This window comes from Kosakonia sp. PSU_27, assembly GCF_039409795.1.
Lineage (GTDB): Bacteria > Pseudomonadota > Gammaproteobacteria > Enterobacterales > Enterobacteriaceae > Kosakonia.
In genome coordinates this window covers 285,155-328,928 of the sequence record NZ_JBCIVK010000007.1, presented here as the reverse complement: position 1 = coordinate 328,928, position 43,774 = coordinate 285,155, and the positions used below count along the sequence as shown (strand labels likewise).

The 43,774-nt window shown below is 54.8% G+C and carries 35 protein-coding genes, 2 rRNA genes, 1 pseudogene and 1 riboswitch (1 of these 39 only partly in view); of the genes and pseudogenes, 24 read left to right on the top strand and 14 right to left on the bottom strand.

Going from position 1 to position 43,774, the window contains the following annotated elements; translation table 11 throughout:
• The 7 genes from AAIG26_RS19390 to aceK all read left to right on the top strand — a co-directional run.
• Positions 1–1,155 (top strand): 23S ribosomal RNA (locus AAIG26_RS19390); the annotation flags it as partial.
• Positions 1,156–1,251: 96 nt separating this feature from the next.
• Positions 1,252–1,367: ribosomal RNA gene (gene rrf, locus AAIG26_RS19385) — 5S ribosomal RNA — on the top strand.
• 100 nt (positions 1,368–1,467) lie between these two features.
• Positions 1,468–2,136: a YjaA family stress response protein gene (locus tag AAIG26_RS19380; RefSeq protein ID WP_343182139.1), complete on the top strand. Its 669-nt coding sequence runs from the start codon at positions 1,468–1,470 to the stop codon at positions 2,134–2,136.
• 134 nt (positions 2,137–2,270) lie between these two features.
• A complete protein-coding gene (metA, locus tag AAIG26_RS19375; protein WP_020456077.1) occupies positions 2,271–3,200 on the top strand; it encodes a homoserine O-succinyltransferase in 930 nt (309 codons plus the stop codon).
• A 246-nt stretch (positions 3,201–3,446) separates the two neighbouring features.
• On the top strand, positions 3,447–5,048 hold the full coding sequence (aceB, locus tag AAIG26_RS19370; RefSeq protein ID WP_343181264.1) for a malate synthase A: 1,602 nt from the start codon (positions 3,447–3,449) through the stop codon (positions 5,046–5,048).
• 156 nt (positions 5,049–5,204) lie between these two features.
• Positions 5,205–6,509 carry an isocitrate lyase gene (aceA, locus tag AAIG26_RS19365; protein ID WP_269232668.1) on the top strand — a complete coding sequence of 435 codons (1,305 nt, stop codon included), beginning with the start codon at positions 5,205–5,207 and terminating at the stop codon, positions 6,507–6,509.
• Positions 6,510–6,563: 54 nt separating this feature from the next.
• Positions 6,564–8,312, top strand: coding sequence for a bifunctional isocitrate dehydrogenase kinase/phosphatase (aceK, locus tag AAIG26_RS19360; protein WP_045511665.1), 1,749 nt, complete (start codon positions 6,564–6,566; stop codon positions 8,310–8,312).
• Between the two features lies 1 nt (position 8,313).
• Here the strand turns inward: aceK and AAIG26_RS19355 are convergent, their stop codons facing one another.
• The 5 genes from AAIG26_RS19355 to AAIG26_RS19335 form a co-directional block, all read right to left on the bottom strand.
• Positions 8,314–9,246 (bottom strand): phosphatidate cytidylyltransferase, encoded by a 933-nt coding sequence (locus AAIG26_RS19355; RefSeq protein ID WP_045511668.1) that lies wholly within the window; start codon positions 9,244–9,246, stop codon positions 8,314–8,316.
• Positions 9,239–9,895 (bottom strand): lysophospholipid acyltransferase family protein, encoded by a 657-nt coding sequence (locus tag AAIG26_RS19350; protein WP_269232665.1) that lies wholly within the window; start codon positions 9,893–9,895, stop codon positions 9,239–9,241. The genes AAIG26_RS19355 and AAIG26_RS19350 overlap by 8 nt, the downstream gene beginning before the upstream one ends.
• Positions 9,892–10,554 carry a CDP-alcohol phosphatidyltransferase family protein gene (locus tag AAIG26_RS19345; RefSeq protein ID WP_343181263.1) on the bottom strand — a complete coding sequence of 221 codons (663 nt, stop codon included), beginning with the start codon at positions 10,552–10,554 and terminating at the stop codon, positions 9,892–9,894. The genes AAIG26_RS19350 and AAIG26_RS19345 overlap by 4 nt, the downstream gene beginning before the upstream one ends.
• Before the next feature lie 58 nt (positions 10,555–10,612).
• Complete coding sequence (iclR, locus tag AAIG26_RS19340) at positions 10,613–11,437, bottom strand: glyoxylate bypass operon transcriptional repressor IclR (RefSeq protein ID WP_343181262.1); 825 nt, start codon at positions 11,435–11,437, stop codon at positions 10,613–10,615.
• Positions 11,438–11,560: 123 nt separating this feature from the next.
• Entirely contained in the window at positions 11,561–12,223 is a 663-nt protein-coding gene (locus tag AAIG26_RS19335) for a hypothetical protein (RefSeq protein ID WP_343181261.1), read from the bottom strand.
• A gap of 243 nt (positions 12,224–12,466) precedes the next feature.
• Between AAIG26_RS19335 and metH the strand changes: the two genes are divergently transcribed.
• The 5 genes from metH to rluF all read left to right on the top strand — a co-directional run bounded on the left by metH (position 12,467) and on the right by rluF (position 20,446).
• Positions 12,467–16,153 (top strand): methionine synthase, encoded by a 3,687-nt coding sequence (metH, locus tag AAIG26_RS19330; protein WP_343181260.1) that lies wholly within the window; start codon positions 12,467–12,469, stop codon positions 16,151–16,153.
• Between the two features lie 228 nt (positions 16,154–16,381).
• The gene (locus tag AAIG26_RS19325; protein ID WP_240528424.1) at positions 16,382–17,191 is read left to right on the top strand and encodes a hypothetical protein; all 810 of its coding nucleotides are present in this window, start codon (positions 16,382–16,384) and stop codon (positions 17,189–17,191) included.
• Positions 17,175–17,642, top strand: coding sequence for a hypothetical protein (locus tag AAIG26_RS19320; RefSeq protein ID WP_343181259.1), 468 nt, complete (start codon positions 17,175–17,177; stop codon positions 17,640–17,642). Before AAIG26_RS19325 ends, AAIG26_RS19320 begins: the two co-directional genes overlap by 17 nt.
• A 171-nt stretch (positions 17,643–17,813) precedes the next feature.
• Complete coding sequence (locus AAIG26_RS19315) at positions 17,814–19,445, top strand: Na/Pi cotransporter family protein (protein ID WP_020456088.1); 1,632 nt, start codon at positions 17,814–17,816, stop codon at positions 19,443–19,445.
• Between the two features lie 137 nt (positions 19,446–19,582).
• Complete coding sequence (gene rluF, locus AAIG26_RS19310; protein WP_045511681.1) at positions 19,583–20,446, top strand: 23S rRNA pseudouridine(2604) synthase RluF; 864 nt, start codon at positions 19,583–19,585, stop codon at positions 20,444–20,446.
• On the opposite strand, the gene AAIG26_RS19305 is transcribed toward rluF, so the two are convergent.
• Positions 20,447–20,719 carry a DUF3811 domain-containing protein gene (locus AAIG26_RS19305; RefSeq protein ID WP_017459411.1) on the bottom strand — a complete coding sequence of 91 codons (273 nt, stop codon included), beginning with the start codon at positions 20,717–20,719 and terminating at the stop codon, positions 20,447–20,449.
• A 247-nt stretch (positions 20,720–20,966) separates the two neighbouring features.
• On the opposite strand from AAIG26_RS19305, the pseudogene AAIG26_RS19300 reads away from it, so the two are divergent.
• Positions 20,967–21,277: pseudogene (locus AAIG26_RS19300) on the top strand (type II toxin-antitoxin system HigB family toxin).
• Complete coding sequence (locus tag AAIG26_RS19295; RefSeq protein WP_343181258.1) at positions 21,274–21,708, top strand: helix-turn-helix domain-containing protein; 435 nt, start codon at positions 21,274–21,276, stop codon at positions 21,706–21,708. The pseudogene AAIG26_RS19300 and the gene AAIG26_RS19295 overlap by 4 nt, the downstream one beginning before the upstream one ends.
• 36 nt (positions 21,709–21,744) lie before the next feature.
• Here AAIG26_RS19295 and panS read toward each other — a convergent pair whose 3' ends face one another.
• Together panS and rtcR are read right to left on the bottom strand one after the other, a co-directional pair.
• Entirely contained in the window at positions 21,745–22,686 is a 942-nt protein-coding gene (panS, locus tag AAIG26_RS19290; RefSeq protein WP_343181256.1) for a ketopantoate/pantoate/pantothenate transporter PanS, read from the bottom strand.
• 256 nt (positions 22,687–22,942) lie between these two features.
• Positions 22,943–24,529 (bottom strand): RNA repair transcriptional activator RtcR, encoded by a 1,587-nt coding sequence (gene rtcR / locus AAIG26_RS19285; RefSeq protein ID WP_097406542.1) that lies wholly within the window; start codon positions 24,527–24,529, stop codon positions 22,943–22,945.
• A 470-nt stretch (positions 24,530–24,999) separates the two neighbouring features.
• Between rtcR and AAIG26_RS19280 the strand changes: the two genes are divergently transcribed.
• The 3 genes from AAIG26_RS19280 to AAIG26_RS19270 are packed head-to-tail and all read left to right on the top strand — an operon-like array spanning position 25,000 to position 28,158.
• The gene (locus AAIG26_RS19280) at positions 25,000–26,142 is read left to right on the top strand and encodes a slipin family protein (RefSeq protein ID WP_343181254.1); all 1,143 of its coding nucleotides are present in this window, start codon (positions 25,000–25,002) and stop codon (positions 26,140–26,142) included.
• Positions 26,132–27,358, top strand: a complete 1,227-nt coding sequence (locus tag AAIG26_RS19275; RefSeq protein WP_269232667.1) for an RtcB family protein — start codon at positions 26,132–26,134, stop codon at positions 27,356–27,358. The genes AAIG26_RS19280 and AAIG26_RS19275 overlap by 11 nt, the downstream gene beginning before the upstream one ends.
• 14 nt (positions 27,359–27,372) lie before the next feature.
• Positions 27,373–28,158, top strand: a complete 786-nt coding sequence (locus tag AAIG26_RS19270; protein WP_020456097.1) for a nucleotidyltransferase domain-containing protein — start codon at positions 27,373–27,375, stop codon at positions 28,156–28,158.
• 55 nt (positions 28,159–28,213) lie between these two features.
• Here AAIG26_RS19270 and lysC read toward each other — a convergent pair whose 3' ends face one another.
• Positions 28,214–29,563, bottom strand: coding sequence for a lysine-sensitive aspartokinase 3 (gene lysC / locus AAIG26_RS19265; RefSeq protein WP_045511697.1), 1,350 nt, complete (start codon positions 29,561–29,563; stop codon positions 28,214–28,216).
• Positions 29,564–29,654: 91 nt separating this feature from the next.
• Positions 29,655–29,880: riboswitch (Lysine riboswitch) on the bottom strand.
• A gap of 629 nt (positions 29,881–30,509) precedes the next feature.
• On the opposite strand from lysC, the gene pgi reads away from it, so the two are divergent.
• The 5 genes from pgi (at position 30,510) to AAIG26_RS19240 (ending at position 36,377) form a co-directional block, all read left to right on the top strand.
• The gene (gene pgi / locus AAIG26_RS19260; RefSeq protein WP_020456099.1) at positions 30,510–32,159 is read left to right on the top strand and encodes a glucose-6-phosphate isomerase; all 1,650 of its coding nucleotides are present in this window, start codon (positions 30,510–30,512) and stop codon (positions 32,157–32,159) included.
• Between the two features lie 439 nt (positions 32,160–32,598).
• Positions 32,599–32,841 (top strand): exopolysaccharide production protein YjbE, encoded by a 243-nt coding sequence (gene yjbE / locus AAIG26_RS19255; RefSeq protein ID WP_007372406.1) that lies wholly within the window; start codon positions 32,599–32,601, stop codon positions 32,839–32,841.
• 64 nt (positions 32,842–32,905) lie between these two features.
• A complete protein-coding gene (locus AAIG26_RS19250; RefSeq protein ID WP_097406545.1) occupies positions 32,906–33,541 on the top strand; it encodes a YjbF family lipoprotein in 636 nt (211 codons plus the stop codon).
• On the top strand, positions 33,541–34,278 hold the full coding sequence (locus AAIG26_RS19245) for a capsule biosynthesis GfcC D2 domain-containing protein (RefSeq protein WP_045511708.1): 738 nt from the start codon (positions 33,541–33,543) through the stop codon (positions 34,276–34,278). Before AAIG26_RS19250 ends, AAIG26_RS19245 begins: the two co-directional genes overlap by 1 nt.
• Positions 34,279–34,280: 2 nt before the next feature.
• A complete protein-coding gene (locus AAIG26_RS19240; protein WP_343181253.1) occupies positions 34,281–36,377 on the top strand; it encodes a YjbH domain-containing protein in 2,097 nt (698 codons plus the stop codon).
• Positions 36,378–36,724: 347 nt separating this feature from the next.
• Here AAIG26_RS19240 and AAIG26_RS19235 read toward each other — a convergent pair whose 3' ends face one another.
• Positions 36,725–37,186, bottom strand: a complete 462-nt coding sequence (locus tag AAIG26_RS19235) for an acyltransferase (protein WP_020456103.1) — start codon at positions 37,184–37,186, stop codon at positions 36,725–36,727.
• A gap of 9 nt (positions 37,187–37,195) precedes the next feature.
• Positions 37,196–37,705, bottom strand: coding sequence for a GNAT family N-acetyltransferase (locus AAIG26_RS19230; protein WP_343181251.1), 510 nt, complete (start codon positions 37,703–37,705; stop codon positions 37,196–37,198).
• Positions 37,706–37,843: 138 nt separating this feature from the next.
• Here AAIG26_RS19230 and psiE point away from each other — a divergent pair, with 138 nt between their 5' ends.
• Positions 37,844–38,254, top strand: a complete 411-nt coding sequence (gene psiE / locus AAIG26_RS19225) for a phosphate-starvation-inducible protein PsiE (protein WP_020456105.1) — start codon at positions 37,844–37,846, stop codon at positions 38,252–38,254.
• A 335-nt stretch (positions 38,255–38,589) separates the two neighbouring features.
• Here the strand turns inward: psiE and malG are convergent, their stop codons facing one another.
• From malG to malE, 3 genes are all read right to left on the bottom strand, one after another.
• Complete coding sequence (gene malG / locus AAIG26_RS19220; RefSeq protein ID WP_343181250.1) at positions 38,590–39,480, bottom strand: maltose ABC transporter permease MalG; 891 nt, start codon at positions 39,478–39,480, stop codon at positions 38,590–38,592.
• A 14-nt stretch (positions 39,481–39,494) separates the two neighbouring features.
• The gene (malF, locus tag AAIG26_RS19215) at positions 39,495–41,039 is read right to left on the bottom strand and encodes a maltose ABC transporter permease MalF (RefSeq protein WP_343181249.1); all 1,545 of its coding nucleotides are present in this window, start codon (positions 41,037–41,039) and stop codon (positions 39,495–39,497) included.
• A gap of 189 nt (positions 41,040–41,228) precedes the next feature.
• Positions 41,229–42,419 carry a maltose/maltodextrin ABC transporter substrate-binding protein MalE gene (gene malE / locus AAIG26_RS19210; RefSeq protein ID WP_343181247.1) on the bottom strand — a complete coding sequence of 397 codons (1,191 nt, stop codon included), beginning with the start codon at positions 42,417–42,419 and terminating at the stop codon, positions 41,229–41,231.
• 370 nt (positions 42,420–42,789) lie between these two features.
• Between malE and malK the strand changes: the two genes are divergently transcribed.
• On the top strand, positions 42,790–43,774 hold the 5' portion of the coding sequence (malK, locus tag AAIG26_RS19205; protein WP_020456108.1) for a maltose/maltodextrin ABC transporter ATP-binding protein MalK. Its footprint extends 125 nt past the window's final position; 985 of the gene's 1,110 nt are visible here — the first part of the coding sequence; its start codon is at positions 42,790–42,792; the stop codon falls past the right edge of the window.

Sequence of the window (43,774 nt, the reverse complement as noted above, 5' to 3'; positions counted from 1 at the left end):
CGAAGATACCAGCTGGCTGCAACTGTTTATTAAAAACACAGCACTGTGCAAACACGAAAGTGGACGTATACGGTGTGACGCCTGCCCGGTGCCGGAAGGTTAATTGATGGGGTCATCCGTAAGGAGAAGCTCTTGATCGAAGCCCCGGTAAACGGCGGCCGTAACTATAACGGTCCTAAGGTAGCGAAATTCCTTGTCGGGTAAGTTCCGACCTGCACGAATGGCGTAATGATGGCCAGGCTGTCTCCACCCGAGACTCAGTGAAATTGAACTCGCTGTGAAGATGCAGTGTACCCGCGGCAAGACGGAAAGACCCCGTGAACCTTTACTATAGCTTGACACTGAACACTGGTCCTTGATGTGTAGGATAGGTGGGAGGCTTTGAAGCGTGGACGCCAGTCTGCGTGGAGCCGCCCTTGAAATACCACCCTTTAATGGCTGGTGTTCTAACGTGGACCCGTGATCCGGGTTGCGGACAGTGTCTGGTGGGTAGTTTGACTGGGGCGGTCTCCTCCTAAAGCGTAACGGAGGAGCACGAAGGTCAGCTAATCCTGGTCGGACATCAGGAGGTTAGTGCAATGGCATAAGCTGGCTTGACTGCGAGCGTGACGGCGCGAGCAGGTGCGAAAGCAGGTCATAGTGATCCGGTGGTTCTGAATGGAAGGGCCATCGCTCAACGGATAAAAGGTACTCCGGGGATAACAGGCTGATACCGCCCAAGAGTTCATATCGACGGCGGTGTTTGGCACCTCGATGTCGGCTCATCACATCCTGGGGCTGAAGTAGGTCCCAAGGGTATGGCTGTTCGCCATTTAAAGTGGTACGCGAGCTGGGTTTAGAACGTCGTGAGACAGTTCGGTCCCTATCTGCCGTGGGCGCTGGAGAATTGAGGGGGGCTGCTCCTAGTACGAGAGGACCGGAGTGGACGCATCACTGGTGTTCGGGTTGTCATGCCAATGGCACTGCCCGGTAGCTAAATGCGGAAGAGATAAGTGCTGAAAGCATCTAAGCACGAAACTTGCCCCGAGATGAGTTCTCCCTGAGACTTTAAGTCTCCTGAAGGAACGTTGAAGACGACGACGTTGATAGGCCGGGTGTGTAAGCGCAGCGATGCGTTGAGCTAACCGGTACTAATGAACCGTGAGGCTTAACCTTACAACGCCGAAGGTGTTTTGGCGTGAGAAACAGAGAAGATTTTCAGCCTGATACAGATTATGTCGGGGCGTGAGAACGGTCTGACAACAGAATTTGCCTGGCGGCAGTAGCGCGGTGGTCCCACCTGACCCCATGCCGAACTCAGAAGTGAAACGCCGTAGCGCCGATGGTAGTGTGGGGTCTCCCCATGCGAGAGTAGGGAACTGCCAGGCATCAAACAAGTGAAGAGGCCATCCTGACGGATGGCCTTTTTGCGTTTCTGCGCTGTGAACCCACACCCTGCGATGCTGGATGCTGGATGCTGGATGCTGGATGCTGGATGCTGGATGCTGGATGCTGGATGCTGGATGCTGGATGCTGGATGCTGGATGCCGGATGCTGATTGCCGGTCACCGGTTTTCAGCAGTCCCTCTGTGCGTGGCGGAAAAAGCAGCCCGCCTCCGGATCCAGCGCACAACAGGCGTGACTGCCTGTCCGGAACAAAGCCTCATGCGAAAGCGCGGGGCTTTTTTGCTATTGTTTCAGCTCCATTTATCGCTGAAGGACATCTCAATGATCGTTCTGTACGTCCAGCTTTATAAAAATCGCATGGTTGTGCGTAACCTCCAGACTCAGCAGCAGGTATCGGGTAGCCAAACCTTCAGTAACCAGCGAATACTCATCGCAGACTTTTTCCCGGCGGAAAAGCTATTACAAGATTTGATTCTGCAAGTTGCACCGCGCGCATTCTGGCACGCACTTCCGGGCATGGGGCGTTTAGCTATCCTCGCGCATGCGCTGGAAATGAATGAAGGCGGCTTATCGCCCGTCGAAGAGCGTGCCATTCTTGAAATGACTTTTGGCGCTTCGCAAGGCCGATGCCGTTACCCGCAGGTCGTTGCCAGTCAGACACCGCTTAGCGATCAACACGTACTGGCAGCACTGAGCCAATCGAAAATGCCTCCCTCTCAGCGCGATAACAAACCGAAAATCATTAGCTAATATCAATGCTACACAGGCCGCGACGTGAAACTTTCTCACCTTTCACTTGCGGACTCGACATTTTGCCGATTCCTGGGTATCTTCGGCTATCTGGATGTCTAAACGTTTAAACGTATGCAGTGAGGGTATAAGATATGCCGATTCGGGTGCAGGACGAGCTGCCAGCCGTCAATTTCTTGCGTGATGAGAATGTCTTTGTGATGACGACATCGCGCGCAACAGTGCAGGAAATTCGCCCACTGAAGGTGCTGATCCTCAATCTGATGCCAAAGAAGATTGAGACGGAAAACCAGTTCCTGCGCTTGCTGTCAAACTCACCGCTACAAGTTGATGTGCGCCTGCTGCGTATTGACTCGCGTGAATCACGCAACACACCGGCCGAGCACCTCAATACCTTTTACTGTAATTTCGATGACATCCGTGATGAAAACTACGATGGCCTGATCGTCACCGGTGCGCCATTAGGCTTAGTTGAATTTAACGACGTGGCCTACTGGCCGCAAATCGAGCAAGTTCTGGAGTGGGCAAAAGATCATGTCACCTCCACCCTGTTTGTCTGTTGGGCGGTACAAGCCGCGTTAAATATCCTTTATGGCATCCCCAAACAGACCCGCACCGAAAAACTCTCCGGCGTATACGAACACCACATCCTTCATCCTCACGCATTGCTGACGCGTGGTTTTGATGATGTTTTTCTGGCGCCGCATTCGCGTTACGCCGATTTCCCGGCTGCATTGATCCGCGACTACACCGATTTAGAGATCCTCGCCCAGACGGAAGAGGGCGACGCCTACCTGTTCGCCAGCAAAGACAAACGTATCGCCTTCGTTACCGGCCATCCGGAATATGATGCCAACACACTGGCAGACGAGTTCTTCCGCGATGTGGATGCCGGGCTAAGTCCGGCGCTACCGCACAACTATTTTCCTCATGACGATCCGCAGAATAAACCACGAGCATCCTGGCGCAGCCATGGCAATTTGCTGTTTATCAACTGGCTCAATTACTACGTCTACCAGATCACGCCATACGATCTGAGCCATATGAATCCGACGCTGGATTAAGCGTTTCAGCCCCTTATTACAGGCACCTTCGGGTGCCTTTTTTATTTGCGAAAATCACTTCTCAACACAATAAAACTATAACCTCTTTTTTATCAAATGGTTATTTCCATTTTAATTTAAAAATGGAAATTGTTTTTGATTTTGGAAAAATTATTAGCCAGGATTGATCCTGCTGAACGAAAACTGCACACCCGATCTTCGTTGGCATTGGGAAATGTCTTTGCTGCAAAAAAGAGGAATCGCACCATGACACAACAGGCGACAACAACCGATGAACTGGCCTTTACGCGACCGCACGGTGAACAAGAGAAGCAGATTCTCACCCCGGCAGCCGTGGAATTCCTGAGCGAGCTGGTCACCCGCTTTACGCCAAAGCGCAATCAACTGCTGGCCGCGCGCGTGCATCAGCAGCAACAGATCGATGCCGGTACGTTGCCTGATTTTATTTCGGAAACAGCTTCCATTCGCGAAGGTGCCTGGACGATCCGGGGAATTCCCGACGATCTGCTGGACCGCCGCGTTGAAATTACCGGGCCGGTTGAACGCAAAATGGTGATCAACGCGCTGAATGCCAATGTGAAGGTGTTCATGGCGGATTTTGAAGATTCGCTGGCACCAAACTGGGACAAAGTGATCGACGGGCAGATCAACCTGCGCGATGCCGTCAACGGCACCATCAGCTACACCAACGAAGCGGGCAAAATCTACCAACTGAAGCCAAACCCGGCGGTGCTGATTTGCCGTGTGCGTGGTTTACACCTGCCGGAAAAACACGTCACCTGGCGCGACGAGGCCATTCCGGGCAGCCTGTTCGATTTCGCGCTCTACTTTTTCCACAACCACAAAAATCTGCTCGCCAAAGGCAGCGGCCCCTATTTCTACCTGCCGAAAACGCAGTCATGGCAAGAAGCTGCATGGTGGAGCGAAGTCTTCAGCTTTACCGAGGATCGTTTCAATTTGCCGCGCGGCACCATCAAAGCCACGCTGCTGATTGAAACCTTGCCCGCGGTATTCCAGATGGATGAGATCCTGCACGCGCTGCGCGACCATATTGTTGGCCTGAACTGCGGACGCTGGGATTACATCTTCAGCTACATCAAGACGCTGAAAAACTACCCGGATCGCGTGTTGCCTGACCGCCAGGTGGTGACGATGGATAAACCGTTCCTCAGTGCCTATTCACGTCTGCTGATCAAAACCTGCCATCGTCGCGGCGCTTTCGCGATGGGCGGTATGGCGGCGTTCATCCCCAGTAAAGACACCGAACGTAACAACTGGGTGCTGAACAAAGTGAAAGCCGATAAACAGCTCGAAGCGAATAACGGCCACGATGGCACTTGGATTGCGCATCCGGGTCTTGGCGACACGGTCATGGAGGTATTCAACGCGGCGCTGGGCGAACACAAAAACCAACTCTTTGTCAGCCGTGAAGACGATGCGCCGATCACCGCAGAAGATCTGCTGGCACCTTGTGAAGGCGAGCGCACCGAAGAGGGCATGCGCGCCAATATCCGCGTCGCGGTGCAGTACATCGAAGCGTGGATCTCCGGCAATGGCTGCGTGCCGATCTACGGGCTGATGGAAGATGCTGCCACGGCGGAAATCTCCCGTACCTCAATCTGGCAGTGGATCCACCACGAAAAAACGCTGAGCAACGGCAAGCCGGTCACTAAAGCGCTGTTCCGCCAGATGCTGGCCGAAGAGATGCTGGTTATTCAGGAAGAGCTGGGTGAGCACCGTTTCAGCAGCGGGCGTTTTAACGATGCCGCGCGCCTGATGGAGCAGATCACCACCTCTGATGAGCTGATCGACTTCTTAACGTTGCCTGGCTACCGCCTGCTGGCGTAATCGCCCGGACTATTTTGTTCGCCAATTTGGCCCTGGACAGTGCTCAACATCCTTACGTATCACCAGCACGTTTCGGTTTTCGTGCGCTGGTCGTGGCCAAACTGCCTTCACCAATAACGCCTGGCGAGCCAGGAGAAGAATATGGAGCATCTGTATATGAAAACCCGTACCCAACAAATCGAAGAATTACAAAAAGAGTGGACGCAGCCGCGCTGGGAAGGCATTCGCCGCCCTTATAGCGCGGAAGATGTGGTGAAGTTACGCGGCTCGGTCAACCCGGAATGCACGCTGGCGCAACTGGGCGCGGCGAAAATGTGGCGCTTGCTGCATGGCGAATCGAAAAAAGGGTACATCAACAGCCTTGGCGCACTGACGGGTGGGCAGGCGCTGCAGCAGGCGAAAGCGGGAATCGAAGCGGTGTATCTCTCCGGCTGGCAGGTGGCGGCAGATGCTAACCTCGCCGCCAGCATGTACCCGGACCAGTCGCTCTATCCGGCAAACTCCGTGCCGTCAGTGGTTGAACGCATCAATAATACGTTTCGTCGCGCCGATCAAATTCAGTGGTCTTCCGGTATTGAGCCAGGTGACCCGCGCTTTGTCGACTACTTCCTGCCGATCGTCGCAGATGCCGAAGCGGGTTTTGGTGGCGTACTGAACGCGTTTGAGCTGATGAAATCGATGATTGAAGCCGGTGCGGCGGCAGTACATTTCGAAGATCAGCTCGCGTCGGTGAAAAAATGCGGCCATATGGGTGGCAAAGTGTTAGTGCCAACGCAAGAAGCGGTGCAGAAACTGGTGGCGGCGCGTCTGGCGGCGGATGTAATGGGTGTTCCGACGCTGTTGGTGGCGCGCACCGATGCCGATGCCGCCGATCTGATTACCTCAGATTGCGACCCGTATGACAGCGCGTTTATCACCGGCGAACGCACCAGCGAAGGCTTTTACCGCACCCATGCGGGCATTGAGCAGGCGATCAGCCGCGGTCTGGCTTACGCGCCGTATGCCGATCTGGTGTGGTGTGAAACCTCCACGCCAGACCTGAACCTGGCGCGCCGTTTCGCCGATGCGATCCACGCGAAATACCCTGGTAAGCTGCTGGCGTACAACTGCTCGCCGTCGTTTAACTGGAAAAAGAACCTTGATGACAACACCATCTCCCGCTTCCAGCAGGAGCTGTCAGATATGGGGTACAAGTTCCAGTTCATCACCCTCGCGGGCATCCACAGCATGTGGTTCAACATGTTCGATTTAGCCCACGCGTACGCGCAGGGCGAAGGGATGAAGCACTACGTCGAAAAAGTGCAGCAGCCAGAGTTCGCCGCAGGCAAAGAGGGCTACACCTTCGTTTCTCACCAGCAGGAAGTGGGTACCGGTTACTTCGACAAAGTCACCACCATTATTCAGGGCGGCGCCTCGTCGGTAACGGCGTTGACGGGTTCAACGGAAGAAGCTCAGTTCTAATCGTCAATCTGCCCGGTAGCAATTTGCCTGCCGGGCTAATGCCTGGGGAATACGATGTCGCGTGGTCTGGAACTGTTGATTGCCCAAACCATCCTGCAAGGCTTTGATGCCCAGTATGGTCGTTTTCTGGAAGTGACCTCCGGCGCGCAACAGCGCTTTGAACAAGCCGACTGGCATGCTGTTCAGCAGGCGATGAAACAGCGCATTCACCTTTATGATCACCATGTTGGCCTGGTCGTCGAGCAACTGCGTTGCATCACCGACAGCCAAAGTCCGGACGCCGCGTTTTTGCTGCGCGTCAAAGAGCACTACACGCAACTGCTGCCGGATTATCCCCGCTTTGAAATCGCCGAAAGTTTCTTTAATTCAGTCTATTGCCGGCTGTTCGATCACCGCTCTCTCACGCCCGAACGGTTGTTTATCTTTAGCTCGCAACCGGAACGCCGCTTTCGCACCATCCCGCGCCCGTTAGCCAAAGCATTCTGGCCGGAACGCGGCTGGGAAGCGCTGTTGACCAAAGTGCTGTCGGATTTGCCGCTGCGCCTGCCGTGGCAGGATAAAGCGCGTGACGTGAGTTATATCACCGCACATTTGCAGGAAGCGTTTGGCAGCGAAACCCTTGCTCACTCTCACTTGCAGGTGGCGAACGAGTTGTTTTACCGCAACAAGGCCGCCTGGCTGGTGGGCAAGCTTATTACCCCGTCGGCTACGCTGCCGTTCTTGTTGCCGCTTCACCGCAGCGATGACGGTGAGCTGTTTGTCGATACCTGTCTGACCACATCGGCGGAAGCCAGCATCGTGTTTGGTTTTGCCCGCTCCTATTTTATGGTTTACGCCCCGCTGCCCGCCGCGACAGTCGAGTGGCTGCGCGAGATCCTGCCCGGTAAAACCACTGCTGAACTGTATATGGCAATTGGTTGCCAGAAACACGGCAAAACGGAAAGTTACCGCGAATATTTAAATTACATCAACGCCAGCAATGAGCAGTTTATTGAAGCGCCAGGCATTCGCGGCATGGTGATGCTGGTGTTTACGTTGCCCGGTTTTGACCGGGTATTTAAGGTGATCAAAGATGTCTTTCCCCCGCAAAAAGAGATGAGCGCCGCGCACGTTCGTGCCTGCTATCAACTGGTCAAAGAGCATGACCGCGTGGGGCGTATGGCTGATACACAAGAGTTTGAAAACTTTGTGCTGGAAAAACGGCAGATTGCCCCGGCGCTCATGGCGCTTTTGCTGGAACAAGCGCCAGGCAAAATCACCGATCTCGGCGATCGCATCGTCATCAGCCATCTCTATATTGAGCGGCGTATGGTGCCGCTCAATCTGTGGTTCGAGCAGGTTAAAGGTCAGCAATTGCGCGACGCGGTAGAGGAGTATGGCAACGCCATTCGCCAGCTTGCCGCCGCCAATATTTTCCCCGGCGACATGCTGTTTAAGAACTTCGGCGTCACCCGTCACGGGCGCGTGGTGTTCTACGATTACGACGAAATTTGTTACATGACCGAAGTGAATTTCCGCGACATTCCCGCGCCGCGTTACCCGGAAGATGAGCTTAGCGCCGAACCGTGGTACAGCGTGTCGCCAGGCGATGTCTTCCCGCAGGAGTTTCGCCACTGGTTGTGTGCCGATCCGGAAATCGGTCCGCTATTCGAAGAGATGCATGCCGATCTACTGCGTGCCGATTACTGGCGCGGATTGCAGGCGCGCATCCGCGAAGGGCATGTCGAAGATGTTTATGCCTACCGCAAACGCCAGCGTTTCAGCGTACGCTTTGGCGCAGGCGCGCTGCGGCAGGCGGGGTAAATCAGGTGAAGTAATATCTCACCACATGGAAGAAGATCGGGGCGGCAAAGCAGAGAGAATCAATCCTGTCCATCATGCCGCCGTGCCCTTCGAGCATTGCACCGAAATCCTTCACGCCGCGATCGCGTTTAATCGCCGACATACACAAACCGCCGAGGAAGCCGAGCAGCGTAATCAGCAGGGAAATAACAAAAGCCTGCCACGGGTTAAACGGTGTGATCCACCACAGCCCCGCGCCGACCAGACTGGCGCTGAGGATACCGCCCACAAAGCCTTCTACCGTTTTGTTCGGGCTGAGTTTCGGCACAATAGGGCGCTTGCCGCACAGCTTACCGAAGACGTATTGCAGCACGTCGGAAATCTGCACAACAATCATCATAAACAGCACCAGCTTGATATTTTCACCACTGTAGCCCGGAATGGACAACATCAGCAGCGCAGGCGCATGGCTAACACAGTAGACCGCCATCATCAGGCTCCACTGGATTTTTGCGCTGCGTTCAAGAAAGTGCTGTGTATCACCCGCGATAGCCACTCGTGCCGGAATAAACAAGAAGGCGTAGACCGGGATAAAAATCACAAACACCGAATACCACTGGATGCCAACCAGCACGTATTGCACCGGAAGAATGATAAAGAAACACCAAAACAGTGCTTCATGATCGCCCCGGCGAGTGGGCATTAGAGTGATACATTCGCGTAGCGCGAAGAACGACATCAACGCAAACAGCACAACTGAACCGATGGGGCCAACCAGCATGGCGATGACTGAAACGGTACACATCAACCACCAGGCGCGGATCCGCGCGTTAAGGTTAGCTATCGTGGCGTTTTGATAGCGGCGCGATAGCAAAAAACCAATAACACTGGCGACGGTCAGCAGACCGAAAAGCCCGCTCAGTAGCAGGCGCAGATCGGAATCGACATTAATCATGGGCAAGTGCCTCCAGCGCACACCTGGCGCGGTCTAAAAATTCCTTTTTCGTTTCGTCGTCCGTAACCGCTGGCAATGGCTCGCCAAACGTTGCCGTGCAGATAATCGGTACCACCAGACGTGAACCTTTCGGCAGTACACGATTCATATTTTCCAGCCACACCGGGATCAGCTGCACTGCTGGCAGGCGCTGTGTTAAGTGATAAAGCCCGCTTTTAAAACTGGCGACTTCATCACCGGAGCCGCGCGTACCTTCAGGAAAGAAGATCAACGAATGGCCTTGTTCCAGCTTTTCCATCAGTGGTTGTAGCGGATCGCGCTGCTTTACCGTCTCTTTGGCGGCTGAAGCCGGGCTACTCCGTTCAACCAGAATGGCGTTAAAAATGCGCGTAGCAAGGTAGCGACGAAGCGCTGTTTTGTTCCAGTAATCCGCCGCGGCGACCGGATGTACGCTATTGCGCAACGCACGTGGAAAGCTCGCCCAAATAACCAGACCATCGAGGTGGCTGCTATGGTTGGCGTAATAAATGGTGGCGCGATCCGGCTGTGGCAAGGTGCGCCAAAAAGCTTTCACGCCGGTTAACAGGCGGCAAAGCATAACGAAAAAGGCTCTGACAATGGTCTTATCGACAGAAAAATGCAGCTTCATGATGCCTTCTCCTGCTTCAATGTAGAGATGATTCGACGGGTACGGCGAACTGTCGTCCAGGCTGCACCAAGGGCAATTAACGCCAGTGTGCAGAGCAGCAGCAGCTCCCCCCACTGCGGCAGGATGATGGCGATAACCGTCGCAGCAGTCAGCAGCGCCATTCGGTGTTGTTTGGCCATTGGGCCGCTAAATTGTTGCGCCAGGCCGCAGGTGCCGCCAAGCAAGCGTACATAAGCGGTAAAAAGCGCAAATAAAGACGCCGCCCAGCCCAGCTCAACCCCTCCAGTCACTTGCACCAGACCGTAGCCAGCGCCAAGGAACAGTACGCTGTCAGAAATGCGATCCGGTAGTTCGTTAAAGACAGCACCCGCCGGGCTGCGCAGACCGCCCTCTACGGCTACCATGCCATCGAGCAAATTACAGATAAGCCGCCCCTGAATACCGACAATAGCTAATAGCAGCAGGCCGCGTTGCAGCAGCGTATTGTCACTGTGCCAGACGGTAAAAAAACAGAGACCAGCGAGAAGTGCAAAAAAAATACTGAATACGGAAATGGTGTTGGGCGTGTAGCCTTTTTGGCGCAGGTAACGGGCAGCCGAAGCCGCCCAGGCGGAATTGCGCGTCTTTACTGGACGGCGATCGTGAACATCCTTGGTCATATATGTCATTCCGGTGAGTGGATAAAAATTGGACGTCCACTATATAACCTTTTGGAAGTTAACGCATTCCCCCGTACGCCAGTGTCACTTCTTTCGCGCCACGGATCACCATCGCGCCCAGCTCGGTCACGCGGTCATCGGTGATGCGTGAGATAGGCCCGGAGATGGAAATCGCGGCGAAGGGTTCGCCGTGTTCGTCAAAAATGCACGCCGCTACGCAGCGCAGCCCCAGCGCGTGCTCTTCGTCGTCAAAGGAGTAGCCGCGTTTACGCGTCTGGGCGAGATCTTCTTTCAGGTGTACCGGCGATATCAGCGTGGCATGGGTGTACGCATGCAGCCCCTGGCGGTGCAGCAAACTGCCTACTTGCTCATCGCTCAGGCGCGACAAAAACGCTTTTCCCGCGCCGGAAGCATGCATCGGCAGTTTGCCGCCAATCGGCGCGGACATGCGCATCAACTGCGTACACTGCACCTGATCGATAATGATGGCCTGATGGTCGCTCTTATCCAGCACCGCGAGATTCACGGTTTCGCCGGACTCTTCCATTAAGTTGCGCAGAATGGGGTGAACAATCGCCATCAGGTTGCGGCTTTGCAGGAAACTGCTGCCGACGATAAACGCATGTGCGCCTACCGACCAGTGGCCCAGCTCGCCCACCTGGCGAACGAATCCTAGCTGTTGCATGGTGGTGAGTAAGCGATGGGTGGTCGAGTTGGGCAAACCGGCCTGTTGCGCCAGTTCGGTAAGGGCGACGCTGCCATGAGACTCGGCAATCCATTCCAGCAGTTTCAGGCCGCGGGTCAATGACTGGACTTGCCCGCCCGCCGGAGCGGCCGGGGCTGTGGCTTTTCTGCCTCGTTTAGCGGGAACGGAAGTGGCCATGACTGGCTCCTTTTTCTGTATCGTGGAAATCATTTTCGTTTTGATTGAGTATAACGCAACTCCCTGGCAGACTGATCGGATGAGTTCGCGCAAAACAGAACGAAAATGCCGGATACAGCTTCTTTATTGGCGCACGTGTTTCGCCAACTGTATATGTTGAGCACAAAGCGCAATGGTTCGTCTTACCTGGCTCAGTGGATGCTCCGGAAACATCTCATCATATTGACGATCGTCGCTCGGCAGGCAACGCAGCTCACTTTCCCGCAATTTGGCGAAGAGCGCGTCGGCAGAGTCGAGAAGTTCGGGTTCGTCGGTAGTGGGCGGTATGTTGCCCTGCTTAAGTTGTAAATCCATTACCACCGCTTCGCGAAAGCCGGTGTTCCCTTTTTCTACCGCTTCAGCATTGATCTGGAAAAGACCTTGTTTTACAGGGAGCCAGATAATCGCGACAAAATACATCCCGAGTGAACCCGGTGTGGGATCGCGATATTTAAACGTGCCCTGCAACGCCGCCATTCCCTCTATATTGAGCGCCGTTAGCTCCAGTAATGCGCCGCCAATCTTTGCAGTTTCTTGCTGCCAATACTGTGTGGCGGCGGCAATATCATGCAATGCAAAAGGCCACTGCACAGGGGCGTGGAGCTGAAGGCGCACCGCGCTTTGTTCTGGTGTGGACCATGCCATGCTGGTGTCACCGCTCTCATACAATTGCCACCCGGCAATGTTGAGTTGCAGGTCGGTGAGGCGAGGTTTCTTATGGCCAAAAAGAGACGTCAAAAACGACATAATAGGTTCCGTAAGTCGGTGTGCCTGTAAGAGGGCAGAAGGTTTTAGCATACATCGGCAATCTGGCCTGAAAACTTGAACCGTCATCGCACTGAAAAGGTTATGGGCTGGTGCAGCCATCAGGCTTAGTGGCGTTACGTGAGCATCTCTCATGTTCACCCCGCGTCGCTTTTCCGCTCTGCCACTTTATGCCAGTATGTCCTGCTGGCCTTTTGGCCTGGTTGAGCATTGTCGGGAGCACGTGTGAGCAGCAAAGTTGAGCAACTGAAGCAGCAGTTAAGCAAAAGAATTCTGGTTCTGGATGGGGGCATGGGCACCATGATCCAGAGCTATCGTCTGAGTGAGCAGGATTTTCGCGGCGAGCGTTTCGCCGACTGGCCCTGCGATCTTAAAGGTAACAACGACTTGCTGGTGCTCAGCAAGCCGGAGGTGATAAGCGCGATCCATGACGCCTACTTTGCGGCGGGCGCGGATATCATCGAAACCAACACTTTTAACTCAACGACAATCGCCATGGCGGATTACCAGATGGAATCCCTGTCGGCGGAAATCAACTTCGCTGCTGCCAAACTGGCACGTGCCAGCGCCGACAAATGGACGGCGCAAACGCCGGATAAACCGCGTTATGTCGCGGGTGTGCTCGGCCCGACTAACCGCACTGCCTCAATCTCACCGGACGTTAACGACCCGGCGTTTCGCAATATCACTTTCGATCAGCTGGTCACCGCTTATCGCGAATCCACCAAAGCGCTGGTGGAAGGGGGATCGGATCTGATCCTGATCGAAACCGTGTTCGATACGCTTAACGCCAAAGCGGCGATCTTTGCAGTAAAAGCGGAGTTTGACGCGCTGGGCGTTGAGCTGCCGATCATGATTTCCGGCACCATTACCGACGCCTCCGGGCGTACGCTCTCCGGCCAGACCACCGAAGCGTTTTACAACTCTCTGCGCCACGCCGATGCGCTCACCTTCGGCCTGAACTGCGCGCTGGGGCCGGATGAACTGCGCCAGTATGTGCAGGAACTTTCCCGTATCGCCGAATGCTATGTCACCGCGCACCCGAACGCTGGCCTGCCTAACGCCTTTGGTGAATATGATCTCGATGCCGACACCATGGCGGTGCAAATCGGCGAGTGGGCGCAAGCCGGTTTTCTGAACATTGTCGGCGGCTGCTGCGGTACCACACCAGAGCATATCGCCGCCATGAGCCGCGCGGTCGAAGGCGTGCCGCCGCGTCAGCTACCGGAGGTGCCGGTTGCTTGCCGCCTCGCGGGTCTGGAGCCGCTCAACATTGGCGACGACAGCCTGTTTGTGAACGTTGGCGAACGTACCAACGTCACTGGTTCCGCCAAATTTAAGCGCCTGATCAAAGAAGAGAAATACGCCGAAGCGCTGGATGTGGCCCGCCAGCAGGTGGAAAGCGGCGCGCAGATCATCGACATCAATATGGATGAAGGAATGCTCGACGCCGAAGCGGCGATGGTGCGTTTCCTCAACCTGATTGCCGGTGAGCCGGACATTGCCCGCGTGCCGATCATGATCGACTCCTCAAAATGGGAGGTGATCGAAAAAGGGCTGAAATGTATCCAGGGCAAGGGCATCGTTAACTCAATTTCGATGAAAGAGGGCGTTGAGCCATTTATTCACCACGCAAAACTGGTGCGGCGTTATGGCGCCGCCGTGGTGGTAATGGCCTTTGACGAAATCGGTCAGGCGGATACGCGCGCGCGGAAAATCGAAATTTGCCGTCGCGCCTATAAAATTCTGACCGAAGAGGTGGGTTTCCCGCCGGAAGACATTATCTTCGATCCGAATATCTTCGCCGTGGCAACGGGTATTGAAGAGCACAACAACTACGCGCAGGACTTTATCGGCGCGTGTGAAGATATCAAACGCGAACTGCCGCATGCGCTGATTTCCGGCGGTGTTTCCAACGTTTCGTTCTCGTTTCGCGGCAACGACCCGGTGCGTGAAGCGATCCATGCCGTGTTCCTGTATTACGCCATTCGTAACGGCATGGACATGGGCATCGTCAACGCCGGACAACTGGCGATTTACGATGATTTGCCTGCCGAGCTGCGCGACGGCGTTGAGGATGTGATCCTTAACCGCCGCGATGATGCGACCGAGCGCATGCTGGATCTGGCGGAAAAATACCGCGGCAGCAAAGCCGCCGATGAAGGGGCGAACGCGCAGCAGGCGGAGTGGCGCAACTGGGATGTGAAAAAACGTCTCGAATATTCACTGGTAAAAGGCATCACCGAATTTATCGAGTTCGATACCGAAGAGGCGCGTCAGCAGGCCGCTCGCCCGATCGAGGTGATCGAAGGGCCGTTAATGGACGGCATGAACGTGGTGGGCGATCTGTTCGGCGAGGGCAAAATGTTCCTGCCGCAGGTGGTGAAATCCGCCCGCGTGATGAAACAGGCCGTGGCGTATCTGGAACCGTATATCGAAGCCAGCAAAGAGAAGGGCAGCAGCAACGGCAAAATGGTGATCGCCACTGTGAAAGGCGATGTCCACGACATCGGCAAAAATATCGTGGGCGTCGTGCTGCAATGCAACAACTACGAAATTATCGACCTCGGCGTGATGGTGCCCGCCGATAAAATCCTGAAAACTGCCCGCGAAGAGAAGGCTGACCTGATTGGTCTTTCCGGATTGATTACGCCGTCGCTCGATGAAATGGTCAACGTGGCGAAAGAGATGGAACGCCAGGGGTTCACCATTCCGTTGCTGATTGGCGGTGCGACCACATCGAAAGCGCACACGGCAGTGAAAATCGAACAGAACTATAGTGGGCCGACGGTGTATGTGCAAAACGCCTCGCGTACCGTAGGTGTGGTGTCTGCTCTGCTTTCGGATACGCAGCACGATGAGTTTGTTGCCCGTACCCGCAAAGAGTATGAAACCGTACGTATCCAGCATGCGCGGAAAAAACCGCGTACGCCGCCAGTCACGTTGCAGGCCGCACGGGAGAACGATCTCGCGTTTGACTGGGAAAGTTATACTCCGCCGGTCGCGCATCGCCTGGGCGTGCAGGAAGTTACTGCCAGCATCGAGACGCTGCGCAATTACATCGACTGGACGCCATTCTTTATGACCTGGTCGCTGGCCGGGAAATATCCGCGCATCCTTGAAGATGAGGTGGTGGGGGAAGAGGCGAAACGTCTGTTTGCCGATGCCAACGAGATGCTCGATAAACTGAGTGCGGAAAAGCTGCTCAACCCGCGCGGCGTGGTCGGGCTTTTCCCGGCTAACCGCGTTGGCGACGATGTCGAAATCTACCGTGACGAAACCCGCACGCAGATACTGACAGTAGGTTGCCATCTGCGCCAGCAAACGGAAAAAGTCGGTTTTGCGAACTACTGCCTGGCGGATTTTGTCGCTCCCAAACAGAGCGGCAAAGCGGACTACATTGGCGCATTCGCAGTGACGGGCGGTCTTGAAGAGGACGCGTTAGCACAAGCGTATGACGCCGCGCACGATGATTACAATAAAATCATGGTGAAAGCGGTGGCCGATCGCCTGGCGGAAGCCTTTGCGGAATACCTGCATGAGCGGGTGCGCAAAGTGTACTGGGGCTACGCGCCGAACGAAAACCTCAGCAACGATGAGTTGATCCGTGAAAATTATCAGGGTATTCGCCCGGCACCGGGCTATCCGGCTTGTCCGGAGCACACGGAAAAAGGCACCATCTGGCAGTTGCTGGACGTTGAAAAACATACCGGGATGAAACTGACCGAATCCTACGCGATGTGGCCAGGGGCATCGGTTTCCGGCTGGTATTTCAGCCACCCGGACAGTAAATATTTCGCGGTAGCGCAGATTCAGCGTGACCAGGTGGAAGATTACGCGCGGCGTAAAGGCATGTCGGTGGCGGAAATTGAGCGCTGGCTGGCGTCTAATTTAGGTTACGACGCGGATTAATCACAACAGGGCATTTTTTAAATGCCCTGGTTTTTCACCATTTCATTTTCGCGAAACTATCGTGAAGCAAACATAATACAGATTGAAACTAAGAACATTCTTAAAAATGGATATTTTCTTAGACCCTTCTTCCCCTTCATGCGTATGATGGAGGCGGACTACACGGCAAGATTGCTTCCTCTTTTGCGGTTCATTTAATTGTCATAAATTTAACTTAGGTATTATGAAATGGATATTTATGATATTAGAAAAAGAAATCTTTTGCCGAAGGATTACGAGAATATCCTGGCGCCAGATATCGCGAAGAATATTATTAAAAAGGAATATTTCATCGAGAATAGCCCGAATAATATTTTGGGCAGTATCGATGGTTATACGATTAAGCGGCATCACGGTTTTAAATATGGCTTACCGCACGACCCGCTTGGTCATCAAAAAGAAAAACATATTGATAGCCTGGTGGATAAAGGCGTGGTGGTGGTTGTGCGCCCGAACGTCAGCACGCGTAACCGCTTCTATTACCCGTTCTTTATCGCGGAAAACGCCGAACTGTTTTGCGTCCAAGACTTGTCGTTTAACGCGGTGTTTATCAGAACCATTTTGAACGGATTTAAAGACAGTGTGGCGATGCATGGTCGACCCGCCCCGACCCGAAGTACCTTTGTACCGGTGACCCCGGAGTTTGGCCCAGGTTACTGGAAAACCAGCGAAACAGACTTCCACGGCGTCAAAAATGCCGCAGTAATGATGCTCAACCGGGCGACCAGTATGGGCGATCAAGGGCGCGTATTTGGCTCCGACGGTAAAGATTATATGAACACTTCGCGAGACAAAATTCAGCTATGGACACCAATACCGGAGAGCGTCTCGTCGGATACCCGAGAAATCCTCTATAATCGCTCGGTGATCCGGCGTTATGGTGAAAAGCGTACCGTTTATCAGAAATACCTTGAGGGTGATGATGCCTGGACGCAATCGGGGAAATCATGGCAATGGATTCCAGGCGTAAGGGATGAAGATTATGAATTTAAGAAATAAGATTTTTGCTTTTTGGGGTATTATGGACGTGCTGGCACTGGCCAGTTATTTGTTTTTTTCGCTGCAAGGCGGTAACGTTCCTTTTTATTCCGATATTAGCGGCTTCTATACCAATTATTCACAGCTGGGTGTGAATGGATTGATGGGCATAATTATCCAGGCGATGTTCTTTATTAATATCGCGCTGATTATCTCGCTGGTTTTTTCTGCCTGGTCTTTTTTTGTTAAAAAAGACATCCAGACTATTTTCTTTATCATGCAGGAAATAGCCCGCGTGTTGTCGCTAAAATGCTCAGTGGCGTTGATTCCACTGTTTATGCATTTTGCCGGTTTTACCGCTGCGTGGGGGGCAATTTTGCTGTTTGTCCTCTCGGAAGTGCTCAAAATTGCTTCGGTTGTGTGGGCTAAACGCCAGGGCAACCCGCAAACGGCGCCTGCCGTTTCCCGCTAACCGATAAACCCTCGCTTCTGTCACAAAACCGTCATTTTTGTTTACAACTCTCAGGGGGCTTAACCGGCACCCTGCGCTTTTCTTCGCATTGACGCCTTATACTTACTTCATAATGTTGACGTTATCTTCCCGGTAACGAGCAACGCATAACGATAAGGAGAACCTGATTCTGTGCTGACTTTGCTTCATCTGCTTTCTGCCGTGGCTCTGCTGGTGTGGGGCACACATATTGTACGTACCGGTGTGATGCGCGTTTTTGGCGCCCGTTTGCGTACCGTTCTTAGCCGTAGCGTCGAAAGGAAACCGCTCGCCTTCTGCGCGGGTATCGGCGTGACTGCGCTGGTGCAGAGCAGTAACGCCACCACCATGCTGGTGACCTCGTTTGTCGCCCAGGATTTAGTGGCGCTCACCCCGGCGCTGGTGATTGTGCTGGGCGCTGATGTCGGGACAGCACTGATGGCGCGCATTCTGACGTTCGATCTCTCCTGGTTATCACCGCTGTTGATTTTTCTTGGCGTCATTTTCTTCCTCGGGCGTAAACAGACGCGCGAAGGCCAGCTTGGGCGCGTCAGCATCGGCCTTGGGTTGATTCTTCTGGCGCTGGAGCTGATTGTGCAGGCGGTTACGCCGATCACCCAGGCCAATGGCGTGCAGGTGATTTTCGCCTCGCTGACCGGCGATATTATGCTTGATGCGCTGATTGGCGCGGTGTTCGCCATTATCAGTTACTCCAGCCTGGCGGCGGTGCTGCTGACAGCAACGCTGGTGACAGCGGGGATTATCTCTTTCCCGGTGGCGCTATGTCTGGTGATTGGTGCCAACCTCGGCTCCGGCCTGCTGGCGATGCTCAATAACAGCGCCGCTAACGCTGCCGCCCGTCGTGTGGCGCTTGGCAGTTTGCTGTTCAAGCTGGTGGGTAGCCTGATTATCCTGCCGTTTGTGCATGTGCTTGCCACGTCAATGCAGAAACTTCCCTTGCCGGAAGCGGAACTGGTGATCTATTTCCATGTGTTCTACAACCTGATCCGCTGCCTGGCGATGGTACCTTTCGCCGGGCCAATGGCGCAGTTTTGTAAGCGGATCATTCGTGAAGAGCCAGAGCTGGATACACGCCTTAAGCCAAAGCACCTCGACAGTTCCGCACTCGATACGCCAACGCTGGCGCTGGCCAATGCTGCGCGGGAAACCTTGCGCATGGGCGATGCGATGGAGTTGATGCTCGAAGGGTTGCATAAAATCATGCACGGTCAGCCTCGTCAGGAGAAGGAGCTGCGCAAGCAAGCCGATGACATTAACGTGCTGTACACCGCAATTAAGCTCTATCTGGCGCGTATGCCGAAAGAGGAGCTGGCGGAAGAGGAGTCGAAACGCTGGGCGGAGATTATCGAGATGTCGCTGAACCTTGAGCAGGCCTCCGATATTGTCGAGCGCATGGGCAGCGAAATCGCCGACAAATCGCTGGCCGCGCGGCGCGCTTTCTCTGTTGAAGGCTTGCAGGAACTCGATGCGCTGCATGAACGGCTGGTGGGAAATCTGAAGCTGGCGATGTCGGTATTTTTCTCCAGTGACGTGACCAGCGCCCGGCGTTTACGTCGCAGCAAACACCGTTTTCGCATTATGAACCGCCGTTATTCGCATGCGCACGTTGACCGCCTGCATCAACAAAACGTGCAAAGTATTGAAACCAGCTCGCTGCACCTCGGTTTGCTGGGCGATATGAAACGTCTTAACTCCCTGTTCTGCTCGGTAGCCTACAGCGTGCTGGAGCAGCCGGATGAAGACGACGAGCGCGACGACGCTTAACCCATACCGTGCCTGCGGGCACGGTAGCTAAAACCCACACTTTTACTGCGTAACTGCACAAATTTGATTTGGCGCGGCGAAAATCCGGTTTTCTCTCCCGGCGAAGCCAGTTATATTCCGCTTTTACAGGAGAATTTATGCTGCCAACCCAATCAACACGTTTAAACAAATACATCAGCGAAAGCGGAATTTGCTCACGCCGCGAGGCTGACCGTTATATTGAGCAAGGCAATGTCTTTATTAATGGCAAACGCGCCGGGATCGGCGATCAGGTGGTTGCCGGAGACGTTGTGAAAGTGAACGGTCAACTTATCGAGCCGAGAAACGACGAAGATCTGGTGTTTATCGCGTTGAATAAACCCGTTGGTATTGTCAGTACCACCGAAGATGGCGAAAAAGACAATATTGTTGATTTCGTTAATCACAGCAGCCGTATCTTCCCCATCGGCCGTCTGGACAAAGATTCGCAGGGGCTGATTTTCCTCACTAATCACGGCGATTTAGTGAACAAAATCCTGCGCGCCGGTAACGATCACGAGAAAGAGTATCTGGTGACCGTCAATAAGCCCGTCACTGACGAATTTGTGCAGGGTATGAGCGCCGGCGTGCCGATCCTCGGCACCAAAACCAAAAAGTGCAAGGTAAAAAGGGAAGCGCCATTTACCTTCCGCATTACGCTGGTTCAGGGGCTGAACCGCCAAATCCGCCGCATGTGTGAATACTTTGGCTATGAAGTCACCAAACTTGAACGCACGCGCATTATGAACGTCAGTCTCACTGGCTTGCCGCCGGGGGAGTGGCGTGATCTGACCGACGACGAGCTGATTGCGCTGTTTAAGCTGATTGAGAACTCATCGTCAGAAGCGAAGCCGAAAGCAAAAGCGAAACCGCAGGCAGCGAAAAAGCCCGCAGTAAAAGTGGCGAAGCCCGAAGAGAAAAGCCGGGCGAAACCGGCGGGGAAACGCTTTACCCAGCCGGGCAGGAAAAAGAAAGGGCGCTAGTTAGCGCTTGCCACGCGTTGAGGTGTTTGCCGACCAGGAAAATGTGGCATTCTCATCCGGTTTATAAGCCTGCTGTTTCTTCATCTGGCGGGCTTTTTTCGCTGCCGCTTCGCGCTGCGCCATCAGTTTATCGATGTACTCCTTCTTCACATGATTAGCTTCAGCGTTGCTGAGCGGGCGTCCGTGCGCGATACGGGCGCGATCCAGCAGCGTTTTCAGCTCCCGCTGTTCACTCTCCGTCATCTCTTTTTGCGTCAGTCTGGTCAGGGCCATAAAGCGTTCTCCTTGGGAAGTGCATCGAGTCTACGCGATGTAAAGGGGCATGTCTGCGTGGTGATGCATAAACCCCGGAAGGCGCTTCGCAGATTTGTTTTTGAGCGGGTGACTTTCCTGTACTGCCCTGTAGGGTGACGCACTTACGGTAAGAGGTTTAAGTCGGTAAATACGGCTAATGTTTCCATCTTGTCAACACATTCAAGGGCAGTTATGATGTTTCCATAATGGAACGTGTGAGGGAGCGATGCACGTTATATCAAGGAGGCCGTTCGATAACGCGGCTAAAGATTTTCCAAACCACACGCTTGCGCTGGACGCAGTTTACAAAATCCTGAAAAGCACTGTTTACCAGAATCCAGACGCGTTGCGAGAAGAGTTCCCAAGCCTGGACAAGATGAAATACAGGGATAAATGGTGGGTTATCAATGTCGGTGGCAACCATTTGAGGGTGCTGTTTTTCGCAGGCTTTGAATCAGCAAAATATTTGTCAAACATATCGTGACCCATGCCGAATATGACAAATTGATAAGACATTATCGGGAGACCAAAGAATGATTGAGGATGCAATCAAGGCTGCTGACGAGCTGGTGAAACTAGTGCCTTTTTTGGGAAATAACCCCGGCAAAGAGGAGTATGAGCAAGCGCTGGAGATGGTTGAACGGTTGCTCATGCATTCGCCGGATAGCTCCCTGGCCGCGCTGCTTACCGCAAAAATAGAGCACTATGAAAATAACGACCCGGAGCTGGCGGCGTTTAACGCGCGTATCGCGGCACTGCCACGCGGTGTTGCCGCTTTACGGGTTTTGATGGATCAGCACGGATTAAATCAGTCTTCGTTTCGGGATGAAATCGGCCAGCGCTCCCTGGTAAGCCGCATTCTTAATGGCGAGCGCAATCTGACAGTCGACCATATCCGAGCGCTGGCGAAACGCTTTAATGTGTCGACCGACGTATTTATTGAGCCAGTCCATCACATCGCGGGGTGAGTGAAATGGCTGTGGCGGCAGCCATTTCTTGTAAAGTTAACCCTCTTTCACCGCTTCCGTTTTACGACCGTCGACCGGTTTGCCCGACCAGTAGCCTGCCAGCAGCGAACCGGAAAGGTTATGCCACACGGAGAACAGTGCGCCAGGCAGCGCGGCGAGCGGTGAGAAGTAGATTTTACCCAACGCCGCAGCGAGGCCGGAGTTCTGCATACCCACTTCAATCGCCAGCGTGCGACAAGTGGATTCATCAAAGCCGAACAGACGACCGCCCCAGTAGCCACCGAGCAGACCAATGCTGTTGTGCAGGATCACCGCGACAATCACCACCAGGCCAACAGAGGCGATATAGTTCGCGGAACCGGCGACCACGGCGCTAATGATCGCCAGAATACAGACCATGGAAAACGCGGGCAGCCAGGGCTCCAGCGCGTTAACCACGCGCGGGAACAGGTGGTGCACAACCAGCCCCAACGCAATCGGGATCACCACAATTTGCAGGATGCTTAACAGCATGCCCATCACATCGACCTGAATATGCGCATCGACATACAGACGCGTCAGCAGCGGCGTGGCGACAACACCCACCAGCGTAGAAACCGAAGAGATGGTGACCGACAGCGCGACATCACCTTTTGCCAGATAAATCATCACGTTTGATGCCGTTCCACTGGCGACACTACCGACCAGTACCATCCCGGCGGAGAGATCCGGCGGCATCTTAAAAATCAGCGCCAGTAGCCATGCCGCCAGCGGCATCACCAGGTAGTGCAGGAAAATACCGGCGGCAACCGGAGCCGGGCGTGACAGGACGCGTTTGAAGTCATCAATTTTTAAGTGCACGCCCATGCCAAACATAACCAGCATCAGCAGCGTGGCAACCCACGGGCCAATGGCGATAAACATTGGCGGGAAATAATAGGCGAATACCGAGAGCAGCAGCGCCCATAACGGGAACAGCCGCGTGAAAGTTGCGAGCATATGGGGATTCCTTGCGATTGTTGTGTTGTGTTTTTATTACCCTTCACTCTTCAGGCTACAGGTGCGCTGGCGAAGCCAATAGCGTCCGTGATTTCTGCGCCGGTAACCCGGCAGTTTCACCCCGGGGATGAGCGCTGTTCGCAACGGTTCTGCAACCCGAATGAATGAGGGTATTTAAGGAGGGGATCGAGCCCGACCATTGGTATTGTTTATCGCGCTAAGGAATATTATTCAAACAAATTATGATGAAGATCTTTTATGTTGCGCCGCGTACGCTTTCCCAGCTCAGCCCGAAGCGGGCCAGGTATTTGCGCAGGCGATCCGCATCATTCGGGTTGGCCTTTTTCTGCCGGGAAATGGCGAACAATTCACGTCCTGCTTCTGAAAGCGTCTGGCTGCGCCGACAGACGGCAATCACTGTTTCTAACTGGCGTTGATCGAACAGATCCAGCTTGCTGATATCCACCGGCAGGTCAGGCAATGCTGATTCCCCACGCCAGTGATGCGCTAAACGCTGCACCTCCTCTTCGACTAACGCGTCGTTAATCCGCCCCTGTTCCGCCAGCGTTGCCATTCGCGCGATTGACGTGCTCAGTTCGCGAAAGTTGCCGCGCCACGCCGCGTGGGGAGAACAGGCGAAGGCCAGATAGCGCTCGCGTGCGCCCTTATCAAAGCGGATTTGCGTCTGCTGCTGCTGTGAAAAACGCTGGAGTTCATACTCAATGTTCGGGGCGATATCTTCCCGCCGCTCCGCCAGACCCGGCAGCGCGAACGTCCACATATTGATACGCGCAAAGAGATCTTCCCTGAAACGTCCTTCCGCCACCCACTGCTGCATATTCCGGTGCGTGCCCGCAATCAGTTGAAAATCACTGTGCACTTCTTTATCGGAGCCAAAGGGGAAAAAAGTCTTCTCTTCAATCGCTTTCAGCAGCATCGCCTGCTCATCCAGCCCCAGCTCGGCTATCTCATCGAGGAACAGTACGCCGCCATCGGCTTCGCGCAGCAGGCCGGTACGCGCCTGTTGCGCGCCGGTGAATGCACCTTTCACATGGCCAAATAGCGTCGACATGGCATTATCACCGCGCAGCGTGGCGCAGTTCACCGCCACCAGACGCCCCTGCACCAGATGTCGGGACTGGCGTAACTGAAAGATGCGTTTTGCCAGAAACGATTTTCCCGCACCGGTTGGCCCGGTCAGCAGAATGGGCGCAGTCGAGCGCAGCGATACGCGTTCGATTTGCTCGATTAAGCGGTTAAAGGTGGCATTACGCGTATCAATGCCGGATTTCAGAAACGACACCGACTGCTGCTGTTCGCGCTGAAAACGGCTGGTCAGCGTGGCGTAACGGCTTAAATCCAGATCGATAACCGAACAGACGCCGGCAGCTATTGCTTCGTCAGCAGCGCCTTTCGGCGCCGGGCCGGTCTGCAACAGGCTGGCGGGCAGATAACGGGCTTCGGTCAGCAGGAACCAGCAGATCTGCGCGACGTGCGTCCCGGTGGTGATATGCACCAGGTACTCTTCATTTTCCGTATCGAACGGGTAACGGGTAGCGAAATCGAGAAACGCGGCATACACCTCTTCAAAATCCCACGGATCTTTAATCATCACCGCATGTTTGCGTACCTCGGTATGTGGCGAGATGAGGGCAATGTCCTCTGCCGTCTGTTGCGCCAGCCCCTCATCGCGCGGCTGGTGCAGCAGCTCAAGCCTGTCGACAGCGAAATCTGGCTGCTGGCATAAGCCCACGGTGGGTCGCCATTTGCGAAAGCGGTTTTGCCGTTTGCCACGTTTATCCAGCACCGTTCCCAGTACACCAATTACCACCCGACGCTTCATGCTTATCCCACAAGATAAAAATCGATATTTAAAGATAAAAAATAATTATCGCTGCCGCAATGCCAGTAAACCATGTAAAAAATAAAAGCATTGTTTTTCAGGTGGATAAAAGATTTATTTGCTTTTTTCAGATTCTGGCACGCTTCTGGCAATAACTATTACGTCAGCACGCTGAGGTAGCAGGGGTTACGCACCCCGCCGGCGCACCAGGAACGGCACGAGACGTTTTCCGGGGGGCGTTCCGTCAGTGGAAAGACACTTGCGAAAAGTCGGTTCTTTTTCGGGTTCGAATCCCGGATTCGCCACCTTATCTGTGGAGATAAACAGGCAGTATCCCGGTAGTCGGGCTGTTGACGATTACCCCCAGCGACCGCCGGTAACGGCGCCGGACGGCAGGCAAAACGTTGTTTCCCCTGCGGTTTCGCCCCTGCATCCGCGGTCGTTAAGGCTAACTATTTAAGGAGATCGTTATGACCAACAAAATCACAATACGTAAAGGTCAATTAGGTTTACTGGCAAAAGAGGGTGACTACATCCAGATTCTGGAAACCGGTGAGCACCGCCTGCCGTGGTTCAACAAACCCGACGTGCTGGTGGTGAATACTGATGGCAGCGAAGTGGCTGCTGGTCTGGCGGAGTATTTGCGCCGCTTCCAGCCGCAGTGGGTGGAGCGTTACTGCCTGGTGGCCGATATGACAGATAACGAGGCCGGTGCGCTTTATCTCAACGGCATGCTGCTGGAGATCCTGCCGCCTTCAACGCGCCGTCTTTACTGGCAAGCGGATGACGCGCTGAACCTGGTACGCATCGATACCCGTGACGTACGGGTTCCCACGGAGATCCTTAACGCCGTGGCGCAACCCAAACGCAGCGTGACGGTAAAAGGTCGCGACGCGATCCTGGCGGTGCAGGTTCCGGCCTGGCACGCGGGCGTTTTAAAAGTCGATGGCGTGACGCAGGCGCTGTTACCGGCGGGATTGAGCGGCTACTGGAAAGTAAACCATCTGGTGGAAGCCGAAGTGGTGGACTTACGCCTGCAAGTGCTGGAAGTGAGCGGCCAGGAGATCCTGACCAAAGATAAAGTCACCTTACGGCTGAACCTGGCGGCGAACTGGCGTTACACCGATGTATTAAGCGCTTTTGCCCAACTGAGCAAACCGCTGGATCACCTCTACCGCGAATTGCAGTTTGCCCTGCGTGAAGCGGTGGGCACGCGCACGCTGGATGAGTTGCTGGAAGATAAGCAGGTAATCGATGAGTTAGTGAGCGTGCAGGTGGCAAATCGCATGGCGGCATTTGGTATTGAAGTGGCGTCGCTGGGGGTGAAAGACATCATCCTGCCGGGTGAGATGAAAACGATCCTGTCGCGCTTAGTGGAAGCGGAGAAATCAGCGCAGGCCAATGTTATCCGCCGTCGTGAAGAGACCGCAGCGACCCGTTCGTTGCTGAACACGGCAAAAGTGATGGAGAGCAACCCGGTGGCGTTGCGACTTAAAGAGTTAGAAACGCTGGAGCGTGTGGCGGAGCGCATCGATAAGATCTCGGTCTTCGGTGGCTTAGACCAGGTATTGCACGGCCTTGTTAACATCAAAGGAAGTCATGATGCAGCATAACGACTATCAACTGCTGGCACAGGAGAACAGCGCGCCGGTGAAAATGTGGACGCACGGCGTGCCGGTGGAACCCGAAGCGCGTGAGCAGTTGCTGAATACGGCAAAAATGCCGTTTATCTTCAAACACCTGGCCGTGATGCCGGATGTCCATCTGGGGAAAGGTTCAACCATCGGCAGCGTTATCCCGACTAAAGGGGCGATTATCCCGGCGGCGGTTGGCGTGGATATCGGCTGCGGCATGATTGCCGTGCGCACCTCGCTGCTGGCGGCGGATCTGCCGGATAATCTCGGCGGGCTGCGCAGCGCCATTGAGCAGGCGGTGCCGCACGGACGTTCGGTGAACCGGTCGAAACGTGATAAAGGAGCGTGGGAAAAACCGCCGCAAGAGGTGGATAGCCACTGGGCGTTGCTTGCGCCGCGCTTTAAGCGCCTGACGGATAAATACCCGCGCTTGTTGCAAACCAACAACCATCAACATTTGGGAACGTTGGGAACCGGTAACCACTTTATCGAAGTGTGTCTGGATGAGCAGCAGCGCGTGTGGGTGATGTTGCACAGCGGCTCGCGCGGCGTGGGTAACGCCATCGGTAACGTGTTTATCACGCTCGCGCAGCAGGATATGCAGCAGCATATCGCCAATTTGCCGGACCGAAACCTGGCCTATTTCCAGGAAGGCAGCAAGCACTACGACGACTATCTGGAAGCGGTCGAGTGGGCGCAGGATTTTGCCCGCCATAACCGTGAAGTGATGATGTCGCGCGTACTGGCGGCGCTGTCGCGCATTGTGACCAAACCGTTTATCACCCGGCAGGAAGCGGTGAATTGCCACCATAACTATGTGCAAAAAGAGACGCACTTTGGTGAAGAGGTGCTGGTGACGCGTAAAGGCGCGGTTTCCGCGCAAAAAGGGCAGATGGGGATTATTCCCGGCTCGATGGGCGCGAAAAGTTTTATCGTGCGTGGGCTGGGAAATGAAGAGAGCTTCTGCTCATGCAGCCACGGAGCAGGGCGCACCATGAGCCGTACAGCGGCCAAAAAACGCTTCACCGTGGAAGATCAAATACGCGCCACTGCGCATGTAGAGTGCCGTAAAGACAGCGAGGTGATCGATGAGATCCCGATGGCTTACAAAGATATCGACGCGGTGATGGCCGCGCAGGACTCGCTGGTGGAAGTGGTACATACCCTGCGGCAGGTGGTGTGTGTGAAAGGATAAGAAGGAGAGTAATCATGGAATCTTTAGGCGTTGATGTCGCCATGCGTGGGCGCGTGCGGCAGGTGTTACACGATGTAGAACACACCTACGGCGTGAAAGTGCTCTACGCCTGCGAATCCGGTAGCCGCGGCTGGGGTTTCGCTTCGCCGGACAGCGATTACGATGTGCGCTTTCTGTATGTGCATCAACCGGACTGGTATCTGCGCGTCGAGCCGCAGCGTGATGTGATAGAACTGCCGATAGACGATGAGCTGGACGTTTGCGGGTGGGAGTGGCGCAAAGCGCTGGGGTTGCTGAAAAGCGCTAACCCGGCCTTAATCGAATGGCTAGATTCCCCGATCGTTTACCAGCAGGATGACGCCACGCTCGCCGCGTTGCGTGTGCAGGTGCCGCACTGGTTTTCGCCGGTCAGAGCGCGCTGGCACTACTATTCGATGGCGAAAAAGAACTTTCGCGGCTATTTGCAGGGTGAACAGGTACGGCTGAAAAAGTACTTTTACGTGCTGCGTCCGCTGCTGGCGGTGCGCTGGATAGAAGCGGGTAAAGGCATGCCGCCAATGCGTTTCGCTTCGTTGCTGGCAGGCAGCGATCTTGACGCGCCATTACGGGCGGAAATTGATGAGCTGCTGGCGTTAAAGCAACGGGCAGGTGAAGCGCAATACGGTGCGCAACGTCCGCTGCTGCACGCGTTTATCGGCGATGAGCTGGCGCGCGGCGAAATCGCAGATGCGCTGCCGGAAAGCCGCAGCGGCAAAGTCAGCGATCTCGACGCGTTGCTGTACCAGACGGTGATGGCATAAGAAAAAGCCCGGTGATTCGCCGGGCTTTTTGCTCTCATCCGCAAACGGGGAGATGTTACTCAAACAAGTTATGATGCAGTTTTTGCACCACTTGCTCGGCCTCTTTTCCGGGTACAAGGAAGCAGAGGTTATGGCTGGATGCGCCATAGCAAATCATGCGGATATTAAACGGGTCCAGCACGCCAAACACCTCTTTACCCACGCCGCAGGCTTTCGACAAATCGTTGCCGATAATTGCCACCAGCGCTAAATCTTCTTCCACTTCCACCCGGCACAGAGAAGAAAGCTCGGTCAGCAGCGCCTGGGTTAATAAGGTGTCGCCGGTCGACGTTGAACCGGTGGTGTCCAGCGTCAGCGCCACGCTCACTTCCGAGGTGGTGATCAAATCAACCGAGATATTGTGACGCGCCAGGATGCCAAACACTTCGGCAAGAAAACCGCGTGAGTGTAGCATGTTCAGGCTGTGCAGCGTGAGCAGGGTCTGCTTGCGGCGCAGCGCCAGTGCGCGGAACAGCGGCGGGTTGCTGGTGTTGTTGCACACCAGCGTGCCACCGGCTTTCGGATCTCTGCTGGAGCCGACAAAAACCGGAATGTCGCTGCGTACTGCGGGCAACAGCGTGGCGGGGTGCAGCACTTTCGCGCCGAAAGTCGCCATTTCTGCCGCTTCTTCAAAGGCGATCTCGTCAATGCGTTTCGCGGCGGGCACCACGCGCGGGTCGGTGGTGTAAATGCCCGGAACATCGGTCCAGATATCCACGCGGGAAGCGTGCAGCGCTTCGCCCAGCAGCGCGGCAGTATAATCGCTGCCGCCGCGACCGAGCGTGGTGGTACGGCCTTTGGCTTCGCTACCGATAAAGCCCTGGGTGATCACCAGCCCTTCATTCAGACGCGGCGCGAGTTGCTGCCCGGCAAGTTCCGCCAGTGCGGCGACATCCGGTTCAGCGCGGCCAAAACGGTCGCTGGTGCGCATCACTTTGCGTACATCAAACCACTGTGCCTGTACGTTGCGTTCGCGCAGCACTTCCACAAACAGCAGTGTCGACATCAGCTCACCATGACTGACCAGTTCGTCGGTCAGCGCGGTGGATGTCGCCAGCGATGCGGCTTCGGCAAGCGTGGTGATATTTTCCAGCAGGCGCTCGATCTCTTCGCGGATCACCGCCGGGTTCGCCAGGCGTTCCAGAATATCGAACTGAATTTTGCGGATAGCGTCGAGCTTGACGAAACGCTCGCTGGCTTCCAGCCCTTCGGCCAGCGCAACCAGCAGATTGGTTACCCCTGCGGAAGCGGAAAGCACCACCAGACGGACGCTGGTATCGGAAAGCACCACGTCCGCACTGCGGTTCATGGCATCAAAATCGGCAACGCTGGTGCCGCCAAATTTGGCGACAACGAAACTAGTCATAACAACCTCGTGTCAGGGGATTCTCTATTCAGCCATGGCACAAGGAAAGAGCGAAAAACGGGGTGGGCGCAGAGCGATAAACAGCTACGATTTCCCCAGAAGTGCTCCACCTTGTCTGCCCGCTTTCCGTAACGTCTGCGGACATGAAACGTTCGACTGCGAACGCTTCTGGTGACAACCCAGGGGATTCAGCCCCTGTAGCCGATAACGCACGCTGCCAGGCGTTTTGTTATCTCGGCGTTACTCCCCCTCAGGTGTTTTCATCAGCCTGGCGCTTCGAACACCGTGTGCCTGGGTAACGCGCCTCTTCTGGCAATGTTTACCTTCGCCTTTCACGCCGCAGCGGTGTTGGCTGCCTTCACTTACCCCGGTCACTTACTTGTGTAAGCTCCCGGGGATGCGCTCAGTTGCCGCCTTGCTGCAACGTGAAATGCTTTGGTAAGGATTACCTTCGCCTTCACGCCGCAGCGGTGCTGGCTGCTTTCACTTACCCCGGTCACTGACTTTTGTAAGCTCCCGGGGATGTGCTCAGTTGCCGCCTTGCTGCAACGTGAAATGCTTTGGTAAGGATTACCTTCGCCTTCACGCCGCAGCGGTGTTGGCTGCTTTCACTTACCCCGTCACTGACTTATGTAAGTTCCCGGGGATGTGCTCAGTTGCCGCCTTGCTGCAACGTGAAATGCTTTGGTAATGCAAACCCGCGCATGCGCGGGTAGTGCGTTTATAAATAAAGGGTTAGCGGGCATGCTGTCAACGCCGGGATTATGCGGATTTTTCATGCTGCATTGGTCGTCAGTAAAATGACTTATGTTGTGCTCAAATTCGGCGATTTTTGGTCGTTATTCGCCCGCGTGTACGGCGAGCCGGCACAAAAACCATCACAATTTTCCCCGGCAGGCGCTACAATCGACGGCAGTCACAATTCTCAAATCAGAAGAGTATTGCTATGAAAAACATCAATCCAACGCAGACATCTGCCTGGCAGGCATTACAGAAACACTACGCTGACATGAAGGACGTCACTATCGCGGATCTGTTCGCGAAAGAGGGCGACCGCTTTAGCAAATTCTCCGCAACGTTTAACGACCTGATGCTGGTGGATTTCTCCAAAAACCGCATCACGCAAGAGACGCTGGACAAACTGCTGGCACTGGCCAAAGAGACCGATCTGGCGGGTGCGATCAAATCCATGTTCTCCGGTGAAAAAATTAACCGCACCGAAGATCGCGCCGTGCTGCATGTCGCGCTGCGTAACCGTAGCAATACGCCGATTGTGGTGGATGGCAAAGATGTAATGCCGGAAGTCAACGCGGTGCTGGAGAAGATGAAAGCCTTCTCTGAAGCGATCATTTCAGGTAGCTGGAAAGGTTACACCGGTAAACCGATCACCGACGTGGTGAACATCGGTATCGGCGGTTCCGACCTCGGCCCTTTCATGGTGACCGAAGCGCTGCGCCCATACAAAAACCACCTGAACATGCATTTTGTCTCTAACGTCGATGGTACACACATCGCCGAAGTGCTGAAAAAAGTGAACCCGGAAACCACTCTGTTCCTCGTGGCGTCCAAAACCTTTACCACCCAGGAAACCATGACCAACGCCCACAGCGCGCGCGACTGGTTCCTGAAAACCGCCGGTGACAACAAACACGTGGCGAAACACTTCGCGGCGCTCTCCACCAACGCGAAAGCGGTGGGTGAGTTCGGCATCGACACCGCGAACATGTTTGAATTCTGGGACTGGGTTGGTGGCCGCTACTCTCTGTGGTCGGCGATTGGCCTGTCTATCATCCTCTCCGTCGGTTACGACAACTTTGTTGAGCTGCTCTCCGGCGCGCACGCGATGGACAAGCACTTCTCCACCACTGAGCTTGATAAAAACCTGCCGGTGCTGCTGGCGCTGATTGGTATCTGGTACAACAACTTCTTCGGCGCTGAAACCGAAGCGATTCTGCCGTACGACCAGTACATGCACCGTTTTGCCGCTTACTTCCAGCAGGGCAATATGGAGTCCAACGGTAAATACGTTGACCGTAACGGCAACGCGGTGGATTACCAGACTGGCCCGATCATCTGGGGTGAGCCGGGCACCAACGGTCAGCACGCGTTCTATCAGCTGATTCACCAGGGCACCAAAATGGTTCCGTGTGATTTCATCGCGCCGGCTATCACCCATAACGCGCTTTCCGATCACCACCAGAAACTGCTGTCGAACTTCTTTGCGCAGACCGAAGCGCTGGCGTTCGGTAAATCCCGCGAGGTGGTCGAGCAGGAATATCGCGATCAGGGTAAAGATCCGGCAACGCTTAACCACGTTGTGCCGTTCAAAGTGTTTGAAGGCAACCGCCCGACTAACTCTATTCTGCTGCGCGAAATCACCCCGTTTAGCCTGGGCGCGCTGATTGCGCTGTACGAGCACAAAATCTTCACCCAGGGCGCAATCCTCAATATCTTCACTTTTGACCAGTGGGGTGTGGAGCTGGGTAAACAGCTGGCGAACCGCATTCTGCCGGAGCTGGGCGATGACAAATCCATCTCCAGCCACGACAGCTCAACCAATGGTCTGATTAACCGCTACAAATCCTGGCGCGGTTAAGCCACATAAGCGTCGCTTCGGCGGCGCTTTTTTTACCGATTATATTTATTCCTGCAAGGTTATATTGCGCGAGGATTTCGCCCGATATATATAAGCAATTCCGATATCGATATTTTAAAGCTAAATTACGGGGATTATTCCTGGTTCGCTGTTTCTATATCTATCATCAGGTTTATCTGAAAAACGCTACAGGCGGATAAGCGGCGGCTATAAATTTTAGGACTAGCCTTATTGTGTCAATATTTTGTCATTATTTAATTGATTGAAATATATGCGATTTTTGATTTTTGTCTTCTCTTTTTAAATGCCTGATACCAATTTTCCGAAAACGTTCCCCGCTATTTCCCGATGCGTAAACCCTCTGCTGTAGTTGTGTATACTCGATATCGCCTGAATTCTTTCAGGTAAATCTCCATTCATTCAATGAAGGGAAATTGATATGAAAAAAGTCCTGTATGGCATTTTTGCCATATCCGCGCTTGCGGCGACTTCTGCTTTTGCAGCACCGGTGCAAATCGGTGAAGCGGCAGGGTCGGCAGCGACCTCTGTTTCTGCGGGTAGCTCCGCAGCAACGAGCGTTAGCACCGTAGGGTCTGCGGTGGGTGTCGCGCTGGCGGCAACCGGTGGCGGTGATGGCTCCAACACGGGAACCACGACCACCACGACCACAAGTACCCAGTAATAGCGGGTACATTAACTATAACCACACTTCGGTGTGGTTATTCCGCCCCTTTCGGAGAAGAGTCGTGAAGCGACCTGGTATCATCTTGATTTGCCTGCTCCTTCAGGCATGTTCAGGCCCCATCAAAGGCCTCGGGAATTCACTCTGGAATAGCGTATTTGGTATGCCGGGCGTGCAGCTCACGGATGAAGAAATCCTCAATATGCCGTATGCCAGCCAGTACATGCAGCTCAACAACGGCCCACAACTGTTTGTGGTGCTCGCTTTCGCCGAAAACGGGCAGCAGAAATGGGTGACGCAGGATCAGTCCACCATCGTCACGCAAAACTATCGCATCGTGAAAACGCATCTGCCTGGCGACAACCTGCTGGATGTTAATAACCTGGCGGCAGATCCGCTGGCGAAACCGAACCAGATTGTCGATGGCGCGAGCTGGACGCGCTTAATGGGCTGGACGGAAAACAAGCAGGTGCGCTACGCCACCGCCCGTTCTGTCTTCCGCTGGAATGGCACCGACACGGTGAAGCTGGCGAGCGACGTCACCGCAGTACGCATCCTTGATGAAGAGGTGACGACCGACCAGAAACGCTGGCGCAACCGCTATTGGGTGGATGAACAAGGGGTTATCCGGCAATCCGAGCAGTACCTTGGCGCGGACTGGTTCCCGGTGAAAACCACCCTGATTAAGGCGGCGAAATAATGAAAAAACGCGCTCTTCTTCCGCTGTTAGCCAGCCTCGCTTCCCCGCTGGCGTTCGCTGTCGGCACTGTTGATGTCTATACCGAGGGCGATAGCAAGCCGAAAACCTTAACCAACGCCGCACACCTGGTGGATCTGGTCGGGCAGCCTCGTCTGGCGAATAGCTGGTGGCCTGGTGCTGTGGTCAGCGAACGGCAGGCGACGATTGCCGAACAGGCTCGCCATCAGGCGCTTCTTGCGCGGCTTAGCGCACTTGCCGCCGATGAGAGCGGCAACAGCGCCGCAGCGATCAACGCGCTGCGTCAGCAGCTGCAGGCGATGAAGGTCACCGGTCGACAAATCGTTGAGCTGGATCCAGATTACCTGCGTACCCACCGCCTCGCCAACCGGCCATTAGAAGGGCAGTACACCTTATGGGTTGGCTCGCAGCCGACCACTATCACCGTGGTTGGGCTTATCAGCAGCCCGGGCAAAAAAGTGTTCACGCCGGGACGCGATGTGGTGAGCTATCTGGATGAGATGAGCCTGCTGAGCGGCGCGGAACGCAGCTATGCCTGGGTGATTTACCCCAACGGCAAAACGCAAAAGGTACCGGTTGGCTACTGGAACCGACGCCACGTGGAGCCGATGCCCGGCAGCGTGATTTTTGTCGGTTTCGCACCGGGTTTGTGGAGCAACGAGTATGACGAGCTGAATGCCGACATTCTTCAGTCCCTGACGCATCGGATACCGGAATAATAATGAAAAAATCGTTTGTCATTAGCCTGTTGGCGCTGGGGATTAGCGCCGCCTGTCACGCAGAATCGTACCCGGAACCGATTGGCCCATCGCAGTCGGACTTCGGCGGCGTCGGCCTGCTGCAAACGCCCACCGCGCGGATGTCGCGCGAGGGTGAACTGAGCTTTAACTACCGCGATAACAATCAGTACCGTTACTACTCCGGTTCGGTGCAGCTCTTCCCGTGGCTGGAAACAACGCTGCGCTACACCGATGTGCGGACGCGGAAATACAGTTCGGTAGAAGCCTTCTCGGGCAATCAGTCCTACAAAGATAAAGCCTTCGATTTAAAACTGCGCCTGTGGCAAGAAGGCTACTGGCTGCCGGAAGTTTCCGTGGGCGCGCGCGATATTGGCGGTACCGGGCTGTTCGACGGCGAATATCTGGTGGCGAACAAAGCCTGGGGGCCGTTCGATTTCTCGCTGGGTATCGGTTGGGGCTACCTTGGCACCAGCGGTAATATCAAAAACCCGCTCTGCTCCTACGACGAGAAATATTGTACGCGCGACACCCGTTACAAAGCCGCTGGCTCCACGGATACCAGCCAGATGTTCCGTGGTCCGACCGCGCTATTTGGCGGGGTGGAGTACCAGACGCCGTGGAACCCGCTGCGCCTGAAACTGGAGTATGAAGGGAACAACTACCAGCAGGACTTCGCCGGTAAACTGCCGCAGCGCAGCAAGGTCAACGTCGGCGCGATTTACCGCGTTACCGACTGGGCGGACATCAACCTGAGCTATGAGCGCGGGAATACCTGGATGTTCGGCTTTACCCTGCGTAACAACTTCAGCGATCTGCGCCCATCGTATATCGACAACGCGCGGCCAAAATATCAGCCACAGCCGCAAGATGCGATCCTCCAGCATTCGGTGGTGGCGAATCAGCTGACCTTACTGAAATACAACGCCGGGCTTACCGATCCGCAAATTCAGGTGAAAGGTGACACGCTGTATGTCACCGGCGAGCAGGTGAAATACCGCAATACCCAGGAAGGGGTTGAGCGCGCGAATCGCATCATCATGAATGATCTGCCGGATGGCATTCGCACTATTCGCGTGACGGAAAACCGCCTCAATATGCCGGTTGTCACCACCGAAACGGATGTTGCCAGCCTGAAGCGCCATCTTGAAGGCGAACCGCTGGGGCAGGATACGGAACTGGTGCAAAAACGCGAAACGCCTATCGTGCCGGATAAACCGGAGCAGGGCTGGTATATCGATAAATCCTCGTTCGATTTCCACATCGATCCGGTGCTTAACCAGTCATTCGGCGGGCCGGAAGCTTTCTACATGTACCAGCTTGGCGTGATGGCCACTGCCGACTGGTGGCTCACGGATCACCTGCTGACCACCGGTAGTCTGTTTGGCAACCTGACCAATAACTACGACAAGTTTAACTACACCAACCCGCCGAGAGACTCCGCCCTGCCGCGTGTACGTACCCGCGTGCGTGAATATGTGCAGAACGATATTTACGTCAACAACATGCAGGCGAACTACTTCCAGTACCTGGGCAATAATTTCTATGGCCAGGTGTATGCTGGGTATCTGGAAACCATGTACGGCGGTGCCGGTGCCGAACTGTTGTGGCGTCCGGTTGATAGTCACTGGGCGTTTGGTATTGACGGCAACTACGTGAAACAGCGTGACTGGCGCAGTGCGCAGGACATGATGAAATTCACCGATTACAGCGTCAAAACCGGCCACTTCACTGCTTACTGGACGCCGTGGTTCGCCGAAAATGTGCTGGTGAAAGCCAGCGTCGGTCAATATCTGGCGGGCGATAAAGGCGTCACGCTGGATGTGTCGAAGCACTTCGACAGCGGGATTGTGGTGGGCGCGTATGCCACCAAAACCAACGTTTCAGCCGCGCAGTACGGGGAAGGGGACTTCACCAAAGGGGTCTACATTTCGGTTCCGCTGGATCTGTTTAGCACCGGTCCGACCCGCAGCCGCGCTGGCGTTGGCTGGACGCCGTTGACGCGTGACGGTGGTCAGATGCTGGGCCGTAAGTTTGAGCTTTACAACATGACCAACGATAAGACGGTCAACTTCCAGTAAGCCTTCTCTCTCCCCGTCCGGGGAGAGAGTGGCCGCAAGGTCTGTCTTTCCCCATCTTCAACCCTATTTCTCTCCCCGTATGGGGAGAGAGTGGCCGCAAGGCCTGTCTTTCCCCATCTTCAACCCTGTTTCTCTCCCCGTGTGGGGAGAGAATGGCCGCAAGGCCTGTCTTTCCCCATCTTCAACCCTGTTTCTCTCCCCGTGTGGGGAGAGAATGGCCGCAAGGTCTGTCTTTCTCCATCTTCAACCCTGTTTCTCTCCCAGGATGGGGAGAGAATGGCCGTAAGGTCTGCCTTCCTTCATCGCCCGGCACATTTCTCTCCCCATCCGGGGAGGGAAAGGTGCATTTATAACCGGCGCAACAGCCGCGCCGGATTTCCCGCATACACCCCTTTCTCGCTGATCGATTTGGTCACCACGCTGCCCGCGCCTATCACACAGCCATCGGCAATAGTCACTGCCAGAATCGTCGCTCCGCTGCCAATCGACACGTCATTACCAATCACGATGCGCCCCCAGTTGTTGCTGTCGGGGTCCGGTTTGCCGTCGCGAAACATATCGTTGGCAAACATCACGCCGTGACCGATAAAGCAGCGCTCACCAATGGTGACATATTCGCAAATAAAGCTGTGCGACTGGATCTTCGAACCTTTACCGATCTGGGTATGCCCCTGGATTTCGACAAACGGGCCGACAAACACATCGTCCGCCAGCGTGCAGTCGTATAAATTCGCGGGTTCATAAATCACCACGTTTTCGCCGCAGGTCACATTGCGTACGGCGGTTTGGCGCAAAGCGGCGCTTGCCATCCTCCCTCCTTAAAGCGGTTTGCCCAGAATATGCAGCGTACTTTGCTGCGAGGCGGTACTGAATAGTGTGTCTTTGAGATGCGTGAATCCCAGCCGGAGGTAAAAGCGCCGCGCGTTCGGGTTGGCGTCCAGCACTTCCAGCCAGATAAACCGCTCACCACGCTGTTGCGCCAGGCGTTCTATTTCTGCCAGCAGTTGCTCGCCGTAGCCTTTACGCGTTTCGCCCGGAAGAAGATAGAGTTTGTGCAGCAGCGTACCCGCCGGGCCGTGCTCGTCGACCGCGTGATGCCAGGAGACTTTAGCGAAACCGACAGGCGCCGCATTCTGCGCGATAAACCAGCTGCCCGCTTCGCTTTGCAGGCTCTGCTCGATTACTGCCGGGGAATACTCCTGGCGGAGAAATGCCTCCAGCTCGGCCGGTTCGCGCCACAGAGGGGCAAAATGATGGCGATAACTGGCGTAGCCCATTTCACTCAGTAACGCGGCGTCCGCGATTTCAGCTTTACGTACGGTAAGCATGCTCTTTTTCGTCTCCTGCGTGGACATGTCTGTGCAACATGTCATCACGTGGTGTCACAAAATATAAGCAAATAATGTAGATCCAGATCACATTTTTGCGATATACAAAGCGTTGTTCACCAGTAATGAGGTGCCGCTATGACATCGCTAACTCGTCCACGCGTTGAATTTATTTCGACCATATTGCAGACCGTGCTGAATCTTGGTTTGCTCAGCCTCGGTCTGATTTTGATTGTCTTTCTGGGCAAAGAGACACTGCATCTGGCGGATGTGCTGTTCGCGCCGGTGCAAACCAGCAAATATGAGCTGGTAGAAGGGCTGGTGGTTTATTTTCTCTATTTCGAATTTATCGCCCTGATTGTGAAGTACTTTCAGTCCGGGTTTCACTTCCCGCTGCGCTATTTTATCTACATTGGTATTACCGCGATTGTGCGGTTGATCATCGTCGATCACCAGTCGCCAATGGATGTGTTGATCTACTCGGCGGCGATCCTGTTGCTGGTGATCACGCTGTGGTTGTGTAACTCGAAGCGGCTGAGGCGTGAATAAAAAAAGGGCGATCCGGGGATCGCCAATGACTTCACAAGTTACTCGTCATTCTTCAGTCTGCAGGGGCGTTGGCTGCGTTCGTTCACCCCAGTGACTTACTGATGTAAGCTCCTGGGGATTCGCTCACTTGCCGCCTTCCTGCAACCTGAATTATTTAGAGTTTCGGGTGATACAAGTTGAGGGTGCAGTGGCAACGCCGGTCATCTTTCGGGTGATAGCTGCGTTGGCTTCCTTTACTCACCCCGGTCACTGACTTCAGTCAGCTGCCGGGGATTCATGCAGTCGCCGCCTTGCTCTAACCCGAACTATTTAAGGCGCAATAACAACAATGAAAATTAACCTTTCACACCGCCTGCGGTCAGGCCGTTAACCAGCCAGCGCTGCGCAAGCAGGAAGACAACCGTAATTGGGATAGCGGACAGCACCGCCGCCGCGGCAAAATCGCCCCACAGATAGTTTTGCGGGTTGAGATATTGCTGCATCCCGACCGCCAGCGTGTAGCTGTTAACATCGCGCAGCAGCAGCGAGGCAACCGGTACTTCGGTAATGGCGGCGATAAACGACAGAATAAACACCACCGCCAGGATCGGTACCGACAGCGGCAGCAGCACCAGGCGGAACGCCTGCCACGGTGTTGCGCCATCCAGCGAGGCGGCTTCTTCCAGCGAACCGTCGATCGTTTCGAAATAACCTTTGATCGTCCAAACATGCAGCGCGATCCCGCCCATATAAGCGAAGATCACCCCGCCATGGGTATTCAGGCCGATAAACGGCACGTACTGGCCGAGCCGGTCAAACAACGCGTACAGCGCCACCAGCGACAGCACCGCCGGGAACATCTGGAAAATCAGCATCCCTTTCAGCAATGTCGCTTTGCCGCGAAAGTGCATGCGGGCAAAGGCGTACGCAGAAGTGGTGGAGAGCGCCACAATGCCAATCGCGGTGATCATGGCGATTTTTACCGAGTTCCACAGCCACAGCAGCACCGGGAACGGCGGCGGCGTGACGCGGCCATCGGCGTGTTCGACGCTAAAGCCCAGCGCGAGGCGCCAGTGCTCCCACGAGATATTTTCCGGAATTAAACTGCCGGTGGCGAAGTTACCTTCACGCAGCGAAATGGCGACCACCATCAGCAGCGGGAACATAATCGCGGCAATAAACACCAGCAATAACAAATGGGTGATAAACAGCCGTAGCTTTTGCGATTTCGCCTGCACCATAGCCATAATTTTCGTCCTCCTTAATCGAATTTCATGCGCGTAGCTTTCAGGTTGACGATAGCCAACGCACCTACCAGCAGGAAAATCAGCGTGGCAATAGCGGCAGCGAGCCCAAAGTCCTGACCACCGCCGCCTTCAAAGGCGATGCGATAGGTGTAGCTCACCAGCAAGTCGGTATAACCGGCTGGCGTGGTGGTGCCGATGCGATCCGGCCCGCCGTTGGTCAGCAGTTGGATCAGCACGAAGTTGTTAAAGTTAAACGCGAAGCTGGCGATCATCAGCGGCGTCAGCGGCTTGATCAGCAGCGGGAAGGTGATGCGGAAAAAGTTTTGCAGCGGTCCGGCACCGTCCATGGCTGAGGCTTCATACAGATCGTCAGGGATCGCTTTCAACAGCCCCATGCACAGGATCATCATGTACGGATAACCGAGCCAGGTGTTGACGATCACGATCATTGAACGTGCGGTGGTGGGATCGCTAAACCAGGCCGGTTTAATGCCAAACAGCGCGCTCAGCATCATGTTGATCTCGCCAAAGCTTTGGTTAAACAGCCCTTTGAAGATCAAAATGGAGATAAACGACGGTACGGCATACGGCAGAATTAACAACACGCGATAAATCGCTTTGCCTTTCAGGGATTCCCACTGCACGACGCAGGCCAGCACCATGCCCACGGCAACGGTCAGAACCACGGTCAGCACCGAGAACACCACCGTCCAGATAAAGATCTCAATAAACGGTTTTTGAATGCCTTCATCGGTAAAGACGCGCGTGAAGTTATCCCAGCCGATGGTCACGGTATAGCCGGGGCTGAGCTTTTCTCTGCCCCAACTGCCATCGGCGTTAATCACCTGGAAGTAGCCGATTTCATTGTTCGGGCGGTATTTCGCGCCGCTCTGGTTGTTGAGCAGCGTGCCATCCTGTTCAAGCTGATACAGCGGTCGCGTACCGGAGAACTGGCGCAGCGAACTCATCGCCACTTTGCTGCCATCCGGCAGGAGGGCGGTCAGCTGGTTCAGCGCCTGGCGATTTTGCGTGATGATGCGCAGGTTGGCGCGCTCGCCAGCGGGCAGGGCGTCAGCCTCTTTTAACGTCAGTTGCTGCTCACCGCCGGGTTTGAACGCATCGGAAACGTAGTTTTTACCGCTGTCGCCGTCGGTCAGTGCCAGTTGCCACGCATCTCCCGCCGGGTAGAGCCCAAAGTTATACGCTTTGCCTGCCTGGTAGGAACGATCGAGCAGCACCTGCTGCGCGCGCTCCTGAGTGAGCTGGTTAGTGCTGCTGTAGTTGGTAAACGCGATGGCGATGGTACAAACCAGCGGGAACAGGACAAACAGCCCCATACCTGCCACGCCGGGGTAAACATAGCGCCAGGCATAAGCTTTACGGTTGGCGAAAATATAGAGGCCCGCCGAGCTGAGGACGAGCGTGGTAATGGCGAAAAGGTATTCCCCCTGGGCATACATCATAACGACAAGGTAAGCCACCAACAGGCCAACAACGGTGATGGCCGCCCATGCGAGTTGCGGGCTTTGCCACCAGTGGCGTTTTCTTCTTACATCCATGGGGATTTCCTCTCTACTCAACACCCTTCACGCTGCCGCGTTGTTGGCTGCGGTTGCGCACGCTGGTAGCTTACTTTTGTAAGCGCGCCGGGATACTCAACGTTGCCGCCATGATGCGCGTGAAGGATGCCGCGTATACAACATGTCCAATTCGCCTTATCCCCGTGCGGGGATAAGGCATTCACATTTTTACTTGGTAATACGACCCTGGGCGTCTTTCAGCGCGGCGTCGACGGTCTGGCGATCGCTAACGGCGTTGATAACCGCGGTGCGTGTGGCGTACCAGAAGGCGGCCATTTGCGGGATGTTCGGCATAATTTCACCGGTTTTCGCGTTATCCATGGTCGCGGCGATGCGTTGGTCTTTCGCTAACTGATCCTGATAGGATTTCAGCGCGACCGCACCCAGCGGTTTGTCCTTGTTAACGTCTGCCAGGCCTTGATCGGTCAGCAGATAGTTTTCGAGGAACTCTTTCGCCAGCTCTTTGTTCGGGCTGGCGGCGTTGATGCCTGCGCTCAGCACGCCAACGAACGGTTTAGAAGGCTTACCTTTAAAGGTTGGCAGCAGCGCGACGCCGTAGTTGACTTTGCTCTTATCAATGTTGGCCCACGCCCACGGACCATTGATGGTCATCGCGGTTTCACCTTTGTTAAACGCCGCTTCTGCAATCGAGTAATCCGTGTCGGCATTCATGTGTTTGTCTTTAATCAGCTTCACGAGGAAGCTAAGACCCGCTTTCGCGCCTGCGTTGTCGACGCCGACATCTTTCACGTCGTATTTGCCGTTTTCAAACTTGAAGGCGTAACCGCCATCGGCAGCAATCAGCGGCCAGGTGAAGTACGGTTCTTGCAGGTTGAACATCAACGCGTTCTTACCTTTCGCTTTCAGCTGTTTATCCAGCGCCGGGATCTCTTCCCAGGTTTTCGGCGGGTTTGGCACGAGGTCTTTGTTGTAAATCAGCGATAAGGATTCGACAGCAATCGGGTAGGCAATCAGCTTACCGTTGTAACGCACCGCGTCCCAGGTGAAGGGGTACAGCTTGTCCTGGAAGGCTTTATCCGGGGTGACTTCTGCCAGCAGACCGGATTGCGCATAGCCACCAAAGCGGTCGTGTGCCCAGAAAATAATGTCCGGGCCGTCGCCGGTTGCAGCAACCTGCGGGAATTTCTCTTCCAGTTTATCCGGGTGTTCTACGGTGACTTTAATGCCGGTGTCTTTCTCAAATTTCTTACCCACTTCGGCAAGGCCGTTATAGCCTTTGTCGCCGTTGATCCAAATGACCAGCTTACCTTCTTCGATTTTGGCGAGGGCAGAGGCGGAAAACATCATCGTCGCCACTGCGGACAAAGCGAGGATGCGTGCGCCTGTTTTGATTTTCATATATCCCGTCCTTTAGGTGATGTGCTCGTGGATACGCTCAAGGTAGTTCGACGGGATTAGTCTCCTTTTTTGACAAGCGCTTCTCATCCTCCTTAACCCTACGCCCCTGGGGCGATTTGTGTGATCTCTGTTACAGAGATTTGCATTATGTGTGTTAGCGCACATAAAAAAGCGCCGATTTTTGCAGAGCCCATCACGAAAATGCCCGCAGCCCGCCTGTCCAGGGGGCAGAGACATTGTTCTCATCCTCCCGCCTCCTCCCCCACAAAAAACCAGGGGGGTGGAGGATTCGCCCGCTGAATCGATGCTCCATAGTCAGCCCACGTTGAATGTTTCTGTTGGTGACAGGTTGTAACGAAGGGAGAAGGGCATGGCGAGCGTACAGCTGCGTAATGTAACGAAAGCCTGGGGCGATGTGGTGGTGTCGAAAGACATCAGTCTCGACATCCACGAAGGAGAATTCGTGGTGTTTGTCGGTCCGTCAGGCTGTGGTAAATCGACGCTGCTGCGCATGATTGCCGGGCTGGAAACCATTACCAGCGGGGATTTGCTGATTGGCGATACCCGCATGAATGAGGTTCCTCCCGCAGAACGCGGCGTTGGCATGGTGTTTCAGTCCTACGCGCTCTATCCGCATTTGTCAGTTGCGGAAAATATGTCTTTCGGCCTGAAGTTAGCGGGCGCGAAAAAAGAGATGATCAAATCGCGCGTCACGCAAGTAGCGGAAGTGCTGCAACTGGCGCATTTACTGGATCGCAAACCGAAAGCGCTTTCTGGCGGTCAGCGTCAGCGTGTGGCGATCGGTCGTACGCTGGTGGCTGAACCCAGCGTCTTCTTGCTTGATGAACCTCTCTCCAACCTTGATGCCGCCCTGCGTGTGCAGATGCGTATTGAAATCTCCCGTCTGCACAAACGTCTTGGCCGCACGATGATTTACGTCACCCACGATCAGGTGGAAGCGATGACGCTGGCCGACAAAATCGTGGTGCTCGATGCCGGGCGCGTGGCGCAAGTGGGTAAACCGCTGGAGCTGTATCACTACCCGGCAGACCGTTTTGTCGCCGGTTTTATCGGCTCGCCGAAGATGAATTTCCTGCCGGTAAAAGTGACCTCTACCGCCATTGAACAGGTTCAGGTTGAGCTGCCTAACCGCCAGCGCGTGTGGCTGCCGGTGGACAGCGCCAATGTGCAGGTCGGCGCAAATATGTCTTTGGGCATCCGCCCGGAGCATCTGCTGCCCAGCGACATCGCCGATGTCACGCTGGAGGGCGAAGTTCAGGTCGTCGAACAGCTTGGCCACGAAACACAAATTCATATCCAGATCCCTGCAATACGTCAGAACCTGGTCTACCGCC

Coding starts and splice junctions, on each gene's coding strand:
- AAIG26_RS19380 (WP_343182139.1), top strand. CDS start 1,468: ATGCTGGATGCTGGATGCTGGATGCTGGATGCTGGATGCTGGATGCTG.
- metA (WP_020456077.1), top strand. CDS start 2,271: ATGCCGATTCGGGTGCAGGACGAGCTGCCAGCCGTCAATTTCTTGCGT.
- aceB (WP_343181264.1), top strand. CDS start 3,447: ATGACACAACAGGCGACAACAACCGATGAACTGGCCTTTACGCGACCG.
- aceA (WP_269232668.1), top strand. CDS start 5,205: ATGAAAACCCGTACCCAACAAATCGAAGAATTACAAAAAGAGTGGACG.
- aceK (WP_045511665.1), top strand. CDS start 6,564: ATGTCGCGTGGTCTGGAACTGTTGATTGCCCAAACCATCCTGCAAGGC.
- AAIG26_RS19355 (WP_045511668.1), bottom strand. CDS start 9,246: ATGATTAATGTCGATTCCGATCTGCGCCTGCTACTGAGCGGGCTTTTC.
- AAIG26_RS19350 (WP_269232665.1), bottom strand. CDS start 9,895: ATGAAGCTGCATTTTTCTGTCGATAAGACCATTGTCAGAGCCTTTTTC.
- AAIG26_RS19345 (WP_343181263.1), bottom strand. CDS start 10,554: ATGACCAAGGATGTTCACGATCGCCGTCCAGTAAAGACGCGCAATTCC.
- iclR (WP_343181262.1), bottom strand. CDS start 11,437: ATGGCCACTTCCGTTCCCGCTAAACGAGGCAGAAAAGCCACAGCCCCG.
- AAIG26_RS19335 (WP_343181261.1), bottom strand. CDS start 12,223: ATGTCGTTTTTGACGTCTCTTTTTGGCCATAAGAAACCTCGCCTCACC.
- AAIG26_RS19325 (WP_240528424.1), top strand. CDS start 16,382: ATGGATATTTATGATATTAGAAAAAGAAATCTTTTGCCGAAGGATTAC.
- AAIG26_RS19320 (WP_343181259.1), top strand. CDS start 17,175: ATGAATTTAAGAAATAAGATTTTTGCTTTTTGGGGTATTATGGACGTG.
- rluF (WP_045511681.1), top strand. CDS start 19,583: ATGCTGCCAACCCAATCAACACGTTTAAACAAATACATCAGCGAAAGC.
- AAIG26_RS19305 (WP_017459411.1), bottom strand. CDS start 20,719: ATGGCCCTGACCAGACTGACGCAAAAAGAGATGACGGAGAGTGAACAG.
- AAIG26_RS19295 (WP_343181258.1), top strand. CDS start 21,274: ATGATTGAGGATGCAATCAAGGCTGCTGACGAGCTGGTGAAACTAGTG.
- panS (WP_343181256.1), bottom strand. CDS start 22,686: ATGCTCGCAACTTTCACGCGGCTGTTCCCGTTATGGGCGCTGCTGCTC.
- rtcR (WP_097406542.1), bottom strand. CDS start 24,529: ATGAAGCGTCGGGTGGTAATTGGTGTACTGGGAACGGTGCTGGATAAA.
- AAIG26_RS19280 (WP_343181254.1), top strand. CDS start 25,000: ATGACCAACAAAATCACAATACGTAAAGGTCAATTAGGTTTACTGGCA.
- AAIG26_RS19275 (WP_269232667.1), top strand. CDS start 26,132: ATGCAGCATAACGACTATCAACTGCTGGCACAGGAGAACAGCGCGCCG.
- AAIG26_RS19270 (WP_020456097.1), top strand. CDS start 27,373: ATGGAATCTTTAGGCGTTGATGTCGCCATGCGTGGGCGCGTGCGGCAG.
- lysC (WP_045511697.1), bottom strand. CDS start 29,563: ATGACTAGTTTCGTTGTCGCCAAATTTGGCGGCACCAGCGTTGCCGAT.
- pgi (WP_020456099.1), top strand. CDS start 30,510: ATGAAAAACATCAATCCAACGCAGACATCTGCCTGGCAGGCATTACAG.
- yjbE (WP_007372406.1), top strand. CDS start 32,599: ATGAAAAAAGTCCTGTATGGCATTTTTGCCATATCCGCGCTTGCGGCG.
- AAIG26_RS19245 (WP_045511708.1), top strand. CDS start 33,541: ATGAAAAAACGCGCTCTTCTTCCGCTGTTAGCCAGCCTCGCTTCCCCG.
- AAIG26_RS19240 (WP_343181253.1), top strand. CDS start 34,281: ATGAAAAAATCGTTTGTCATTAGCCTGTTGGCGCTGGGGATTAGCGCC.
- AAIG26_RS19235 (WP_020456103.1), bottom strand. CDS start 37,186: ATGGCAAGCGCCGCTTTGCGCCAAACCGCCGTACGCAATGTGACCTGC.
- AAIG26_RS19230 (WP_343181251.1), bottom strand. CDS start 37,705: ATGCTTACCGTACGTAAAGCTGAAATCGCGGACGCCGCGTTACTGAGT.
- psiE (WP_020456105.1), top strand. CDS start 37,844: ATGACATCGCTAACTCGTCCACGCGTTGAATTTATTTCGACCATATTG.
- malG (WP_343181250.1), bottom strand. CDS start 39,480: ATGGCTATGGTGCAGGCGAAATCGCAAAAGCTACGGCTGTTTATCACC.
- malF (WP_343181249.1), bottom strand. CDS start 41,039: ATGGATGTAAGAAGAAAACGCCACTGGTGGCAAAGCCCGCAACTCGCA.
- malE (WP_343181247.1), bottom strand. CDS start 42,419: ATGAAAATCAAAACAGGCGCACGCATCCTCGCTTTGTCCGCAGTGGCG.